Consider the following 57,671-nt stretch of genomic DNA (forward strand, 5'->3'; position numbering starts at 1 on the left):
GCTCATCGAGAGCGCGTCGTTCGCGACCACCGCCTGCCGGATCTTCTGGGTGATCGTGCGATCGGCCTCGTTCTCGCCCTGGTCCCCGGGGGTCAGCGCGGCGGGATCGCGATCGCGATCGTTCTTGCCTGTGTTGTCGGCGGCCGTCGTGGGGTTGTTCGCCCGCTGGGCGATCTCGCCTGGAACTGCGGGATTGCCGTCCGAGCGAGTCGTGCCTTCCGCTCGATCGCAGCCGGCCGCAGCGGCGATCGAGAGAGGCAGCAGCAGGACGAATTTTGCTGTGTTCATGCCCGGCACCCCTCGCAAGGCCCGGGCCATCCCCGGCGGAGAGCGCCTGTCGGTGCGTGTTCGTGGCCAGGGTGGAGCATGAGCCACGTCACGCCGATGGATGAGATGGCTCTCTCCACGCCGTGTCGTGGGTGACTTTTCAATCGCGTCGGTGCGCGGCGCCGCGCGGCTGGCAAGCTCATGGCTGAAGAGAGGCCGGACTGCCCCAAGTGGGGCGAACTGCCCCGTGCCGGCGATGTCAGAAGGGCAGAACTAACGCTATCGGGCGGAGGACGGTGCGTGTGTACGCCTGTGACGGACGCCGTCCAGAGCGCCAGTCGCCAGCGTCCGATCGGGCCCGCGCTCGCGCTCGGGGCGCTCGGGGAAGGGCTCAGTCGTCGCTGGCGCCTTTCGGCCGTTCGGTCGTGCGCGCGACGGGCGGTTCGATCGGCCGTTCGATTCCGAGCCGCCGCAGCTTCCGGTAGAACGTCGCCCTCGACATGCCCGCCTCGCGCGCGGCCTGGAGCGCGTTCCAGCCGGTCCGCTCGAGCGCGGCGAGCAGCGCGGCGCGCTCGTCGCGCGGCGGTCGCGGCGCGCCGCGGCCGCCGCCTTCCTGCGCGCCGGGCAGGTCCACGTCGTCGGGGCCGATCCTGCGGCCGTCGCACAGCACGACCGCCTTGGTGATCACGTTCTCCAGCTCGCGCACGTTGCCGGGCCAGCCGTGCTGGCCGAGCCGCCGCAGCGCCTCGTGGGACAGCTGCGGCGCCGGGCGGCCCAGCTGCTCGGCGGCGCGGCGCACGAAGTGGAGCGCGAGCTCCGGCAGGTCCTCCAGGCGATCGCGCAGCGCGGGCAGCCGGATCTGCACCACCGCGACGCGGTAGTAGAGGTCCTCCCGGAAGCGCCCGCGCGCGGCCTCGGCCAGGAGATCGCGGTTCGTCGCGCAGACGAGGCGGAAGTCCACGCGCACGGCCTCGGCGCTGCCCACCGGGCGCACCTCCCGCTCCTGGAGCACCCGCAGCAGCTTCGCCTGCACCTCGAGCGGCATCTCACCCAGCTCGTCGAGGAAGAGCGTGCCGCCGCGCGCCGCGACCACGAGGCCGGTCCGGTCCCGGTCGGCCCCCGTGAACGCGCCGCGGACGTGGCCGAAGAGCTCCGACTCGAGCAGCGCGGCGGGGAGCGCGGCGCAGTTGATCCCCATGAAGGGGCCGCTCTTCCGCGGGCCGGCGAAGTGGATGGCGCGCGCGACGAGCTCCTTGCCGGTGCCGCTCTCGCCCGTCACGAGCACGCTGACCGGCGCCTCGACCACGCGGTCGAGCATCGCGAACACCGCGCGGAGCGCGGGGCCGCGCCCCACGATGGCGCCGTAATCGTAGCGGTGCTCCAGGGCCTGCTGGCGGACGAGCACCTGCTCCTGAAGCCGGTCGATCTCCGCCGCCTGGCCGCGCAGGAGCTCCTCGACGCGGCGGCGCTCGGCCTCGAGCTCCACGGTGCGGCGGCGCAGGTCGTCGACGAGCCGCGCGTTGCGCAGCGCGAGCGCGACCTGGTCGGCGAAGGCGAGGAGCAGGTCGACGTCCTCCGGCGCGAACCGCGCGCGCCGGAAGCGGTTGTCGAGGTAGAGCGCGCCGAGCACGCCGTCCGGCGAGCGGATCGGCACGGCGATCACGGACCTGAGCCGCATCGCGTGCACCGACGCGTGCTCGTGGAAGCGCGGGTCCTCCTGGGCGTCCACGGTGACCACGGGCTCCTGCGTCGCGATCGCGCGCTCGGCGATGCCGTAGCTGAACTTGAGGTGGCTCCTGCCGACCTTCTCCCGGTCGACGTTGCGCGCGACCGCCACGCGCAGCTCGCCGCCCGGCTGCTCGATCAGCAGGAACCCGCGCTCCGCGGCCGTGAGGTCGATCGCGGCGTCCATGGCCATCGCGAGGATGTCGGCGATCTCGACGGAGGAGTTGAGCCTGCGGAACACCGCGAGGAGCCGCTCGAGCTTGGCCGTGCGCTCGGCCGTCGGCGGCGCCGCGGCCTCGGCCGCCGCGGGCGCGCGGGCCGGCTGCGCCGCGCGGCGCCGAGGGTGGGTCCAGAAGGCGTGCTGCAGCGCCTCCGGCAGCGAGCGTGCCATGGCGGTCCAGGCGGCGGCCGCGCGCTCCCGCTGCGCCGCGGCGGCCTCCGGCTCGCCTGCGAGCTCGTGGGCTTCGGCCAGCGCCAGGCGGACGTCCGCGGCGAGGTCGGGCTGCGCCGCGCGCTCGGCGAGGCCCAGGGCACGCTCGAGGCGCTCCCGGGCGGCGGTGAGGTCCTGACCGAGGTTGCCGTCGCCCTCGCCGTCGAGCAGCGCGAGCCGCCCCTCCAGCAGCGCAGCGCGCGCCCCGAGGTCGGGCGCCTCCCGGGCGGCGTCGTGCTCCCGCGCCCGGCCCAGCGCGGCCCGCGCGTCGCCTACCGCGCCCCGCGCGAGGTGGGCCCGGCACAGCTCCAGCTCCTCCTCCACCACCTCCCGCTGCGCCCCTTGCGCCTCGAAGCCGCGCCGCGACCGCTCGAAGCAGCGCGCCGCCTCCTCGGCGTCGCCGCCCGCGAGCGCGCAGTCCCCGAGGACCGAGGCCGCCGCCGCCGCGAAGAACGGCGCGCCCCGCCGCGCGGCCTCCGCCTCCACCCGCGAGGCCACGCGGGCGGCCCGCTCGAACGCCCCCACGTCCGCCCAGAGCTTCGCCAGATCGAAATCGAGGACGAGGACCAGGTCCGCCTGGCCCAGGGCGGAGGCGAGCCGCGCCCCGCGCTCGTAGGCGGCGAGCGCTTCTCCGAGCTCGCCCGACTGGTGGCACGCCGTACCCACGTTGAGGCTGCAGCGCGCCACCAGGTCGCCGAGCCCGTGCTCCTCCGCCGTCGCCAGCGCCTGCCGGTACCCGACGAGCGCCGCCTCGACCTCCCCGGCCCGGAAGGCGTCGATCGCCTGGTACGACAGCGCCCGCACCAGCGCCCTCGGCGCCCGCCGATCGCGGTGCAGCCCGGCGGCGAGCCCGAGGTGCAGCCCTGCGAGCCGGCGCTCCCCGAGGTAGCTCGCCGCGACGCCGACGTCCTCGTGGAGGCTCGCCAGCACCTCCGGCTCGTCGCACCACGCGAGCGCCGGCTCGGCGCGGGCCCGCGCCTCCGCGTGGGATCCGAGCCGCAAGAGCGCCCGGCTCGCCAGATCGGCGAGCCCCGCGCGCTCGCGCGGCGTGGATGATGATGACGACGCCGATCCCTCCCCGCCGGCCTGCTCGCTCCGCTCGGCCTCGTCGAGCCGCGCGAGCGCCGCCGTGGGGTCGCCCAGCTCCAGCAGGCACGCGCCGAGCCGGACGAGCGCCTGCGCGCGCCGCGCGCCGAGCTCTCCGGCCTCGTCGCTCGCGAGCAGGTGCTCCAGCACCTCGCGCGCCCGCGCCGCGCGGCCGACGCGCTGGAGGGTGGACGCGATCTCGAGCCGCGCCTCCGCCGACGTCGCCACCTCGAGCAGCGCCTCCGCGGTCGCGCCCCACGGCCTCGGATCCGCCTCGCGCTCCGCGCTGCGCTCGAGGAACAGGCGCTCGGCGGCCGCCGCGTCGCCCGACAGCGCGAGGTGCAGCACCCGCTGCTCGGCGTGCGCCGGGAGGGCGGCTGCCGCCCGCGCGTGCGCCGCGCGGACCACCTCGCCGCCGAGGGCGCAGAGGAGGGCGGCGAGCGGCCCGGCGCGCGTCAGCGTCCACCCCCCGGCGGTGCGCGCGGCCACGCCGCGGGCGGCGAGCTCGGCCAGGTGCGCGACCGGCAGCCCGAGCGGCGGCAGCTCCTCGTCGGCGACCGCGCCCCCCTGCACGGCCAGCGTCGCCACCGCGTCCCGCAGCGGCCGCCCGAGGCCTCGCAGCCGCAGCGCGTAGCGCGCGCTCGCCCCGGGCGTCGTCGCGTCGAGCCCGGCCACGTCCCCGCTCTCGGCGAGCCGCCCCGCGATCACCACGAGATCGGCGGGCCACCCCGCGCTCGCGCGCAGCACGACCTCCGTCGCGTCGCCCAGGCCGATGTCGTCCATCCAGCGCTGCACCGCCTCGCGCCCGAGCGGCGGCAGCGCGACCTCGCGCGCGCTCCGCCCCGCCTCGGCGGCCACCGCGGCGAGCGGCGCCCGGCCGCCGCCGTGCGGGACGCGCTCGGCGGCGAGGAGCAGGACCGGATCCTCGGGGCCGAGCAGGCGGGCGAGCGCCTCGAGCATCTCCCGGTCCGCTCCGCTCACCTCGTCGGCGTCGTCGAGCACGAGCACCAGCGGCCCGGCCCCCGCCCCCGCGTGGCCTCCCCGCGCCCGCGTCAGGCGCTCGTGCGCGCGCAGGGCGCCCAGCGCGCCGGCGGGGAGCGCCTCCTCGCCGGTCGCGCGGCGCAGCATCGAGGCCACCGGCGCGCTGGCCCTGGCGAAGCCCTCCACGGCCTCCATCCGGAGCTCGGCGCTCCACGTCGCCTCGCGCAGGAGGCGGCTCTTCCCGCAGCCCGGCTCCCCGGCGATCACGCAGACGCGCGGGCCGCGCTCGCCTCGCTCGAGCGCGGCGAGCGCCTCGTCGACCGCGCGCATCTCCGCGTCGCGCCCGACGAGGTGGGGCGGCTCCGGCGGCGGCGGGGCCACGGCGCGCGGCGCGGCGCCCACCCAGTCGAGCACCTCGCCCGCGTCGGCCGGGCGGTCGCGCGGCTCGGACCGCACGAGGCGCTCGACGAGCGCGCCGATCGCCTCCGGCAGCGGCTCCGCGAGCAGCGGCGCGATCGCCTCGAGCGTGCGGCCGAGCGAGAACAGGTCCGCGCGCCCGTCGGCCGGCTCGCCGCGGATCACCTCGGGCGCGAGGTAGCCCCGGGTGCCGGACACGCCCTCGTCGGGCCTCCCCCCGAGCCGCGCCGCGCAGGACAGGTCGATCAGGACCGCGCGCCCCGAGGCCCCGACGAGGATGTTGGCCGGCTTCACGTCGCCGTGGCGGATGCGCGCGCGGTGGAGGAACCGCAGCGCGTCGAGCACGTCCACGATCGCGGCCCGCGCCTCCTCGAAGCGCCGGCCTGTCACGTACTCGTCGAGCGGCGCGCCCAGCACCGCCTCCGACGTGAAGTAGAAGCGCGGCTCGCCGGTCTCCCGGAGCATGCCGAAGTCGAGGACCCGGACCAGGTGCGGATGGAAGAGCCCCGCCAGCATCCTGAACTCGCCGCGGAACGCCGCCCGCTCCGCCGTGCGCGCGTGGCCGAGCAGCTTGAGGCACAGGTCCCGCCCGAGCGCCTCGTCCCGCGCGAGCCACGCCGTGGCCAGGCCCCCCCGCCCCAGGGGGCGGATCAGGCGGTAGCGGCGGGCGAGCAGGGTCCCTTCGGCTTGGCTCACCCGCGCAGTGTCTCACGGATGTGCCATCTGAGACAGTGAGACACTCGATGAGACACCTGTGCCTCGCATTTCACGATGATTTCCGTCCTTTTTCATTCGGCACCAGGTTTGCTCTAATGGCTGGCATGGCGATGCGGACGACATACGGACACCGAGGACGGCGGGGCGCGCGCGTCGCGACGCTCCTCGGAGCGCTCGTTGGCGGCTGTGTCGTGAGCCCGCAGCCGAGCCCGCCGGTCCACGAGCCGATCCTGGACACAGGGCTCGTCGGCGTCTCGGGCGACCCCCAGGTCTTGCGGCAACAGGTCTTCCTCAAGGGCGAGCCTGGGGCGGTCGAGCCGGCGGAGGGCGTGGTCGTGGTGACGAACCTCGACAGCGCGGACGCGCCCGTCATCGCGGAGATCAACCGCGACGGCAGCTTCCTGGCCGCGGTGGACGCGTCGACGGATCAGGTCCTGCGGATCCAGGTGAAGCAGGGCGAGCGCCGGTCGGAGCCGGTGGACCTGCTGCTCGCGGGGGAGCCCATCAACGCGACGCAGACGATGCTGGCGCACCTGCCTTGCCTCACGATCGAGCCCGCCGCGTGGGTCGTGCTCGAGGCCGGCGAGCGCGACGTCGTCGTCCGCAACACGTGCGCCGAGGAGGTGTCCATCGGCGCGCCGCGCTTGCGCCGCGGCGCGGGGCCGTTCGGGTTCAGCCCGGCGGAGGCGTTCGTGGTGCCGGCGGGTGAGTCCGCCGCCGTCACGGTGCGCGCGGACGGCGAAGGGGTCGAGCGCGAGGACGTGCTCTTCCTCGAGGTCACGGCGCCCGAGCCCGGGCGCCGCGTCCTGACACTGACGCTCCCCGACTGAGCGGTCGGGGAGACGAACATCGAACTCACGCGCCGCGCTCGACGTACTGCGGGCGGCGCGAGGCGCCCTTCCTCTGGAGGGGAGGGGCTCGTGGATGTCTATTGCCTCGCCGGTGACGGCGGGGCTCTTTTGGAGGAACCCATGAACGTCCAGAATCGTATCAAGAGCAGCCGTATCGGATCCTTCCTCTGGCTCGCGCTGTCGATGTTCCCGCTCGCCGCGGGCTGTCAGGTGGAGATCGCCGACGACAGCACCGCCACCGACTCGGCGGAGGTGAGGGGCGGCGGCGGGCAGGGCAAGGCCTGCGGCGGCCTCCTCGGCCTCTCCTGCAAGAAGGGCCTCTTCTGCGACTACGAGCTCGACGCCATGTGCGGCGCGGCCGATCAGACGGGCACCTGCCAGCCCATCCCCAAGGCGTGCACGAAGGAGTACAGGCCGGTCTGCGGCTGTGACGGCAACACGTACGGCAACGAGTGCATGGCGAACGCGGCGGGCACGTCGGTGTCGTCGGTCGGCGAGTGCGCGCCTCCTCCGGGGGACGTCTGCGGCGGCCTCCTCGGCCTCTCCTGCAAGGACGGTGAGTTCTGCGACTTCGCGCCGGACGCCCAGTGCGGCGCGGGCGACATGACGGGCACCTGCCTGCCCACGCCGGGCGGGTGCACCAAGGAGTACGCCCCCGTCTGCGGCTGTGACGGGAACACGTACGGCAACGCCTGCATGGCGAACGCGGCGGGCGTGTCGGTCGCGTCGAAGGGCGAGTGCGCGCCGCCGCCTTCGGAAGGCAAGGCGTGCGGCACCCGCGGCGGCTGGACGTGCGAGAAGGGCGAGTTCTGCAACTTCCCGCCCGAGGTCGAGTGCGGCGCGTGGGACGGGCCGGGGGTCTGCACGCCCATCCCGGAGGCGTGCACGTTCGAGTACAACCCGGTCTGCGGCTGTGACGGCCAGACGTACGGCAACGCCTGCGCTGCCGCCTCGGCGGGCGTGTCGGTCGCGTCGAAGGGCGAGTGCGCGCCTGCTCCCGGGACGTTCTGCGGCGGCATCGCGGGCTTCGCCTGTGGCAAGGGCGAGTTCTGCAACTACAGCCTCGAGGCCATGTGCGGCGCGGGCGACATGACGGGCACGTGCGAGACCATCCCGGAGGCGTGCACGGAGCAGTACGACCCGGTCTGCGGCTGCGACGACACCACGTACGGCAACGAGTGCTTCGCGCACGCGGCGGGCGTGTCGGTCGTGTCGCGCGGCGAGTGCGCTGAGCGCCGGTAAAGCGGTATCGCAGGCGCCGTCCGCGCCGCGCGTCGCGTGACACCCCCCCCTCGCGCGACGCGCGGCGCGGCGGCGCCGCCCTTGACCGGCTCCGGGCCGGTTCCCTAGCATCCTGCCGCGCATGAGCGCCGCTCGATCCCAGACAGCGTCGACGCTCCTCCTCGACGAGCACTTCGAGGCCGGCGACGACCGGTTCGTGGACGAGGTGCTCGCCTCGGAGGCGGGCCGGAAGCTGAAGGCGCTCGCCCCGCGCTGGTACGAGGACCGGCGCCCGTTCGCGCGCCGCGCGCTGCTCCGCTACATCGACGACGGCTGCGACCGGCCGCACCACCGCGGCCTCGTCAAGGTCCTTTACAAGCTCGCCGAGCAGGCGGGAGACGACGAGATCGTCGGCCGCTTCATGGTCGCCTTCGATCGCCTCGTCCGCCGCAAGCTCGTCAAGGTGACCCGCTACGACTGGGTGACCAGGACCTCCAGCGACGAGCCCTGCCTCGTCAGCGACACCGGCGTGCCGGCCAGCCTCCCGCAGGGCGACGTCGCGTCGCCGCGCTTCTCGATGCGGACGCGCCACTACCTGCGGCGCCGCGCGTTCCGCTACTTCCGGCGGCTCGGCCGGCGCGACGCCGCCCGCTACGGCCGCGCGATCCGCGCCGCGCTCGCGCTCTACCGTGACGAGCACCTCGACAGGCCCGAGCGCCTGCTCGACGCCTGGGGGCTGCTCCACGCGCTCTACTGGGGCTCGCCCGCCCTCGAGCGCCTCCCGCGCGGCGTCCGCCTCGCGGAGGGCGCCGCCCTCGCCGAGCTCGAGCCCGCGCCGATCTACCCCGAGGCGTGGCAGGGCGCCTTCGACGAGGTGCTCGGCCTGGTCACGGCCGCGAGGAGCCGCACCGTCCGGGCGTTCGCCGTCGGGCTGCTCGAGCGCGGCTACGCCGCCGAGCTCCGCGGCCTGCCGCTCGCCCGCGTGCGCGCGCTCCTCGAGAGCCCGCACGACGAGGTGCAGACCCTCGCCGCCGGCCTGCTCCGGCAGCTCCCGGGCCTCGGGACCCTGCCGATCGCGGACTGGCTCTCGCTGCTCCAGACCGAGAACGCCGCGGCGCTCGCCTTCGTCTGCGAGGCGGTTGTCGAGCACGTCTCGCCGGCGCGGCTCTCGCTCGCCGAGTGCGTGGCCCTCGCCTGCGCGCGCGCCGCGCCGGTCGCGGAGCTCGGCCTGCGCTGGGCGAGGACGAAGCCCGTCGAGACTGCCGCCGATCTCGACACCCTGGCGCGCCTCGCGACCGCGGTCGCCCCCCGGGTCCGGGAGGAGGCGGTCGCGTGGCTCGTCGAGGTGCTCGGGCGCTCGCCCCACGGCCGGGCCGAGCACGTGCGCGATCTCCTGGATTCCCGCCACGAGGACGTCCGCGCCCGCGCGCTCGAGCTCTTCGAGGCCGACGCCCGCTTCCGCGACGACACCGGCCTGTGGGCCGCGCTGGCCGAGACGCCCCACGCCGATGCCCGCGCGTTCCTGATCCGGCACCTCGCCGCGCGCAAGGCGGCCTTCTCGCCCGAGGCGCTGCGGCACGTCTGGGCGGCGGCGCTGCTCGCCGTCCACGGGGGCGCGCGCGACAAGCGCGCTGTCGTCCGGCAGATCGCGGACCGCGTGGTCGCCCGGCCCGGCGAGGCGGACGCGCTCCTGCCGCTGCTCGGCGTCGCGCTCCGCAGCGTGCGCGCGCCCGAGCGGCGCGCCGCCCTCGGGGCGCTCGCCCGCGCCGCGTTCCGCGCCCCCGCGCTGCGCGACGCCATCGCGCGCAGGCTCCCGGAGCTCCGGCTGTTCGAGGGGGAGGACGCGGCGTGAGCTTCGATCTCCGCTACCTCGGCACGAGCGGCATGAAGGAGCTCGGCGGCGGCGCCGCGCTCAGCTTCGCGCCCAACCTCGCGCGCCCCAGGGTCTTCTTCGACGGCGAGCTCGCGCGGCCGGTGCGCTTCCGCGAGGCGATCAGCGCGCTCCACGACGTTGTCGTGGGGGACCTGCGGCGCCTGCCGAAGGATCGCTCCGCCCACGAGGCGTGGAAGCAGCAGGAGGCCGAGCGCGAGGCCCGGCTCCGCCGGGAGCTCCACGGCGAGGCCATGAAGGCCGAGCTCGCGCGCCTCGGGAGCGCGCCGCGGCCGCCGAACCTCGAGGCCGACTTCCGGAAGATGCACAAGCTCTACTGGGGCGCGCGCGTCCGCTGGGCGAACGAGCTCGCGCGGAGCGATCCGCAGCTCTTCCGCCACCTCGTCCCCTGCGATCCGGTCGTGACCGTCGCGCCCGATGTCGTCTTCTTCGAGTGCTTCTCCAAGGACGAGTCGAGCTACGGCTGCCTGTCGGTCGATCGCGACGCCTTCCGGGGCGCGCAGGACGCCGGCCTCGGCACGACGAACGTCGACTACTCGCTCGCGCTCTACGAGCACTTCCAGACGCTCCGCAGCTACCGGCCGACGCGGCTCCTCGTCGATCCGACCGGCTTCGAGGTCGCGGTGGAGGGCCGCGGCGACTACCGCGAGGAGAAGATCGATCTCCCTCCTTCGTGGCTGCGCGGCTTCGGCCAGCTGCAGGCGGCGATGTGCCTGCCGTGCCGGAGGGTCGACGTCCCCGTGGAGGCTGTCTACTCGCTGCTCGCGCACCTCGATCGGCACCGCGAGCGCACGGGCCCGCGCAGCCTGCGCTTCCAGCTCACGCCGGGCAAGGCGCCGATCCTCGTGCTCGACCCCTGGGGCGTCTCCATCCCGTGCCGCGGCGTCACCTGCGACGACGTCCACGTGGCCGTGGGGCCCGCGGCGGGCGGGGGAGGGCTCGGCCCGTACCGCTCCGGGGCGCCGAGGGGCGCGCCGGCGGCGGAGGCGACCGAGGAGATCAAGGTGTGGGGGAGGCGTCGCCTCTCGGTGCTCGCGCGGCTCTTGCCGCTCGCCGATCGCATCGAGGTGCGGCTGCTCGGCTCCGGGCTGCCGAGCCTGTGGATCGTCTTCATGGGCGAGATGCGCTTCACCCTCGCGCTCTCGGGCTGGACGGCGAACGACTGGACCGCGGGCTCTCACCTCGACGTCATGGCGGACGCCTTCACCCCGGACGCGCAGCTGGCGGACCGCGTCGCGCGCCACCTCGAGATGGTCCGGCGCGCCTCCTACGGCGAGCTCGCCGTGTCGATGGGCGCGCCGGACGGCGCGCTCCGCGGCGCGCTGCACCTCGCCGCGAAGCAGGGGCAGGTGGTTTACGACCACGCCGCGGAGTGTTATCGCTGCCGCCCGGTGATGCCGGTCGCCCTCTCCGACGCGCTGCTCGGCCCCGAGCCCCCGGAGCTCGCGGAGGGCCGGCGCATCGCCCAGGGCGGGGTGGAGATCGCGCGGGAAGAGAGCCTCTCCGGCGGCCGCCGCGTCGTCATGGCCAGGGCCAAGGCGACGCGCTGCGAGCTGCTCCTCGACACCGACGGCGCGATCAAGAAGGCGAAGTGCAGCTGCTCGTACTTCTACAAGAACCGGCTGCGCGCGGGCCCGTGCCGGCACCTGCTCGCGGTCAAGCTCCACCTGTCCGGCCGCGGTGACGCGGCGCCGTCGCTGCAGGCTCCGGAGCCGCCGGGGCAGGCGGAGGCCGGCTCGCGCGGTCCGCGGGCGCCGACGGCCGCCCCGCGAGGCGAGGCCGTGCCGTTCCCCGCGGAGCTCCTCGTCGAGATCGAGCGCGCCGCGGCGGCCCGGCGGGCGGGGCTCGCGGAGGTCGTCGAGGCGTCGTGGGATCTCGCGTTCGAGCGCATCCAGGGCTGCCGCTCCTGGGTCGAGGCCCTCGCGCTCGGCGGTCCGGAGGCGGAGCGGGCGCTCCGCGCGCGCGAGCTCCGCGCGCCGGTCGTGAGGACGCTCCCGGTCCACGCGGACGTGCTGGCCGAGATCCGGCGCGTCGCTGACCAGTTCAAGGCGAGCCCCGCCGCGGTGGTGGGCCTCGCTTGGCTCGTCGCCAGGCAATCGACGAAGTGAGGTTCACCCAGCATCCGAGTGTCCAGCCCTGCAAGGAGATCCGTCCGCTCGAGCCCAACATGCTGCGGCGCTCCGCCGTGGTGGAGGTTGTTCTTCCATGCATCCCCACCCCCGATGTTCTTTGGGCGCCTTTAGCAGCTGTGCGGTTCCACTCAGAGGGACCTGACGGTCCTGGAACCGCACAGCTGCCCGGCGCCTGGGTGATCGGGCGTGGTCACGAGCAAGTAGTCGGGCGGGCGGGCCTCCTTGGAGGGCTGGACCGGGTGATGGGTACTTTGGCCGAAGGTGGGGTCTTTTGAACTGCCAGGACGCCAAAAGACGCCAAGACACGCCAGAAGACGCCAAGAAAAACACAAAAATCTTGGCGTCTCTTGGCGCCTTTTTGGCGTCTTTTGGCGTCCTGACGATTCCATCATTCGGGCAGGGTGTAAGTGCCCCGCCACCCTGGACCGGGTGCTGTCCAGAGGAACGGTCGAATGGGCTTCTGGGATAAGCTGAAGTCGATGCTCGGCCTGGGCGGGGCCGAGCAGGGCGAGCGAGCGCCGGGCGGGACCGAGGCGGCGCAGGCCAGGCCGGCGCAGGCCGGGCCCGCGGCCGCGGCGCAGCCGGCCGCCCGCGCGGGGCAGCCCCGCGCCGGGGCGGCGGGCGCGAAGCCGCGCCCCGCGGACCCCTACGACGCCGGCGGGATCCTCGGCCTCTCCGCGGACGAGCTGCGCAGGCGCGCGCTCAAGATCAACCCGCGCCTGACGGCCTGGATCGGCCGCGTGGACACGATCCCGCCGCAGAGCGACGAGCGCACCGCCCTCATCGATCGGGGCCTCGTCCTGCGCGGCCTGCTCACCGAGGCGCAGCTCGCCGAGATCCACCGCGTCGGCGATCTCTGGCTCAGGCACAAGGACGCCGCGGCGCTCGCCGGCACCAACGCGGCGCGCTCGGCCGACGAGGCGATCGAGCGGCTCAAGCGCGAGAAGCTCGCCCGCAAGGAGGAGAAGCGGCGCCAGAGCGCCGAGCGCAAGCGGCAGCGGGCCGAGGCGGTCGCGCGCCGCCGGGCCGAGGACATCATCTTCCTGGGCACCGACGTCTCGGCGGGCCTCGCGGACCGGCGCTCGCACGTCGAGTCGCTCGCCCAGCGCGGGTTGCCCGTGCTGTCCACCCCGGCCGACCTGGCCGCGGCCCTCGGCGTCGCCGTCCCGCGCCTGCGCTGGCTCTGCTTTCACGGCGAGGCCGTCGAGCGCCCTCACTACGTGTACTTCGACGTCCCGAAGCGCTCGGGCGGGACGAGGCAGCTCGCGGCGCCCCACGCCTCGCTGGCCGCGGCGCAGGCCTGGGTCCTGCGCGAGGTCCTGGAGAAGCTGCCCGTCGAGGAGCCCGCGCACGGCTTCGTGAAGGGCCGCTCCACGGTCACCAACGCGCGCCCGCACACGGGCCGCGACGTGGTCGTGAACCTCGACCTCTCCGATTTCTTTCCGACCATCACGTTTCCGCGGGTGCGCGGCGTCTTCCATCGGCTCGGCTACTCCCCGGCGGTGGCCACGCTCCTCGCCCTGCTCTGCACCGAGCCGCCGCGGCGGCCGGTCGAGTACGACGGGCAGCGCTACTGGGTCGCGGTCGGCGATCGCGCGCTGCCGCAGGGCGCCTGCACGAGCCCGGCGATCTCGAACCAGGTCGCGCGGAAGCTCGATCGCCGCCTCGCCGGCATGTGCGCCCGCGCGGGCTTCACGTATACGCGGTATGCGGACGACCTCACCTTCTCGGCGCCCCCGGGCAAGCGCGGCGACATTGCAATGCTGCTCGCCCGAGTCCGCCACATCGTCGAGGAGGAGGGCTTCGCCATCAATCCGGCGAAGGGCCGTATCCAGCGCGCCGGCGGTCGGCAGGTGGTGACGGGCGTCGTGGTCAACGACAAGCCCTCGGCGCCGCGCGAGGAGGTGCGCCGCCTGCGCGCGATCCTCCACGCGGCGAAGAAGACCGGCCTCGCCGCCCAGAACCGCCAGGGCGTGCCGGACTTCGAGGCGCACCTGCGCGGCAGGATCGCCTATGTGCAGATGATCGACCGCGAGAGGGCGGCGCCGCTGCTGTCGGCCCTCGACGCGCTCTCCGGGTGAGGGCTCAGAAGCTGTCGCAGGTCTGGCCCGGACCCACGGTGATGCCGTAAACCCGGTTCGTGTAATAGGTGAGGTCGTCCTGCGCCCGGACGTCGCAGTAGCACTGGGTGCCTGGCCCGAACGGTCCGGGCGGCAGCACGCAGAAATCGGCGCCCTGCGAGCAGTGCTCACCCTGGTTGTCGGCGAGGCAGCAGAGGTTGCCCGGGGCGCAGAGCCCGTCGAGGCAGACCTCGCCGAAAGGGCAGCTGCCGCACTGCCCACCGCACATCTGGGAGTTGCAGGCCCCGCAGGGCTTGCCCCACCCGGAGATCATGAGCGCCGACCCGTCCACATCGCAGTTGCACAGCCCGCTCGCCGCCCGGATGACGCCATCGGCGGGGCAGGGCCAGCGCTCGTTGCCTGATTTCTGCTTGCACGAGGCGGCGATCGCGAGCGCCGACGGCGCGGACTGGAAGATGCTGGTAGGGCGGTTCGCGAGCCTCACGCGCACCCTCGTTGGGGTTCACGGCTACGACCGTAAACGCTCGGTCGCTCCGCTCCGCGACTGCACCGACGGGCCGAGGCGCTGCTTCGAAGCCGGCCGTGCACGCAGGAGCGCGACGTGGAGCTGGGGCTCGGACTCGATGGCGACCCTCGTGATCGACGGCGGTCCGCAAGACGGCGCGCCGTCGCTGAGACTTGTTTACAGGACCGCCGCGGCCATGATGGGGCAACCGTGACGACGTCGCGCCGCCAAGCGCGGAGCATCTGGCACGGCGGAGCAGGGCGCGGGCAGCGCAGCACGCCACGGTGCAATTTGCGCTTGAGTGAAGGCGAGCTGCGTACCTACCATGACTTGTGAGCCGACCGCCAAGGAGGGGACGTCCAGCAAGCAAGAGCCCTCGCTGATCGAGCGCGAAGCTCGGAAGCTGCTCGATGAGCTCGTGCGTGTCCGCGACAGCCGGAACTTCGCCGCCGCGACCGAGCAGGCGAAGGTCCCTGGTGTCGTCGTTCAGCGGGAAGGTGAGCGGTTTCCTCGCGTGCCGTACGTTCGTGTCGTCGGTGTTGCGCTGGGGTTCGACTTTCATAGAGATCGGTCGAGTTTGGACTCTGACGTGGGGTGTCACGGTGCTGTCTCGGCGGATGGCACGCTCTGCCCCTCGGTGATCCTGCCCAGCGTGGAGCTCACGCGCGACCAGGTGACTCGCTTGCTCGCGTTGCGAAAGCTAGAGAGAGCGGCCTCGCGTACGGCCGAATGTCTTCGCTCGGAGAAGCACGCTTTCGTGTTCTACGGTGCTGGTGACGCACCTGTGGCCGAAGTCCTCGTGGATCTGGATTGCGGATGGTGGTCGCTGTCCGGAGGTCGCACGTCTCCGCAGCAAATCAGCGTGTGGCCGTCAGGACGGGCGGCGCCGGGCTGCCGGGCGCGCTGGCACAGAACTGTCACAAGAGCTCTTGCGCTCGCCCTGCGGCCGTCTAGCATGCACAGTACCATGGTAAAACCTTTGCATCATTTTATTCGCGTTGCCCTTGGAATCACCCTCGCTTGCGGCGCAATGGCGTGCGGGGACAGCTCCGGGGACAACAGCGGCGAGGGCGGCGAGCGCGGCGAGGGCGGCGCGGGCGGCGCGGGCGGAGCAGGCGCGACGACGGGCAGCGGCGGCAACACGACGGCGAGCAGCGGCGGCGGCAACACGACGGCGAGCAGCGGCGGCGGCGGCGACACGACGGCGAGCAGCGGCGGCGGCGGCGACACGACGGCCAGCAGCGGCGGCGGCGGCGACACAACGGCGAGCAGCGGCGGCAACACGACGGCGAGCAGCGGCGGCAGCACCGCCGCCGGCGGCGATCCTGCGGACGCGCGGACCTACGACCACCACCACACGAACCTCGCGGACATCCCGGCGAGCTGCATCGCGGAGCTCAAGTCGGGCGACTTCGTCTTTCATTATGCCCACCGCTCGCACGGCTTTCAGATCATCGTGGGCTCCGAGAGCCTCGAGGAAGGCAACGCCACCTACGGCTTCGAATCGGAGTATTGCGATGTCCCCTCCCAGACCGGCGTCTTCCGGATGTGGGACGGCATGACCGACACCAACCTCGTCGAGGGCGATCAGTACTGGGCGAGCCAGGCCGGGGTGAACGATCTGCGCTCCATCCTGCGCCAGCACCCGGAGATCCGGTACTCGATGTGGGCGTGGTCGTTCGAGATCTCCGAGCAGACCGAGCGGGACGTGCAGCTCTATCTGGACACGCTCGACGCGCTCGAGGGGGAGTTCCCGAACGTCACCTTCATCTACATGACCGGCCCCGCGGACGAGGAGTACAACGGCGTGAACCGCACGGAGCGCAACCAGCAGATCCGCGACTTCTGCCACGAGCACGGGAAGATCCTTTACGACTTCGAGGATCTCGACTCCTACTGGAACGGCGAGCAGCACACGGCGATGGTGGACGGGGTCGAGATCCCGATGGAACACCCGCACTTCTCCGTGGATGGGTCCGGTGACCCGGAGTACCAGTACACGCATACGACGCGGCAGAGCTGCGAGAACAAGGCGCGCGCCTTCTGGGGCATGATGGCCGATCTCCAAGGGTGCAGCGGGCGGTAGCCGGCGCGGCTCCGTTCCGGACCTCCCGCCCGTTGGGCAGTTGCCTTCCCGGATTCCCGGATTCCCGGATTCCCGGAGGCCGTTTGGTCTTTTGATCGGGATGCTCCGCGGGCGGGCGCCATCCCTGCGTGATCCGAGCAGCGAGCCGGCTTCGCGGCGTGACGAGCGGCGCCTCGGGGCCGAATGACAGGCTACGGAGCGAGCTTCACGACGAAACCACGGGTCCCATACTGATCCTCGAGGATGGGCACATCCGGGAGGGCGACGGTGCCGAAGTCGAGCGCGCCGGAGTAAAAGCCGCTGAGGAGCACGTTGCCCGAGGGGTCCACCGCGGAGCCCGTGGCGCGGGACTCGCCGGGGGCGACCCAGTCCGCGTCCGGCGGTGGGGTGCCCTCGTAGGTCCGGCTCGCGAGGTGGGCGCCGTCCGGCGCGTAGCGGGCGACGAAGATTCGCCAGTCGCGGGTGTTGCTCTCGAGCTCGCCGCCGCCGAGGTCGAGCGAGCCCTTCGTCGTGCCGACGAGCACGAGGTTGCCCGCCGCGTCGAAGCTCGGGCGGGTCGAGCCCATGATGCCGTAGAGGGAGCGCTCCCAGCGGGGCTGCCCGCTCGCGTCGAGCGCTTGCAGCAGGAGCCCGAGGCCGTAATGGATGTTGCACCCCAGATCGGCGCTCCCGTTTGCGCCCGGGTCGGCGACGATCAGCGCGCCGTCGTCCGGCGCGGCGGTGAGGAGGATCCTCGGTGTATGGCCCTGCGCCGGGATGGTTCTGGCCCAGAGCACCTCGCCGTTCGGGCCCAGCCGCTGCACGAGGCGCTCGTGGGTCCCGGCCGACTGGCCGTCGCCTCGGGTCACCAGCGCCTGCACCAGCGCCCCGCCGGAGGGCATCGCGGCGACGTCCGGCGTGCTCAGGATCATGTAGGCGCGGCCCTCCGCTGGAGGCGGCGCGAGCGGCGCGGCGATCGTCGTGGACCATGCGACGTCGCCGCTCGCGTCGAGCGCGAGGACGAGCACGTCCATGAGGGTATTGCCCTTCACGCTGAACAAGGCGCCTCCGTAGCTGGTGGAGCCGGAGAACGGGGCGATCAGGATTACTCCGCCGTCGCTGGTCGGTGAGAGGGCGGAGGGTTCGCCTTCCAGGCTCTTGCTCCAGAGCACCTCACCGTCGGGCCCGAGCTTGGTGATGCTGTGCGGGACGCCGGATAGGGCGGGGGTCGTCGTCGTCCAGAGGGAGCCCTGAGCGTCGGCCGCGACGCTCGCCGGCAAGACGGTGGGCGCGCTCGCCCACAGCGGATGCCCCTCCGGATCGAGCTTCGCGAGGAAGCGCCCATGGCTGAAGAACGACACGCCCGACCCCAGATCGACAGGTCCGTAGACGTTTCCGACGAGGGTCACGTTCCCGCTCGCGTCGGCTGCGACGGCGCTGAGCTGGCCGGACGACGTTCCGTCACCGAACGCGGCCGCCCATGCGGCGGTGAAGGCGCCGTTCCCCCGCGACGGCGGGAGCCACGCGCAGGTCGCTGCGCCGCCGGTGGACGAGGACGACGTGGAGGAGGATGCAGGTGGTGAGCCACCGCCGCCGGTGGACGAGGACGACGTGGAGGAGGATGCAGGTGGTGAGCCACCGCCGCCGGTGGACGAGGACGACGTGGAGGAGGGTGGCGAGCCACCGCTGCCCGACGAGGAGGCGATCTCGTACACCTCGTCGGAGCAGGCGGCGCCGAGGACGAGGAGCGACGAGAGGAACAAGGTCTTGAAGGTGTCGCGCATCCTGGAAAGGTGCGGCATCGCGGCCAGCGCGCGCCTTATTCGGGGCTTAAACCTCGGCGACGTGACGACCTCCGCCGCGCGGTTCGCTTGCTCGAAGGAGACGAGTTTCGGGTGGAGAGCGTGGCGGAGCGGCTTGGCGTCACGGCATCTTCGCCGCGCCTTCACCGAGAGCTTCGGTATCGGGCCGAAAGATTTCGCGCGGACGGTCCGCCTCCAGCTGGCAATTGGCTGGACCCGACAAGCCCGATCCGGCTCAGACAGTGTCTGGACGGTTCAGCACGGCGTTGAACACAGTCGCCGGCACCCGCAGGCTCGGGTCTTCCTCATAGAGCGCGCGAAGCTCGGCGAAGCTCGCGTCGGGCGAGCGCGTGATCGTCGCGAGCCGGTCGAACAGCGTGAGCTGCTCGTCCTGCAGCGGCTCGTCGGAGCCGCTTATCGGACCCCAGTCGTCCCAGGGCAGCATCTCCATGTTGTTGAGCGCCGCGAGATCGCGCACGACGTTGCCGTTGATGAACCAGAACCCGCGCATGTCGAAGATGCCGAACTTCGACGGATCGGCCTCCCCGGCGCGACACTGCGCCCAGGCGTCGCCCGCGACAACGAAGCGATGCCGCGGCACATCGAGCACGTCGAAGTCGGGCTTCAGCGCCGCCCGCTGCACGTCGTCGATCTGCGCATCGACGAGGACCCAGCGCGCCTCGGCGGCGTTCCAGTACTCGCAGACCCAGTCGTCGACGAAGTCGCCGGGACGAGGCGCGTGTCGGGCGGCCGGGCGGCGGAGAGCGACCGCTCGTCGTGGGCGAAGAGGCGATCGAGCATCCGGTCGACCGGACGGAGGTGGGACTTGTTGCGGCGCTCGTCCGACAGCGTCACGCCATAGGCCTGCGCCCAGTGCTGGTTCAGCAAGAGGCCCTGCACGACACGGACGAGCGAGGCCGTGTCGCCCGGCAGGTCGTCGAATCTGCGCGCATGCGCGCCGCCGGACGTCATCGCGGCGGGGTGCGTGTAAAAGTCGAGGATCTCTCTTGCGGTCGTCATCGTTCGTTCTCCGCGAGCTGGGCCTTTCGGGGGTGGTGCCGTCGTCTGGCCGGAGAGTTTTGATAGGAAGGCGGTAGACCTGCGTGCCAGCACGGCTACAGCGTGCGGTTCCTGCGCGTCGACGCGATGCTGCGGAGGCTGCGCAGGTCCGGAGACCTCGCAGGCCCGGCTCCCAAGGTGGCACCTTGAACCAGAATAGGTATCAACGGCGGATATCCACCCACGCCGTGCGGCGAGATTCGTCCAGCCGCGAAGCGTCTTCGTGGTACCATCCAGGACACATTCGTGGCGGGGGCATGCCACGAGGTGGGCTGTTGACCGCGCCTGACAGCGCTAGAGCACGTCTGACGTCAAGGGGAGTGATGCTGACGATCTCGGGGTATCAAGCGACCGACACGATCTACGAGAGCGGCAGCTCGCGCGTCTACAGGGGCCAGCGCGCCGCAGACGGGCGCGCCGTGATCCTCAAGCTGCTGCGCTCGGACTATCCCAGCCAGACCGAGCTCACGCGCTACCGCCATGAATACGCGGTGCTCCGCAACCTGGATGCGCCGGGCGTCGTCCGGGCGCTCGACCTGTGCAGGCACGAGAACGGGCTCCTCCTCGTCCTCGAGGATTTCGGCGGCCGCTCGCTCGCGCACCACCTCCACCACCTCCAGCGCCGCCCGTTCGACGCCGCGGACTTCGTCCGGCTTGCGATCCAGATCACGAGCGCTCTTCGCGAAGTCCACGGAAGCGGAATTATACACAAGGATATCAATCCGTCCAATATCGTAGTCAACCGCGAGACGGGCGTCGCCAAGATCATCGACTTCGGCATCTCGACGCGGCTTTCACGGGAAGAGCTCTCGATCAAGAGCCCCGCGGTGCTCGAGGGGACCCTCGCCTACATCTCTCCCGAGCAGACCGGTCGCATGAACCGGTCCCTCGACCATCGCACCGATTTCTACTCGCTCGGCGCCACCTTCTACGAGCTCCTCACGGGCGCGCCGCCCTTCAGCGCGACGGACGCCATGGAGCTCGTTCACTGCCACGTCGCGCGCGATCCCGCCCCGCCGCGCGCGCGATGTCCGGGCGTGCCGGAGGCCCTGTCGGACCTCGTGATGAAGCTCATGGCGAAGGCGGCCGAGGGCCGTTACCAGAGCGCGGCGGGCCTCCTTCACGACCTGGAGGAGTGCGAGCGGCGCCTCGCGGCCACGGGCGAGATCGCCCCGTTCCCGCTGGGCCGCGCCGACGCCTCCGGCGCGCTCCGCATCCCGCAGCAGCTCTACGGGCGCGAGCGCGAGGTGCAGGCGCTGATCGAGGCGTTCGAGCGCGCGGCGCGGGGCGGCGCCGAGCTGATGCTCATCGCCGGGTACTCGGGGATCGGCAAGTCCGCGCTGGCGCACGAGCTGTACAAGCCCATCACCGAGGCGCGCGGGTATTTCGTCGCGGGCAAGTACGACCAGCTCCAGCGAAGCACCCCATACACCGCGATCACCAGCGCGTTCCGCGACCTGGTGCGGCAGATCGTCGCCGAGCCCGAGGCGCAGTTCGCGCTCTGGCGCTCGAAGATCAAGGCCGCGCTCGGGGCGAACGGGCAGGTCCTCGTCGACGTGATCCCGGAGATCGAGCGCATCGTGGGCGACCAGCCGGCCGTCCAGGCGCTGGGGCCCGCCGAGTCCCAGAACCGCTTCGTGCGCGTCCTCCAGAACTTCGTCCGCGTGTTCTGCGACGCCGAGCGCCCGCTGGCCATCTTCCTCGACGACCTGCAGTGGGCCGACGCGGCGTCCCTCCGGGTCATCGAGCTCTTGATGACCGACGCGAAGCTGCGCGGCCTGCTCGTGATCGGCGCCTACCGCGACAGCGAGGTGGGGGCCGCGCACCCGCTCTCGGCCGCGATCGCCGCGCTGCGACGGGAAGGGGCGGTCGGCCGGGTGCGCGAGATCTCCCCGGGGCCGCTCGGCGCCGAGATGGTCTGCCGGATGCTCGCCGACGCGCTGCGCGCGGACGCCGCGGCCGTCATGCCGCTCGCCGCGCTGATCACGCGGAAGACGGGCGGCAACCCGTTCTTCGTCAACGAGTTCCTCCGCACGCTGCACCACACCGGGTGTTTGCGGTACGACGCCGGGCTCGCGGCGTGGACGTGGGACGTCGAGCACATCGAGTCCAGGAACATCACGGACAACGTCGTCGATCTGATGATCGGCAAGCTGCGGGAGCTCCCCGAGGACACGCAGCGAGCGCTGATGTCGGCGTCCTGCCTCGGCAACCGCTTCGATCTGGGCAGGCTCGCGGTCATCCGCGAGGAGACCCGCGCCGATGCCTACCGGCACCTCGTGCCCGCGCTGCAGGAGGGCCTCCTCGTCCCGCTCTCCCCGATGGAGCCCGCGGCGCCCGACGATCTCGCCGCGCCGCTCGTCTTCCCGGACTACAGGTTCCTCCACGATCGCGTCCAGCAGGCCGCGTACGCCATGATCGAGGACGGCGAGCGCAGCGGCCTCCACGCCGACATCGGCCGGCTGCTCCTGCGGAGCCTGGGCGGGCGCGCCCCCGAGGAGAAGGTCTTCGACGTGGTCTACCACCTGAACCGCGGCGCCGACCTGCTGAGCGACGCCGCGGAGCAGCGGCGCCTCGCGGAGCTGAACCTCCTCGCGGGCCGGCGCGCGCTGCTCTCCGCCGCCTTCGACGCGGCGCGCGGTTACTTCGCCCGAGGCCTCTCGCTGCTGCCCGCGAGCGCCTGGCAGGGCGATCCTGCGCTGATGAGCGCGCTCCACGTCGGCGCGGCCGAGGCGGCGTGCATGAACGCCGACTGGGGCGCGATGAAGGAGCTCGTCGACGCCGCCCTGGGCGAGATCCACGACGTCATGAACAGGAGCAAGCTCTACGAGCTCCTGATCCTCTATCACCACACCCAGGCGGAGTTCCGGAAGGCCGTGGACATCGCCGTGGAGGCGCTCGCGCAGCTCGGCGAGACGTTCCCGGCGAGCCCCGGCATGCAGGATTTCCTCGACGCCTATACCAAGACGACGAAGCAGGTCGCCGAGATCGGCCTCGAGCGCCTCGGCCGGCTCGCCCCGATGACGGAGGCGCCGAAGCAAGCCGCGCTCGTGATCCTCCGGCGCGCCATCCATGCGTCGTATTTCGCCGCGCCGGAGATGCTCGGGCTCTTCATCTGCCGCGCGCTCGACCTGACGATGGATCACGGCGAGTCGCCGCTCTCGTCCTATGCGTTCGCGGCGTTCAGCGTGCTCGTCAACGCCGGCGTGGGCGACATCGCCACGGGATCCCGGTTCGGCGAGCTGGCGATCGCGGTGCACAGGCGCCGGGACGAGCCGTTCTACAAGGCGAGCGTCTACAACTTCTATTACGGGCTCTCCCGGCACTTCTACCGTCCGGCCCGCGAGAGCCAGGCGCCGCTCATCGAAGGGTACCTGAGCTACGCCGAGAACGGCGACGCCGAGAGCGCCGCGTACTGCCTTATCAACGCCTTCGTCTGCGGCGCCGTCTCCGGGCAGAACCTCCTCGACCTCGAGGCCATGTTCGACAGGCACATCGAGGAGGTGTTCAGGTTCAAGCAGGAGCAGGTCATCAACCAGCTCAGCGTCTGGCGGCAGGTCATCCGGAACCTCACCGGCAGGTCCGAGCACGCGGCGAAGATCAAGGGAGAGTTCTTCGACGCCGAGCAGGCGCTCCCCGGCCTCTACGCGACGAAGAACTTCAACACCGTCAATTATATCCATACGGCGCAGGCGATGCTCTATTTCGTGTTCGGCGAATACGAGCTCGCCTACAGGCACGCCGCCGAGACGGAGCCGACCCTCGGCGCGAGCACGGGCAAGGTGTTCACGCCGCTGCACACCTTCTATTACTCTCTCGCCATGACAGCGCTCTACCCGGCGGCCTCGCCGGAGGACAAGGCGCGCTACCGCGAGAAGCTGTCGGAGAACCAGGCGAAGCTCAAGGCGCTGTCCGCGACGTGCACCAGCAACTTCCTGCACAGGTACCTGCTCGTGGAGGCCGAGCTCGCGCGGATCGACGGCCGCGCGGCCGAGGCGCTGGACCTGTACGACCGCGCCATCGCGTCCGCCTCGGAGCACGACTACGTGAACGAGGCCGCGGTGGCCTGCGAGCTGGCGGGGCGGTTCTGGCTCGCGCAGGGGAAAGAGAAGCTCGCGCGCGTCTACCTCGCGGACGCGAGTTACCACTACGACCTCTGGGGCGCCGCCCGCAAGGCGCAGGACCTGGAGGAGCGGTATCCGCAGCTCGTCGCGCGCGAGGCGCACGCTCCGCGATCCTCGGAGATCGCGCCCTCACGCACGTTCGTCACGACGACCTCGCTCGGCGCATCTCGCCTCGACCTCAGGACGGTCCTGAAGGCGGCACAGGCGATCTCCGGGGAGATCGTGCTCGACAGGCTCCTCGCCAAGCTCCTGTCGGTCGCCATGGAGAACGCCGGCGCCCAGCGCGGCTGCCTCGTCCTCCGGGACGGCTACGGCCTGCGGATCGAGGCCGAGGTCGACTGGACCGACGGCCGCGACGAGCCGCGCTTCCCGGGGCTGCCCCTCGACAAGGCCGCGGCGCACGAACGCCCGCTCCTCTGGGCCGCGATCGTGCAGTACGTCGCGCGGACGGGCCAGTGCGTCGTCCTCTCCGACGCCTCGACAGACCGGCAGTTCCAGCGCGACGACTACGTCGCGCAGCGCTGCCCGAGGTCCGTCCTGTGCACGCCCATCACCCACCATAACGGCCTTTACGGGGCCATCTACCTCGAGAACAACACGGCGACCGGGACGTTCACCGAGGATCGGCTGGAGCTGCTCTCGATGCTGTCCTCGCAGATGGCGATCTCCATCGAGAACGCGAGGCTCTACACGGGCGTGGAGCAGAAGGTCCGCGAGCGCACGGCGGAGCTCGAGCAGGCCCACGCGACGATCGTCCGCCTGGAGCGCGAGGCGGTCGAGAACCAGATGGCGGGCGGCTTCGCGCACGAGATGCGCAACGCCCTCTCGGGGGCCGCCATGGTGCTCGAGTCCGTGACCCAGGGCGGCGAGACGCTGTGCGCGAAGAACGCGGCCCGGCTCGGCGAGCTGTTCGACTTGCTCAAGGGCGATATCCCGGAGGACAAGATCAAGGCGGTCCTCGCCCACCTGGGCGACATCGAGGAGGCGGAGGAGACGCTCGACAGCGTGCTCCGGATGGTGGGCGACTGCACGGAGCGCGCGCTGAGCGTCACGAACAGGATCCTGGAGTACTCGAAGCTCGGCGTCGCGCTCGCCGGCAACGAGGTCGTGAGCCTCCGCCGCGTCATCGAGTCCGTCGCGGCGCGGCACCGCGACGAGTTCGCGCGCCAGGGCGTGTCGGTCGAGCTCGATCTCCGGGGCGGCTCGGCGGTCGTCGGGTACGAGTCGCACTTCGACTCCATCGTGAGCAACATCGTCCTGAACGCGCGCGACGCGCTGCTCCTCGTCGGCGACGGCCGCGGCCGGCGGATGCGGGTCGAGACGGTCGACGAGGGGGAGCTCCAGGTCCTCACCATCAGCGATAACGCCGACGGGATCTCGTCCGACGACCTCTCGAAGATCTTCCAGCCGTTCTTCTCGACGAAGCCGACGACCGGCGTGGGCCTGGGGCTCAGCTTCGTCTCCCGCCTCGTCGCGATGTACCGCGGGACGATCGACGTCGAGAGCGCCGCGGAGCGCGGAACGACGTTCGTCGTCCGGCTTCCGCGCGCGGCGCTCCACCACCAGCCGCAGCAGCCGCAACAGCCGCAACAGCCGCAGCCGGCCGGCGCGCCCGCCGGCCGGATCGATCTCAACCTCTCCGGGAATTGAAAGGAGGCGCCAAGATGACATCGGCGAAATTCACCAGGCGCTTCCGCGAAGCTTCGGACGAGGCGCCGGAGGCGCCCGACAAGGATCGGGCGATCGTGGTCGTGATCGACGACGACCCCCGGATGCGGTCCGCGCTCGAGTTCACGCTGCGGCGTGATTACGACGTGCGCCTGTACGCGAGCGCGCAGGAGGGCATCGCCGCCATGACGGAGATGGTCAGCCTGGTCATCCTGGATATCCGCATGCCGGGCATCGACGGGCTCACTGCCTACCTGAAGATCAAGGCGCTGTTCCCGAAGGTGCCGATCATCTTCTACACAGCGTTCCAGGACATCCTGGAGAAGCAAGACCTGCTCTCGACCCACAAGGCGTTCGGCTATTTCGACAAGAACGGCGACGTGTCGGGGCTCATCGCGGCCGTCGAGAAGGCCGTCCAGCATTACAGTCTGGTCTCCAGCATGGCGAGCGCGCAGAAGCTCGTGCGCGGGATCATGCCCCCGGACGCGAGCTGATCAGCAGCCGGCGTGCCGCCGCGCGCGCGGCAGCTCGACCGTGAACCTCGCGCCCTCGCCCAGGCGGCTCTCCACGCGGACCGCCCCGCCCATCGCCTCCGCCGCCTCGCGCACGATCCAGAGGCCGAGCCCGAACCCGCTGTATTGGCGGGACGTCGTCGCCCGCTGGAAGCAGCGGAAGATCCGCTCGTGATCGGCCGCCGCGATGCCGATCCCGCGGTCGCGGACGGTGAGGCGCGCCATGTCGCCGGACGCCTCGAGCGCCACGTCGACGGGCTTGCCGACGCCGTACTTGGACGCGTTGGAGAGCAGGTTGGTGATGATCTGCTCGAGCCGCACCGGGTCCCACTGGCCGTGGAGGGCGCTCGGCGCGTCGACGGTGACCGGGCACGCCGCGCGCCGGAGCAGCGCCGCGTGTCCGTTCAGGATGTCCCGGAGGAGCGCGCTGAGGTCGACCTCCTCCGGCGCCACCGTCATCGGCGCTGCCGTGATCTGCGAGATGTCGAGGAGCTCCTCGACGAGCCGGTTCAGCCTGTCGAGCAGCGCCTCCACGGCCTCCAGCTTCGGGATCACCTCCTCGGCGGCCGGCGGCGGCCCGCCGGCCCTCCGGTACATGCGCAGGAGCGCCTGCACCCGGAGCATCACCGGGGTAATGGGCGTCTTGAGCTCGTGCGACGCGATGGTCAAGAACTCCTGGCGCGTCTCCTCGACGTGCTTCCGGTCCGTGATGTCCTCCGCGATGACGACGAAGTAGGCAGGCGCCCCGGAGGCGTGACGGACCAGCGAGACCGTGACCTTCACCCAGACCAGCTCGCCGCCCTTCCGGACATAACGCTTCTCCCGCGAGACCGTCTGGACCTCCCCCGACAGGATGCGGCGCACGTTCTCGACATCGGTGGGAAGATCCGGCGGATAGGTGATCTGCTGGAACGTGAGATCGGTCATCTCTGCGTGGGAGTAACCCACGAGATCGCAGAATTTCTCGTTCATCCGGAGCCACCGGCCCTCGACCGACACCTGGCCGATGCCGACCGCGGCCTGGTTGAACGTGGCGCGAAAGCGCTCCTCGCTCCTCCTCAGCTCCTCCTCGGACCGCTTGCGCTCCGTGATGTCGTGGAACGACGTGACCACCGCGTACGGGATGGACTCGCTCGGGCGCAGCAACGGCTGCGAGTTGATGGAGATCCACGCCATGCCGCCCTCCGGCCGGTGCACCCCCATGATCACGTTCTTCTGCGGCGCCCCCGTGCGGAGCGTCACGATGGCCGGGTGCAGGTCGCCGTTGAACGGAGCGCCGTCCTCGTGGACGGCCCTCCAGCGGGGATCGCGGCTCTCCCGGCCCGCCATCTCCGCGGACGTGAGGCCGAGGATGCGCTCGGCGCTCGCGTTGCACGCCTGGATCGCGCCGCTCGCGTCCTGGAGGACGATCCCCTCGTCGAGGGCGGCGATCACCGAACGATAGCGCTCCTCGCTCCTCCGGAGCGCCGCTTCCGTCGCCCTCCGCTCCGTGACGTCGGCCCAGATCATGAGCAGGGTGGCGACGCGGCCGCCGCACAGGATGGGGCTGACCCTGACCTCATAGCGCGCCGCGTGGCCGTGCTCGCCGGGGATCGTGCACTCGCAGCTGTCGGACGCCCCCGACCGCACGACGCGCTCGACGCAGGAGCGGGCCGCATCGCGCGTCTCCGGCGCGATGTGCTCGTAGACGCTCGTCCGCAGCAGGCTCGCCGAGCTCGCCCTCGGCAGGGCGCGGCCGGAGAGCAGGATCGTGCCGTCCGGGGAGATCACCAGGATGCAGTCGGATGCGCTGCCCAGGATCGCCTGCAGCAACGCCTCGGCGCCGCCGAGCTCGGCCAGCTGTCGCTTGAGCGCGTCGGCGGCGCCTTCTTCGGCGGATTTCCCCAGCGCAGCCACGTTCTATGCATTGTTACCAGAGGCCGCGGCCGCAACCGCGCGGACGAGCTCGCGTCGGCTGGCGGGACCCGCGCGGGGCCCGCGTCGCCGCCGGTCTCCGGCATCGTTTCTCGGCGCGACGAGCGCGCCGGCGGGTGGCGAAACGCCGAGCGCGCCATTACGCAAACCTCCGGGCGAGGACGATGCGGAGCACACGGGTGGACGGGGCTGGCCGCCAGCGCGCCGAGGAGGCCACCGCGGCCGGGCAGGCCGAGGTGGCGCTGCGGGAGAGCGAGGCCCGCGACCGCGCGGCCAGCGCAGAAGCCGCCCGGCTGGAGGCCGAGGCGGCCGTCCGGCGGAGCGAGGAGCAGTATCGCCTCGTCAACCGCGCCACGAACGACGTGATCTGGGACTGGGATCTGGAGACGAACCGGGTCTACTGGAACGGAGCGGTCGTCCAGCATTTCGGCTGCACGCCGGAGGAGCTCGGCGACGGCCCCGAGGGCTGGTACGACCGCATCCACCCCGAGGACAAGGCGCGGGTGACCGAGGGGATCCGCGCGGCGATCGAGGGCAACGGGGAGATCTGGACCGACGAGTACCGCTTTCGCAAGGGTGACGGCTCGTACGCGCCCTTCCTCGACCGCGGCTACATCGGCCGGAGCGCGAGCGGCGTGCCCACCCGCATGATCGGCTCGATGCTGGATCTGACCGAGCGCCATCAGGCCGAGGCCGCCCTGCGCGAGAGCGAGCTCTTTCACCGTCAGACCCTCGAATCGATCCCGGGCATGGTGTGGGCGACGCGGCCCGACGGCTACTGCGAGTTCCTCAGCGAGCAATGGGTCGAGTTCACCGGCGTGCCCGCCGAGCGGCAGTTCGGCGACCGGTGGCTCGAGGTCCTGCACCCGGATGATCGGGAGCGGGTCTTCGCCGCCTGGCGCGCCGCGGTCGGGGGGCTCGCCCCGTATGACCTGGAGTACCGCGTCCGGTGGCGCGACGGCGGATACCAGTGGTTCAAGGTGCGCGGGCGGCCCATCCGCGACGCCTCGGGACGGATCGTCCGCTGGTTCGGGATCGGGATCAACATCCATGACCTCAAGCTGGCAGAGCAGGCGCTGCGGGACGCGGACCGGCGGAAGGACGAGTTCCTGGCCATGCTGGCCCACGAGCTGCGCAACCCCCTCGCGCCCGTCCGCACGGCGGTCGCGATGCTCCGGAGGGTCGGAGCGGCGGATCCCGTGCAGCGGCGAGCCCGGGACGTGATCGATCGCCAAGTCACGCACATGGTCCGGCTGATCGACGACCTGCTCGACATCTCTCGCATCGCCCGCGGCCGGATCCAGCTCCGCAAGGCGCGCTGCGATCTCGTCGGCATCGTCCGCCAGACCGCCGAGGATTACCGGGCGAACCTCGAGGCCGACGGCGTGGCGCTCCGCGTGAGCGCGCCGGACGAGCCGCTCTGGGTCGAGGGCGACGACACCCGGCTGGCGCAGATGCTGGGCAATCTGCTGCAGAACGCCGGCAAGTTCACCGACGCGGGCGCGAGCGAGGGCGGGCGCGTGTCGGTGCGCGTCGAGGCGGGCCCTCGGGCGCCCGGGCGGGAAGGGGGCGTGTCTGGACAGGCCCTCATCACGGTCGAGGACAACGGCGTCGGGATGGATCCGGGGCTGCTATCGCGCATCTTCGATCCGTTCAGCCAGGCGGATCAGGGGCTGGCCCGGAGCAAGGGGGGGCTCGGGCTCGGCCTTGCGCTGGTGAAGGGGCTCGTCGAGCTCCACGGCGGGACGGTGGCGGCGCACAGCGAGGGGATCGGCCGAGGCTCGGTGTTCACGCTGCGGCTGCCGCTCGCGGCGCCGGTCGCCCGGGACCTGTCGGCCGCCTCCGACGGGGAGGAGGCCAGTCGCCAGGGGGTCCGCGTCCTCGTGATCGAGGACAACCACGACGCGGCCGAGAGCCTCGAGATGCTCTTGACCCTGAGCGGCTACGACGTGGAGACGGCGTTCGACGGCCCGACCGGCCTGACGGCGGCCCGGACGCGCCCTCCGGATGTGGTCCTGTGCGACCTCGGGTTGCCGGGCGGGATGGATGGGTACGACGTGGCCCGCGCCATCCGCGCCGAGCCGTCGCTCGCGTCGACGCGCCTCGTCGCCCTGAGCGGCTACGGTCAGGACGAGGACCGGAGGAGATCGCGAGAGGCGGGCTTCGACAAGCACCTCGTCAAGCCAGCCGAGGACACCGCGCTGATGGAGGCCCTGTCGGCGGGGCGCCGCGAGCTGCGCAGCTCGGCGAGCCCGCTCTCGCGCTGATCTGCGGCCGCGCGCGCTGCGCGCCGGCGCCCCGAGCAGCGCCGGAGCTGTGTGCGCCATTTCGCCCGCGTGTGCGCTGCGCCCGGGACACGGGGCGCGCGTGGCGCCTGCAAAGGCGCGAGCGGTGCCCCTGTGGCGTGATGGAGCCGATGCTGTCGATCTATCCTCCGGTCCGTGGCGCGGAAGAGCCCGAGCGTTGCGATGTCGACCGTGGCCCTGTGGCTCGCGCTCCTCTCGCCGTCGGGCTGCGCCACGGGGGCAGGGCGCGCGCCGCTGTCCGAGCCGACGCCATCGCAGGCGCGGGCGGCGACGCTTGTCGCTCCGAGGCGCCTGCCGTACCGGACGGAGCCGGGCTGGCGGTCCGCCGATCAGGGCGCGGACTCGATGGGGATGGCGCTGGCCGACATCAACGGCGACGGGTTCAAGGACATCGTCATCGCGAACGGCAATGACCTCGCGACGAAGCCCGTCGTCGTTTACTACAACGACGGGACCGGCCGGTTCCCGGAGCAGCCCAGCTGGTCGTCGCGGGATCTCGAGTACAACACAGGGCTCGCGGTGGGGGACATCGATCGCGATGGCCGGATCGACGTCGCGGTGAGCGTCGGCCCCATGCCTCCTCGGGATGTGAAGCAGGGGCACGTCAAGGTCTATCGCAACCGCGGCGGGGCGCTCGAGCCGTCGCCGAGCTACCGCAGCGGGGACAGCTACTCGAGCGTCGGCTGCGCGCTGGGCGACATGGACGGCGACGGGGATCTGGATCTCGCGGCCTCCGTCGCGTTCGAGGAGGGCGTCGCGCCGGGCCCTGCGCGGATCTACGAGAACGTCGATGGCGTGCTGTCCTCGCTGCCGGTCTGGAAGAGCGCCAGGGTCGACCACAGCTTCGGCATGGAGTTCGCCGACATCGATCAGGACGGCCTCCTGGATCTCGCCGTCGCGATGCCGGGCGTCCCGATCTTCCGCGCCGTGCTGCGCGATCGCGGCGTCGTCTCGCTCCCGCGGGAGCCGGGCTGGACGGCGAGCGAGTCGATCCGATACCCGATGTTCCTGGACGCGGGGCGACTCGGGGCCTCCACCGGGCTCGTCGTCTCGTACAGCGACTATGGCGCGAGCATCGGCCAGTCGGGCGGCGGGCGCGCGCCGAGCGCGTCCGCCGCGCCGGCGGCGGGCGCGGGGGATACAGGCGGAGAGGCGGCGGGCGGAGAGGCGGCCGGCGCGGGCGCGGCGAGCGCCAGCTCGACCCGCTTCGAGGCCTTTGCGCCGCGGCTCGCGCCGGGTCCGACCTGGCGGTCGGCGAGCACCGGCTGGGGGGCAGGCGTCGCGCTGGCCGACGTGAGCGGCGATGGCGTGCTGGATCTGATCGCGGGCCGCTGGGGTCCTGCGCCGCCGCCGAAATCGCTGGGCGCGCCGACGCAGATCTACCTCGGCCAGGGCGGAGGGTTCAGCCGGGAGCCCGTCTGGGTGTCTGCGACGAGCACCGTGCAAGAGGCCATCGCGCTCGCCGACCTGGGCCGCGAGGCGTTGCGGACAGCGACGGAGACGTTTCGCATCCAGCGCGAACGAGCCGTCGTCACGCTCTCTCGCCAGGTCATCGAGCAGATCGACGAGATCCGCCGCAATGGCGCGCTCGTCGCGCCGCGCGACGCCGCCTCGCTCCCTGGGGGGAGCTGGATCTCCTTCGCCCGGCGGCTCGTGCCTGGCGACGAGGTGCAGGTGCGTTACACGTACTCGACCGAGCTGGACATCGTCGTATCGAACTGCGATACGTCGAGCTATATCTACTATCACACGCCGCTCCGGTGAACGCCGTGCGGCGCCGCGCGCGAGCTCGTCGTCGCGTGCATCACCCCACCGTGGAGCGGCCCCATGTTGATGTTCTTCATCGCCGATCTCGCCCGCGATCCCAACCTGCAGGCGGCCTTCGCCGAGGATCCGGAGCGCGCCATGGAGGCCGCCGGCCTCTCCGATCCTCAGAGAGCGTTGCTGCTGTCGCGCGATCCGAAGCGCATCGCCGAGGCGATCGCGCTGGAGGTCGAGCGCCTGCCGGTGCGGTCGCCGGACCCGGTGGTCAACTGGATTGGCCCGGTGCTCCATGTCACCGCCGCCTACCCGCCCGCGGGCGTGGTGGGGCAGCGGGTCAAGCTGGTCGTGTACGGCACGTTCTTCGAGAGCGCCATGCAATGCTCGCTCATCCAGGGGCAGGCGGTGATTCGAGGGGTGGTCTCGAACGTGGTCACCGGGGAGAACTCGCGGATGGATGTGCAGTTCAACCTGGGCAACGCGCCCCCCGGCTGGTTTGGCGTGCAGGTGAAGACACAGAAGGCCGAGAGCACGCTGCCGAGGGCGTTCGAGGTGGAGCGCGCTCGCGTGCGATGAGCGGAGCGCCCGGCGCGCGGGGCGGCGTCGCCGCTCGGAGGGACGAGCCTTGATCGTCCCGCTCCCTGCGCTGATGGCGCCGGACGCGGCGCTGCTCCCGCCGGCGCTGGTCTCTCCGGCGGCGTGCTCGCGCCTCGCGGCGGTCGCGGGCGGCCTGCCCGCGGCGGCGTCCAGCGTCGCGGTCGAGTGTCGTCTCGGGGCGTCCGAGCGCGTCGATCTGCTGGTGTGTTTGATCGCGGCGGAGGGCGGCCACCGCGAGCTCGTGCGGCGGCGCGCCGAGCTCGAGCTGCTCTCGACGCCGGCGTGGGCGAGGGTCGTCGAGTTCTGCGCCGAGTGGGCGGACGCCGGCTCGCCGTTGCACCGGGGTGTCCCGCTGCTCTGGATCGAGCTCGACCTCCCCGACGCCGGCGCGCTGCCTGGACCCGTGCCGGCGCCGTACCCGTTCCCCTGCGTCGAGCCCGGGCTCGTGGGCGGCCTCGTGCCGGCGAGCCCCGGCGCGGCGGCTGGCGCCGCGCTCCCGGAGGGGGCGGGCGGCGCCGCGCTCCCGGGGCGGGCGAGCGTGATCCGGCGGGCGCTCGCGCTCCTGCTCGGCGAGCCCGTGCCGCCGGCGGTCGATGGCGCGTTGCTCCGGTGCCTCGCGCGGCTGCCGCCGGACGGGCGGGCGATGCACGTCGCGCCGCTCGCCGCGCGGGGGAGCGAGGCGGTCCGTCTGGTGGTGGCGATGGCGAAGGCCGATGTCCCTGCGTACCTGGCCCGGATCGGCTGGCCCGGGGCGCTCGCGGAGATCGAGGAGCTGCTCGAGAGCGTGGTCCCCTTCACGAGCCATGTCAGCTTCCACCTCGACGTCGGCGCGGAGGTGCAGCCCATGCTGGGCCTGGAGATCTCGTATCCGGTCGTGGATGTCCGCTGGGCGACGGTGCTCGATCGGCTGGTGGCGCTGGGCGCGTGTTCGCCGGAGAAGCGCGATGCGGTCCTCGGCTGGCCGGCGGAGGCGCGGAGCTGGCCGGGCCGCGGGTGGCCGGCGCGCCTCCGTCAGGGGGTCATGCTCAAGCTGGTCTCCCGGCCCGGCGTGCCGCTGGAAGCGAAGGCCTATCTCGGGATCACGCCCTACGTGGCGCTGTTTGGATGATCGGGTGAGACGGGCAGCAGCGCTCCTGCGATGGCGTGGCGTGCGGGCGGTGGCGCGATTCCCCGTCTCATGGAGGAAAGACCGCGCCGCGGTTCAGGAGCAGCGCTGGATCCTGCTGCGCCTTGAGGTCGCGGAGCGCCTCGTAGGTCTCGTCGCCGAAGCAGGCGCGGTAGGCATCGACGTCCCAGGTCGCCTCGGACTGGATGTACCGGCGGCAGCCGAGCTCGACGGCGTGTCGCGTGAGCTCCTCGGCGTAGGCGCGCAGCGGGCCCGCCGCGTCGCCGGGGGGCGGGCGCAGGGCGCCCCAGGAGCCGATAGCGAAGAACGGCTCGTCGCGCGGGTACACCAGCGGAGGCACGGGGCGCCGCTGGCGGATCGGGTACGCGTAGCGCCGGCGGTAGTCGAGGAGACCTGCGTGCGCCGCCTCGAGGGCCGCGATCCGCGCCTGCGCCACGGCGAGCCGCTTTCCCGGGGTGAACAGCGTGAACCACACGAGCTCTTCGGCGCGCTCGTGCTCGTCCGGCACGGGCCCTTTCAGCGCTTGCGACGCGGCGATGTGCTCCCGGGTGGCGCCGGCGCCGGTCGGGTAGGGCGGGGGATTCGCCCTGTCGAGCGGGACGAGATCGAGCGTCGCATCGGCGATGACGCCGAGCTGGCCCATGGCGCCGAACAGCCATGGAAAGAGCGCGTCGTCCCTGTCGACGCGGCGGAGCCGGCCTGTGCCGTCGACGAGCGTGACGGCCGCGACGTTCTCCCAGAAGCCCCCGTGCAGGCTGGAGCCCGGCCCGAAGCCGCCCGCGGCGACGAAGCCGGCGACGGAGGGCCCTGCGTGGCCGTCGTTCACGACGGGCACGGTGAAGCCGTGGCGCTCCACGACGTCGCGCACGTCCCAGAGGACGGCGCCCCCGCCCGCGGTCACCGTACCTTCCGCCTCGAAGCGGACGTCGCCGAGCCGCTCCGTGCGGAGGAGGAGCTCGCCCGCGCCGGGCAGCGAGGCGCCGTTGAGGCCGTGCCCCTGGCCGCGGATCCGCACCGGGACGCCGTGCCGGTGGGCCTTCCCGAGGGCGTCCGCGAGCTCGGCAGAGGAGGCGGGGGAGATCTCGCAGAAGGCCTCTGCGCTCCGCCGCAGACCGCCGTAATGAGATATGGGGCCTGAGATCACGCGCGGGGCGAACGCGGAGAAGAGCTCGCGGAGCTGCTGCGGGCGCTGCACGGCGCGACGCTATCACGTGGGTGGAATCCGGCGCAAAGGCGCGAGAGCGCCTCCGGGATCCGGCCGTGGGTGAGCCCTGCGCGTCGGGGCGACAAGCCCAAGGGGCAGCCCCACCGTGGTAAGCAAAGCGACGCCGAGGCGAACGATGAACGATAGAGAGCTCGAGGCCGCGTTGCGGCGTGATCCGTCCGATGCGCAGGCCTGGCTCGCGTACGCCGGGACGTTGACGGCGGCGGGTGATCCGCTGGCTGAGCTGATCGAATGGGAGCGGCGGGTGAGAGCCGACGAGGCGGGAGCGTGGCAAGCGCGGCGGAGGGCGCGGGACGAGCTGCGCGGGGCGTGGGGGCTGGGCGACAAGGATGGGGTCGACGGCGAGTTCGAGTGGGGGTTGTTCAAGGTGCGTCGGGTGAGGAAGCATCATGCGGCGTGCCTGTGGCGTCTGACTCGAGTACGGCTGCTGGACGCGAGCTCGCTGGAGCTCGAGCAATTGCCGCGCGCCGAGCTCGAGGAGTGCCTGGCTGCGCTCGAGTCGTTGAAGCCGCGACGGCTGCTGTTGTCCGATGCCTTGCTCGACGCAGGGGATGCGTTGACGCTGGCGCGAGCCCCCGCGGCGACGATGCTGCGGCAGCTGGTGCTGGAAGCGAGCGGCGCGAGCTTCGAGGGGGACGCCGTGATGGCGGAGCTTGCTCGCGTGCTGCCGAAGGAGGAGCTCGAGCAACTGGGGCTGTGGAATCTACGGATCGGGGACGCCGGGCTGGAGGCTTTGCACGGCGCGGGCGCCTGGCCGCGATTGCGCCACCTGTCGTTGGGCTTCAACGAGCGGGTGTTGAGTGGATCGCTGCGCACGCTGTTCGAGGGCGCATGCTGGCCCCGGCTGGAGCGGTTGGCGCTCGGCTGCGGTGAGGTGGACGCCAGCATGATGCCGCGTCTGTCGGGTCTGCCGCTGGCGGCACGGCTGCGCTCGCTGAGCTTGTGGGGAACTCCGGCGGGCCCGGCGTTCTGGCGTGACCTGGCGGAGAGCGCGAGCTGGGCCTCGCTGCAGCGGCTGAACGTGGAGGAGGGGGACTTCGATGACGCGGCCGCGTACGCGTTGAGTCACGCTCGAGATCGGTCGCTCGAGCTGCTCATGTCATTCTTCACGCCGCTCGGCGCGGACGCGGCGCTGTCGCTTCTGCGCGGCGAGGGGCTGCCGAACCTGCGGCTGCTGGCGAACATCACCTCCGCGACACCCGAGCAGATGGCGGCGCTGCGCGGCTTTGGTCAGCGGTTCACGCTGGGCAGCGTCCACGACTGCGGAACGCCTCAGTGGATCGTGCGCGATCACTTCGAGATGGAGCAGTGGTAGGTCCTCCGGGGCAGCGGCCGCGGGCGCGGTGACGTCCTGCGCCTTCACGGGCGGGCTCAGCGCTCGACTGTGGGTCGTGGAGGCCGGTGACGAGGCGCCCTGCGCTCCCGCCGGCGGGCGGCGCCGCGAGACCCTCGATGGTTCGCGGCGGTCACCTCGAGAGTGCTCAGCTCGCGCGCGCGAGGCCGACCGGGGCCGGGGCGCCGCTCTGGGCGAGCCGCTCGGCGAGCGCCTTGTCGTAGAGGGCCTGTTCGCTGGCCTTGTGGGCGGCCGTGAAGCGCACGAGGATCGCGCACACCGACGAGACGAGCGCGGCGAAGCCCAGCACCGCAAAGCAATCCTGGGTGTCGCCGACCGCCTTGAGCAGGAAACCCGCCGCGACCGCGCCGACGTTGCCGCCCGCGCCCACGATACCGGCGACGCCGCCGAGCGCCTTGCGATCGATGAAGGGCACGAGCGCGTAGGTGGCGCCGCAAGCCATGTGCGTGAAGAGCCCGAAGACGATCATCGCGAGCACCGCCATCCCCGCCGTCTGCATCCGGGAGAACCAGAGCAGGCCGAGCCCCTCGCCGACCATCAGCGCGAACAGGAGCGTCGTGCGGGCGTCCAGGCCCTTCCGGTGCGCCAGCCGATCGGAGAGCATGCCGCCCACGGCGCGGGCGAACAGCGCGAGGAGCCCGAAGCTGCCCGCGGCCATGCCCGCGGTCTGGAGATCCAGCTTGAAGCGGTCCACGAAGTAGCTGGCGGCCACGTTGTGCACGAAGAGCTCGATCCCGAAGCAGGCCCCGTACGTGACGAACAACATCCAGGACCGGTAGTTGCCCATCGCCGCCTTGAAGATCGCCCATCCGCCCTTTTTCCCGCCCTCGATCTCGACGCCCGCCGCGCGAAGGTCCTTGTAGTTCCCTTGCGGGCAGTCCTGGGTGTACTTCCAGTAGAGGACCGCGACGACGAGCATGAGCGCGCCCGGCACCACCATCGCGAGGCGCCAGCCGAGCGATGAGCTGACGCCCAGGCTCAGCACCGCCGCGAGCACCCAGGGCATGGTCGACTGCGTGACCCCCCCTCCGGCGTTGCCCCAGCCCGCGCTGGTGGCGTTCGCGGTGCCGACCACGTTGGGAGCGAACATGACGGACGTGTGGTACTGCGTGATGACGAAGCTCGCGCCGATCATGCCGATCAGCAGCCTGAAGAACAGGAAGACCTCATAGCTCTGCGCGAGCGCGATCCCGAGCACGGGGATGGCGCCGAGCGCCAGCAAGCACGTGTAGGTCGCCCGCGGGCCGTACTTGTCGCAGAGCGGCCCGATCACCAGACGACCCGCCACCGTGATGCCCACCGCGGCGATGTTGATGTTGGCGATCTGCTCCTTGGTCAGCCCGAATTCGCCCTTGATGACCGGCATCAGCGGTGCCACCGCGAACCACGCGAAGAAGCAGGCGAAGAACGCCAGCCAGGTCAGGTGGAATGCGCGCATCGCTGGAGTCGACAGCGAAAATAGCTCGATCTTGGTCGCCTTGGTAGCCTGGGTCATGGGTCCTCGTAAGTTGCAAGTTCTGAAGGACCTCGCGATGCGGCGATCGAGGCCTCAGGACGGATTCATAAAACAAGGACCGTAAATGAATCGTAAATCGTATGTTTCCGGTCGATGTCGAGCCAAAAATAGATTGTAGATCGTATGTTTCCGGTCGATGTCATGCCCCAGGTGGGTTGTCGACCGTATGTTTCCGGTCGATGTCCGCGCCGCGCCCATCACGGCGCGCTAGGCGCGCTCAGGGCGCCTGCTGGTCAGCGATCGTGAGCGGCGGACAGGCGTGCGCGAGGCGCGCCGGGCTCTCGCCTGCGTCGGACGCGTCCGTCTTGCCGGCGCCGTTCACGAGGTGTGCCGGCGGGAGGATGCCGGTGATGGCGACCGTCACCCAGCCCGCAACAACCTCGACCCGTCGGGCCGCAACCAAGGCGTCGGGGCCATGCATCGTACGGCCGCGGCCGGCAGAGGCGGGGATGAAGGATACGACCTGACCCAGGGTATGCCAGGCGCCCGCCGGGGACCACGGCAGGATGAGGGCGTTGCCACGCGGAAGGCACGAGCGTGCCGTGGACCGCGCAGGCTCGTGCCCGCCGCCGCGGCGCTGCTCGGCATCCCCGCGCCCCTCGGCATCCCCGCCCTCGCCGGCTTCACGCGATCTGCCCTCGTCTTGACGGCCTTCGCGTCAAACCGTCGAGACACAGAGGCGAAAGCCGATCGTGGTATGTCGCGCGATCTCGTGGCTCCAGTTGCGGTACGCGGACTGGAGCCTGCTCTCGATGCTGCGCCAGCACCCGCCTCGCAGCGGGCGCACCCGCGTCGCGCCGCCCACGCACGGATCGCGGCCGAGGCGCGTTCGTTCGAGGTGCGCGTCCGCGCGAAACGCGTCCAGGCACCAGCTCCAGACATTGCCAGCCATGTCGTGACAACCAAAAGGGCTCGCGCCGGCCGGGTGCGCGCCTGTCGGGCTCGGCCCGCCGCGATTCCAGTCCTCGGCGAAGCAGGCGCGTCGTTCGTCCGGGGGGTCGTCTCCCCAGGGATAGCGCCGCCCATCGAACCCGCGCGCGGCGAGCTCCCATTGCGCCTCCGTGGGCAAGGTCCCCCCGGCCCAGGCGCAATACCGCAGGGCTTCCGCGTAACTCACGTTCACCACGGGCCGATCGGGCGCGTCGAGCTCTGGCCGGCCCGCGGAGGGCGGCGCCGCGGCGCCCGTCGCCTCGGCGAAGACGCTGTATTCGGCGCGGGTGACCGGGTGCGCGCCGATCCAGAAGGGCGACAGCTCGACGGGATGCGGCGGGTTCGGCGCCTCGGATTCGAAGATCGGCGCTTGGCCCATCGTGAAGGTGCCGCCAGGGATCCACACGAGGCCGGAGGGCGTCGAGCGTGGGGCTGTTTTCATGGCGTCCGGGAGCTCGCCGCCGAGCGTTGTGCCTCGAATGGCTCGATGGAAGGCCACATCGACGCGCGCCGGCAGCCGATACAATCCTCCGCGACCGGAATCCCGGCGTCGAGCAGCCTGCGCGCCGCCGAGAGCTCGAGCAGCCCGGATTGGAACCACACCAGAGGCGGACGCAACACGAGCGCATCCTCGACGTGGAGCAGGAATTCCTCGGGCTTGCAGAAGACGTTCAGCACGTCGATGGGCGCGGGAAGCTCGATCAGGCGGCGGTGGACGGGCACGCCGAGGATCCGGGTCGCCTCGGGATAACGGGTCGGGACGGGGAGGATGTGGTAGCCGACCTTCTGGAGGTAAAGCGGGATCTGGTGCGCATCGAGGTCCCGCCGGCTCTCCGGCTTGATCCCCAGCACCGCGATCGAGCGCGCATTCCTGAGCGTCCGTTCCATGTCCGCGGTGCCGAGTAGAGGGACGTCGAGCATGTTCTGCGCCGTGGAGAAGATGTAGCACTACGGCGGGAAGTCGGACGGGGAAGCGAACCGCCATGACGCCAAGGGCGCCAGGAAACCAGGGAAATGGGAGGGGAAATGCCGGAACCGCACCTCCTCTCTCCCCTTGGCGACCTTGGCGACCTTGGCGGTTTTTCTGCCGATCCGGCGCTACTTGCCCGGCGCGAACGGCCCCATCGACGCTCGCCGCGTCCAGGTCGCGCCCTCTCTCACCATGCGCCTCACGTGGATCTGATAGCCGACCTCGCCGCCCGCGCCGTCGCGCGCTATCTCGATCTCGTTGTAGCCGTTGTGCTCCTGCACCTCCCGGCTCGAGAGCGACGGCGCCGCGGCGATTCGGATCGTCCAGTCCTCGTGCCGCTCTGGCCATTGCTCCTTGCCGAACCAGCCCGTGTGGCTGTGGCCGTGGAGCACCAGGCAAAACTCCTTGTGCGCCAGCGCGTCCTTCACCTCACCGGCGTTGATCAGGCCGCCGAAGCGGGCGAGCTCGGTGGACGGCAGCGGGGACACCGGGTGATGCAGGACCGCGATCCGGATCGGCGCGTGCCACTGCGCCCTGCGCAGGCGCTGGAGATCCGCGTTGTGGACCAGGCCGGGATCGATGCGCGCCACGTGGTCGCGCAGCGCCGCGGCGCGCTCGGCGTCCGGCTCCTCCATGGCGCCTTGCCGCAGGCGGCCGATGAGCGAGAGGAGCTCGTCCCGGACCGGATCCTCCTCCTCCTGGCCGCCGAACTCCGCCGATCCGAGCAGCGCGAACTCCACCCCGAGATCCGCATACCGCGCCACCGCGAGCGCCCGCGTCGCCGGCGGCTCCTCGAGCGGCGGCCTCGCGCAGCGCGGGTGATCGCCGAACGCCCGCGCGAAAGGCGCGTGGCGCGCCTGCGTGCCGGCCTGCGCGGGCCCCGTCGCCTGCCGCCAGTCGACGTCGTGATTGCCGCCCACGAGCAGCACGTTGGGCTCGTCGGGCGGGAGGCGAGGGTGATTGGCGAGGTGCCTGGAGACCTGATCGAGCCAGAGGCGCGCCTGGGCGTACTGGGCGTCGTCGGCCCACTCGGCGACGTCGCCGGACACGACGAGGAGGTGCGGCGCGCGGCCCGCCGCGGCGAGCTCGGCGACGTGCTCGACGTAGTGATCGCAGACGCGCGGGGGGCCCAGCCCGCCCTTCATGGTGTCGCCGTGCGGGTTCCTCTCCTTCACGTCGACGCGCTCGGCGGATTTCGGGCCGAAATGGATGTCGGAGACATGGTGGATCCGCAGCGGGCACAGGTTCGCTTCGAGGATCGGATCGGCGAGCACGGGGCGCCCGTCCCGTTGCTGGACGAGGCCGCAGCGCTCGAGCAGAACGACATTCTCGTCGCGAGGCGCGGCGCCGCGCGCGATCTCGCGGAGCACGCCCCGCTGCGCGTCGGTCAGCCCGTCCTCGAACACGGCGCGGTGATAGGCGAACTCCATGCGCTCGCTGCTCACGCGCGCCGTTCGCAGGAGCGTCCATGGGGTGTTCGCCAGAGCGGGAGATTGCTCGGCGAGCTCGAAGACAAGCTCGAGCAGGAAGGGATTCCGGCGCCAGGCGGCGGGCAGGTCGGGGAGGAGCGCCCTCGACACCGCGGTGCGGGCGAGCTTGAGCGCCTCGCTGTGCGTGAGGGGATCGAGGAAGCGCATGTCCCGCGAGCAGACGAGCCCGGCGTCGCCGGAGGCCGCGCGTTCGAGCGCGATCCACTCGGCGGGGCTCATCGCCAGGAAGATCCTTGTGTTGGCCGTGTAGAGGTCGACGCACCAGCGCAGGAAGGCGCTCGCGTCGCGCGGGCTGCCGCCCTGGCCGGCGAGCTGCGGCTCATCCAGGAGGAGCGTTGTCTCCGGCGGCACGCTGGGGAGCGCCCTGCCGAACTTGCGGAGATCGAGGTAACGCACGCTCGTCTTGTCGGCGAGGCCGAGGTGGTGCTCGAGCGCCTTGAGCGTCCACGTCTTCCCGGCCCTGCGCGCGCCGACGAGCGGCCATATCACGCCGTTCACCGGCAGCGACATCAAGAGATCCAGGAGGTGGCTGTGATCGCGGACGTCGCGCTCCGGTGCGTAGGCTCTCCTCACGTCGAACGCGCGCATCACGGCTCTCTCCTTGGCTCCCTGGCCACCCGGCGAATCCAGTCGAAGAACGGCGGATCCGAAAGCCATGCGCCGAGCGCATCGCAGAGGCCGGCGTCGCAGAGGACGGCGACGTCCTCGGAAGGCAGCCTGCGCACCTCGGGCAGCGCCGCGTCGGGGGCGCCGCGGAGGGCGCCGAGCACGGCGCGCGCGCGCTGGGGCAGCTCGGCCCAGCGCGGGCGGAAGAAGGCCGCGTCGCGGTCGAGGAGGAGGCGCTGCTCGTAGAGCTCGCGGACGCCGGCGCGCTCGACCAGGGCGCGGCGCTGGCCAGCGCGGACGGCCTGGACAAGGGCGTAGCCCATGACCTGGAGATAGAACGGCCATGGGCCGCAGAGCTCGACGATCCAGCGGGCGGTGCGCTCGGCCTCGACGGCGACGTCGGGAGGAGCGGTTTCGACGAGGAAGCGGATCGCGTCCGCCTCGGGGAGCGGACCGAGGTTGATGGGGGTGACGTCGTTGCCGAACGAGGAGCCCGGGGCGGCGGCGAAGGCGTGCTCGACGATGGTGACCCAGTCCCAGTGCGAGCCGACGAGCACAACGCTGGTCCTCTCCTGGCCGACGGCGCGGAGCCAGGCGAAGACCGTGGCGTCGGCCTGGTAAAGATTGGCGACCTCGTCGAGGAGCAGGACGGCGTTGCCGGTGCTGGAGAGGCGGTCGCGGAGGGTGAACGCGGGGGTGGCGTCGGACTGGAGAGAGGGGTCGAGGAAGACGGCGAGATCGTCGGCGGTGCGAAGGGGAGAGGCGCGGCCCTCGAGAGAGCGGTGGTGGACGGCGCGGGCAGGGGAGAGGCGCGCGGCGAGGTGGTGGAGGATGGATGTCTTGCCCGAGCGGCGCGGGCCGCGGAGGACCGCGGGGCTGCGGCTGTCGATGAGGGCGAGGAGCTCCGCGAGGATGGGCGCGCGGCCGGGGAGGGCGGAAGCGTCGGTGAGGGCGGGGCCGGGGCGGAAGGGGTTGGGGAGGGCGTTGGCGGGGAGGGAGAGCGATTCGAGAGCGAGCTCGCCGATGGCAGGCGCGTGCGCGTGCGCCGGAGCGGGGGCGGTGGCTGCGGGGGCACCGGCGGCGAGCGCAGGTGCGGCGAGCGTTGGCGCAGGGGCGGCCGTCGCAGGGCCAGCGGCGGTGGGGGTGCGCGCTGGAGGGGCAGCCTTGATGACGTGCGCTTCGCCATCCCAGGGCACGCCGCCCGCGTAGCCGTGCCTGGCGAGCTCCTCGCCGAGGTTGTCGCCGCTGAGATCTCCGGAGAGCGCAGCCTTCACCTTGTCGGGGCGGTGGAGGATGTCGCGGAAGCCGGCGAGGGGAAGGTAAAGCGTGGTCGTCGCGTCGGGGTGCCGGAGGGCGAGGTGGGCGCGGTCGGGGTGGAGGTCACCGAACAAGCAGAAGCCACCGGCGGTGCGGGTGAGCGTGGCGAGGCCCGCGGACTCGAATGAGGCGAGCAGCTTGCCGTCGAAGGCGTTCCAGATCCGTACTGAATCGTCCCCGGCGCTCGCCAGGCGCTTTCCGTCAGGGCGCCAAGCAATCGCTCGGATACGGGACGAATGACCCACGAGACGAGCGAGCTCGCTTCCGGTGGCTAGGTCCCAGAGGCGCACCGTCCCGTCGTCTCCCGCGCTCGCCAGGTGCTTTCCGTCAGGGTGCCAGGCAATGGCCACGACCGCAGCTGAGTGTCCCTCGAGGCGAGCGAGCTCGTTTCCTGTGTCCGGGTCCCAGAGGCGCACCATCCTGTCGTCTCCCACGCTCGCCAGGCGCTTCCCGTCGGGATGCCAGGCCACTGCCCTGACCGAATTCGAGTGTCCCACGAGGCGAGCGAGCTCGTTTTCGGTGTCCGGGTCCCAGAGGCGCACCGTCCTGTCGTCTCCGGCGCTCGCCACGCGCTTTCCGCCGGGGTGCCAGGCCACGGCCCTGACCCGAGCCGAATGACCCACGAGGCGAGCGAGCTCGTTTCCGGTGTTCGGGTCCCAGAGGCGCACCGTGTTGTCGAATCCTGTGCTCGCCAGGCGCTTTCCGCCGGGATGCCACGCAACAGCCGTGATCGAATTCGAGTGTCCCGCGAAGCGAGCGAGCTCGTCTCTGGCGTCCGTGTCCCAGAGGTGCACCGTCCCGTCGTTTCCGGCGCTCGCCAGGCGTTTTCCGTCGGGGTGCCAGGCTACGGCCGTGACCGAATTCGAGCGTCCCACGAGGCGAGCGAGCTCGTTTCCTGTGTCCGGGTCCCAGAGATGCACCGTCCTGTCGTCTCCGGCGCTCGCCAGGCGTTTTCCGTCGGGGTGCCAGGCTACGGCCCTGACCCGAGCCGAATGACCCACGAGGCGAGCGAGCTCGTTTCCTGTGTCCGGGTCCCAGACGCGCACCGTGCTGTCGAATCCTGTGCTCACCAGGCGCTTTCCGTCGGGGTGCCAGGCCACTGCCCTGACCCGGGCCGAATGACCCACGAGGCGAGCGAGCTCGTTTCCTGTGTCCAGGTTCCAGAGGCGCACCGTCCCGTCGTTTCCGGCGCTCGCCAGGCGCTTTCCGTCGGGGTGCCAGGCCACTGCCCTGACCGAACCCGAATGACCCACGAGGCGAGCGAGCTCGTTTCCTGTGTCCGGGTCCCAGAGGCGCACCGTCCTGTCGTCTCCGGCGCTCGCCAGGCGTTTTCCGTCGGGGTGCCAGGCTACGGCCCTGACCCGAGCCGAATGACCCACGAGGCGAGCGAGCTCGTTTCCTGTGTCCGGGTCCCAGACGCGCACCGTGCTGTCGAATCCTGTGCTCACCAGGCGCTTTCCGTCGGGGTGCCAGGCCATGGCCCTGACCGGAGCCGAATGACCCACGAGGCGAGCGAGTTCGTTTCCTGTGTCCAGGTTCCAGAGGCGCACCGTCCCGTCGTTTCCGGCGCTCGCCAGGCGCTTTCCGTCGGGATGCCAGGCCACGGTCCTGATCCGAGCCGAATGACCCACCAGGCGAGCGAGCTTGTTGCCGGCGCCCAGGTCCCAGAGGCGCACCGTCCTGTCGTCTCCGGCGCTCGCCAGGCGCTTTCCGTCGGGGTGCCAGGCCACGGCCCTGACCGAACCCGAATGACCCACGAGGCAAGCGAGCTCGTTTCCGGTGTCCGGGTCCCAGAGACGCACCGTTCCGTCGTTTCCGGCGCTCGCGAGGCGCTTGCCGTCAGGCGCCCAGGCGATCGCATGGATGTCTGCGGTGTGTCCCGAGACAAGCTCCGCCCGCACCTGCGGCGGCACCGGAGCAAGGCTCTGTCCGCGCCCGAGGAGCTCGTTCTCTCCCGCAACCAGCCATGCGCTCACGTCCGCGCCCTCGGCTCGCGCGCCCCTCCAGATGCATCCTGTCCAGGTCGACTGCCTGAAGACCGCGCCGGTGAGCTCCGCCGCCTCGACCACGGCACCGTTCGCCTCGGCCTGGGTGAAGTTTGCGCGATACGCGATCACGCGCCGCAGAATCGTTCCGTCGAGCTTCGCGCCCGACAGCGTGGCTCCGCTCAGCACGGTGCTCGTCAGATCCGCTCTGGAGAGATCGGCGCCCGCGAGGTCCGCGCCCTCTAGCTTCGCGCCGGTGAGGCGCGCCCCGCGAAGATCCTCACCGGCGAGCTGCGCCCCGCGGAGATCTGCGCCGCCCGGGATCCAGTCCGCCGCATCGCCTGCCCATCGAGAAAGGCCGAGCAGCAGCCGGAGAGCGTTCTCGGCGGCCTCACCGGGTCGCTTGACCGGCCGCCGATGCTCCGCCAGGAACGACTGAGCCGCGCGGACCCCGTTCGCTCGCCTCGGCTCCCCGTCAGCCCTCAGGATCTCTCCGACGAATGCCGCGACCTCCTGGGTGATAGGCCTTGTCCGGAGCGCCTCCTCCGGCCGCTCAGGCAGCGTCGCGACCAGCGCGCGGGCGAGGAAGTACTCGAGGAACGACTTGTGCGCGAAGCGATACCCGTCCTCGCCCTCGTGGACGAAGAACGCTCCTCCCTGGATCTCCAGGAACGCCGCCCCCGGCGGCATGCCCTCGGGCAGGAGCGGGAAGAGGCGAGCGCGGACCGAGCTCTGGAGCTCCTGCCACGTGCAGGTCGCCTTTCCAGACCGCCAGAGCTGCTCGGCCAGCGCCTCTGCGAACTCCTTCTTCTGCTCGTCGGTAAAGCACTCCGGGTCGTCCTTCCGCGTGTTGTCGAGCCATCGCTTCAGGTACGCCTCGTAGAGGTCCGCCCGGCCGACGTGCGCGCCGGGAGAGAGGTCGTCCAGCGTGGCCAGCACCATCCCGAGCAGCAGCGGCCGGTGCACCAGGTCCTTGAGATCGTAGATCCCGGCGATGCGCGAGAGCGCCCCCGCTGCGCCGCCCTCGCCGCGGATCTGCCGCACGAGATCGCGCACGTGATCGTCGGTGAACGGCTGGACCACGACGCGCCGGATCCCCGCCGGCGCGCCGAGCGCCTGCGAGAGCGCGCTCTCGGTCGTCGTCGTGAGGTGCGCCTGGCTCGGGAAGTAGTTGTCCCGCGAGGAGACGATCACCTTGCCTCCTCCGGCCGCGATCTCGAGCAGCCCGGAGAGCCGGCCCGCGAGCTCCGCGGCCTCGAGGCGGGTCGCCATCTCGTCGAAGCCGTCGAAGCAGGGGACGAGCAGGCGATGCCGGGTGAGGAGGCGCACGGCGGCGCGGTTCTCGGGGGCATCCTCGAGCCCGGCTGCCTGGAGCAGGAGCTGCTCTGCGCTCGCCGATGGGGACGCGCCGGCGAGGTTCACGAGGAGCGGCAGCGGCGTCGCCCCGGATTCCCAGCGCCTGTCGGCCCACACGGCGAGCGCGGTGGATTTCCCCAGCCCGAACTCGCCGAGGACGAGGGCCGTCGGCTCGCCCGACGACAGCCATGCGTCGAGGGCGCCGAGCATGGGTGTGGGCTCCCCGCCGTCGACACGGGCGTCGGGCTCCACGAACCTGCCGTCGACCTCGCGCAGCCGCTGGTCGCGAAGCGCAGCGATCACGGCGCGCGCGCCGCCGAAGCGGGGCAAGAGGGCCGCGATCCGGTCCCGTCGCACGTCCGGCGGGACCGCGTCGCAGGCGGCGCCCGCAAGCCCGGTCTCGGCGAGCGCGGCGAGCAGTCCCTCCGAGCGACCACCGAGGGATCCCTCGCCACCGTCGGTCCACAGGACCCACCCGCCGTCTCGGGAAGATGCGATCAGGATCGCGGGCGGAACACTCTGGCTCTCGGACGAGACACCAACGGTCGCGATACGCTGTCTCCCCTCCGCTATAGCGAGCAGGCGAAGGTCCTCTGCCGCATTGATCTGATACTCGGAGAACCGCCTGACGTGCCCGTGCTCGTCCAGCTCCTCGACGGGCCGCCGCGCTTCAGCGTCATCCGCTGCCGCGCGCCGGAGGCGATCCTTGACGATCTCTATCAGGTCGGCGGGCCGCCTCTGAAACGCGAGGATCCACCCCCCGACCCGCTTCGTCCCGAGCGCCGCCGGGTCGAGCCCTCCCGGCAGCACCACCCGCACCTCCGGCGCCGGCTTCTCGTCCTGCCTGCCCTCGTCGATCTCGCGCGGGCCGCGCACCGCCTGCGCCACGGCCCCGAGCGCCGCCGCGCCGTCGCTCGTCCACTCGCCGGCCCCCCGCGTCGCGTCCGCCGCCTTCCGGAGCCGCGCCTCCACCTCGGCGAACCCGGCCTCCCGCGCCTCTCGCTGTGCCATCCACCCGAACACCACGTCGGCGGCCGCGCCGGCCATCGCCGCCCGCAGCGCATCGAGCGGCAGCACCTCCGCCGGGACCACCACCTCCCGCGTGAACTGCCGTAGCTGCTCGACGCTCGTCACCCTGTCGAGCTCGCCGTACAGCCGCCTGAGCCGCCTCCCCCGCGCCGCGGCCCCGGAGAGCGCGCCCGCGTTCAGCAGCACGTCGCGCGCCTGCTCGAGCTGGACGACGACCGCCTCCAGCGCGTCGTCGTCGTCGCGCGCGAGCAGCTCCCGCGCCTCGTCGAGCCACCGCGCATACGCCTCCCCGGCCGGATGCCCGCGGTACACGAACGTCGCCTCGGCGACCGGCACCACCGGCCTCGGTGCCTCGTATCGCGTCGACCTCCCGGCCCGCTCGTACCCGAGGTCGACGTCGGCGACGATCACCCCTTCGTCGCCCGGATCGAGGTACCCGGCGCGATCCGGAAACCGCTTCAGATCATGCGCTTGCCCCTCGTCGACGTAGACCGACGTGCCGCCGCCCTCCGCGCCGTCGCAATAGAGCACCGGCCGCCCGTACCGGCGCGCCTCCTCCCAGGCCTTGCCGGCGAACTCCGGCAGCGTGTGGTGCGGGGTCAGGCTCGGGACGGCGAGGAACCGACAGGCTCCGAGGCGCTCCGCCACGAGCTTCCGGTGCGGCTCTCCCTCTCGAAACAGAAAGTCGAGACAGACCAGCACACCCATGGGCCCTGGCATGCCGTCGGGCATCTCGAGGGGCGCCCAGGTCGCGCCAGGCCGCATCGAGCTCCGCTCCGGGATCGCCGGGCTCAGCTTCGCCTGCAGGCCGAGCAGCCTGCCGCCGTGGAGCACCGGACACACCGACTGTCCGACCGTGGGGAGCGCGGCCGCACCGAGCCGCTCGTACACCCCGGATCGCCGCGCTGCCCGGTCGAACGTGTGCGTCCCGGCCACGACGACCATATCGCCCGCGGCCTCGGCGACGCCCTCGAGGATCTCCCACGGGACACTGTACTCGGGGAGCACCGCGATCCTGGCGCCGTACTGCCGGCACGCGGCGAGCACCGCCCTTATCCGCGCGAGGAGCTGCGCGTCGTACGCCTCCCGGACGCGCCGGCGGAGCGCGTCCAGCTTCGGCTTGATCGCCTCCGGCACCTCGCCCCGCGAGGGAAGCAACGAGTCCGACGCTCCCTTCGGATCGAAGAGCGGATCCTCGAGCGGCGATCGTCGATCCACGACGATCGCCGGATGATAGGCGAGCTGCACGACGGCAACCCGCGTGTATGTCGACCCCTCTGCCGCCTTCTGCACTCGTTCGCTCCCCGCTGCCCGGCGCGTCTGCTTTTATCATTGCTCCGACGGAGCCATCCAGTCACCGGCGCTCGGTGACTGGGAGCCGGCCACGGCGAAAGATCGGCCGCCGGAGCCGCGGCGCCCCCAGCGCGAGCGCGGCCCCGCACGCGAGCGCGAGCCCCTGCAGGTAAAACCGCGGCAGCGCCACCACCGCCTCCAGGTGGTGCTTGCCGGGCCCGACGCGCACCGCGAAGAAGCCCGGGGCGACGCGCCTCGGGGCCAGCTCGACGCCGCCGTCCCGCACGCGCCAGCCGCTGTACGCCGTGGCGCGGAAGACCACGTCGACCGGCGCCTCGGCGTCGACGATCGCCTCGTACGCGCCCGGCTCGCGCGGCGCCTCGCGCACGCTGGCGCGGGCCGCGTCGCAGCCGTCGTCGGCCACGGCCACGCGCTCCAGCGGGCCGCGGGCCGCCTCCAGCGCCACGAGCTCGCCGGGCGTGTCGAGCACGGTGCGCGGCTGCTCCAGGTGCTCGAAGAGCGCCGCGAGCAGATCCGCCTCTCGCCCGCGCCACACCTCGCGCACGCACCCGAGCCCCACGTAGTCCGTGCCGCCCACCCGCCGAGACAGCTCGACCTCGCCGCGCCTGTCCATGAGCGCCCACGCCTCGGGCGGCCCCGGCCGCTGCGTGGTCAGGTGGATGAGCGTGCGGATGCCGAGCGCCTCCGCGCGCGCGGCGCTCCCGGGGCGCTCGGGCGCCACCTTGAGGAAGGCCGCCGCGTGAACGCCCACATGCGCGCCCGCGCCGGTCGAGACGGCCATCGGGACCGCGCGACGGAGATCGGCGGCGTGCATCATGGAGCAGGTCGCGAACTCGTCCTCGACGGCGTAGCTCGCGCGGCCGTGCGGCGCCTCGGCGAGCCAGCGGGCGATGAGCTCGGGATCGAAGCCCTCGGCGGGCGGCGGGCAGCGGCGCGACGCGACGAGCGCAGCCTGCTTCTCTGCAAGGACGTGGAGATCGGCCGCGCGGGCGGGGATCTCGAGGGCCGCGACGAGCGCGAGCGCGGCCGGCAGGACGGCGGCGAGCGCGGCCGGCAGGAGCCCGGCGAGCGCGGAGCGCGAGCGGCCCGCGCCCCGCGCTGCCAGCGCGGCGCCGATGCGCGCGAGCGCCGCCGCCGCGAGGTCGAGCGCGCTGAGGATGGCTGCGGCCGCGACGAGCGGCAGGAGGGCGAGGGCGCGCATCGGCTGGAACAGCGAGAGCATCGCGCGGCCGAGCGGGCCTGCGCCGGCGATCCAGCCGCCGCTCATCGACAGGAGCAGCGCGACCGCCGACGCCGCGAGGACGGCCCGCGACGCGGGGGCCCGGAGGCGCGTCGCGTGCAGGAAGCAGGCGGCGATCCACGCGGAGCCGATCACCGGGGCGTGCGCGTGGTCGAGCAGGTCGCCATCGAGCATCCACGGCAGCACGCGCTCGGGCCCGAAGCCGATGTGCCGCCAGCCGAGGCCGGCGGGCCAGCCGAAGGGCGCGGCCATCGACGCGATGCCGGGGCCGTAGAGCGCGGCCGCGACAAGGCCGCCGCCGGCGAGCGAGCGGAGCACGCGGGCGCACAGCCGCCGATCCCACGCGGCGATCGCGGCCGCGCCGAGGACGGCGGCGCTCACCGTGAAGACCTGCGGGTGCGTCGCCGCGCAGGCGGCGGCGAGCGCCGGTCCGAGCTCGAAGCGGGCGGGGCGGATCACCGCGGCGGCCCACGCGATGACGAGGGGGATGACCAGGATCTGCGAGAGCAGCCCGAGGAGGAAGAACGACGTCCACCCGCCGGCGAACTGCACGTACGGAGCGACCCACGCGAGCGCCACCGCGCCGGCGGCGGCCGACGCGGGCCGCGCGCCGACCGCGCGGGCCGCGGCGAGGACGACCAGCGGGGCCCCGACGAAGGCGGCGAAGCCGAGCCCCTTCACCGCGACCACCGGCGCGACGCCGAGGCGGATCAGCGCCGCCACGAGCAGCCAGCCGACCGGCGGGTAGTGCAGCGCGACCGGGAAGCCGCCGTTGTTCGTGGCGATCCACCCGTGCGGCAGGCCGCTCGTCGCGATGTCGTACGCGATGGCGAGGTGCGAGATCGTGTCCTTCGACAGCGCGGCGCCGGGCCCGGCGAGCGCGGGCGCGTCGCGCAGCGCGGGCAGGAGCGCCACCGCCACCGCCGCGGCGGCGGCGAGCCAGGCGAGGCGCGGCGCGGGCCCGGGCGCGACGGGTACGGCCGGCGCGGGCGCGGTGGGCCCGGCGGCCGCGCCGGCGCGGAGCTCGGCCAGCCGGAGGACGAGGACGCCGAGCGCGAGCAGGAGGTGGAGCATCAGCGGAGCTCGCCGTCGCCCGGGTCAGCCCGGGGCGCGTTGCCAGGTGCCGAGGAGCGACCAGCCGGTGAGCGTGCGCCGCACCGACACGAGCCGCATCCGCTCCCCGACGTCGAGCGCCGCCAGGCTGCGCTCGTCGAACTTGCTCGGGTGGATGTGCTTTCGCGAGAAGCCGTCGCGGCGCGCGATCCACTCGAGCAACGTGGCCTCGAGGAGCGGCAGCGTCGACAGGCGGCCGTAGTTCGGGGTCGTGAGCAGCAGCGCGCCGCCCGGCGCGACGCGCGCCGAGAGCCCGCGCGCCCAGCGCGACGGATCGAGGGTGTGCTCGACGACCTCCTTCGCGAGCACGACGTCGAACGGCCCGTCGAACCCGCCGCCCGTCGGGAGCTCGTAGGGCCCCGGACAGACGGCGAAGCGCTCCGCGCGCGCCGGGTAGAGGCGCCGGCACGCCTCGATGGCGCGCGCGTCGAGATCGCAGCCGTAGAGCTCGGTCGCGGGGGGCGCGCCGGGGATCTCCCCTTCGAGGCCGCAGCCGACGAGGAGCACGCGCGGGCGCGGGCCGCGCGCGGCGATGGCGCGGGCGAGGGGGCGGGTGAGCGCGCCGTGGTAGAGCGACCACGGGAACCGCTCGCGGCGGCGGTGGTTCGAGAAGTAGTCGCCGGGCGGCGCCGCCGTTTCAGCCATCGGGCCTCGCCTGCGCCACGAGCAGGTACTCGGCGGCCGCGTCGCCGCCCGGGGCGAGGCGCCCGAGCGCGTTGACCACGGCGCGCGCCACGTCGACGGTGAGCGGGCGGAGCGCTGGCATGGCGATCCAGCGGCCGGTGAGCTTGCGCATCACGTAGCCGAGCAAGCTCGGGTACAGCATGAAATCGAACGCCCACGAGGTCGGCCGGCCCGCGATGGGGCGCGTCTCCACGAGGTCGAAGCCCGCGCGCGCGAGGTGATCGCGCCAGCCCGCCTCGTCGTAGAGGTGGACGTGCGAGAACACCCGGTCGAGCGCGTCGCCGTACGCCCGCGAGAGGCCGACCAGGCCCACGGAGCGGAGCGCCTCGGGCAGGGCGAGCTGGTACGTCCAGTCGGGCGTGGGCACGATGAGCACGAACCGCGCCCCGGGCCTGAGCGCGCGCCGGATGTTCACGAGGGCGCCGTGGAGATCGGGCACGTGCTCGAGGCTGCAGTTGGCGATGGCGCTGCCGAAGAACCCCTCGGGCAGGTGGACGTTGACGATGTTGCCGCAGATGAGCGTGCGGTACGACGCGGTCCGCTGCGCGCGCTGCACCTCGGTCGGGTTGATGTCGATGCCCCACGCCTGCTTGTCCGGGTAGGCGAGGCGCGCGAACAGGCCGTCGCCGCAGCCGACGTCGAGCAGCGGCTCCGGCAGGTCGAGCTCGCGCACGGCGCGCAGCCGCACGCACTCGCGGATGGCGAGCGCCGCGGGCGCGAAGGCGTAGTAGGCAGAGAAGTCGTCCGCGTCGAGCGGCCACTCTCGGTCCACGGGAGCGCGCATCACGCGTCGAGGCGCAACGAGCGCCGGTGCGCGCGGACCGCTTCGGTCGGGTGTGGCTCATCGGGGGACTCGACGATGGCTTTGAGCGCTCCGGGATCGAGGTGCGGCAGGGACATGCGCCGCATCCTACCATCGGACACCGCCGGCACCGGCACGCCGGTCGCCATCAAGACGCCGACGAGCTGCCTGGTTGGGTGGCGTACGGCCGCCTTGCAGCGAAGAACGCGCGTCGATAGCCTGGCACGCATGTGGTTGCGTGTGATGGCGGCGATGTCGATGGCCGGCTGTGCGTCGAGCGGGCAGACATACGCGTACGTCATCGAGTCGACCGACGCCGGCCTCGTCGTGGAGGCCAAAGGGATCTTCTTCGCCACGGAGAAGGACACGATCGCCAAGGCGCACGAGAGAGCCCGCGAGGCCTGTCCGGAGGGCTATACCGTGCTGTCCTCCAACGAGGGAACGGGCATGAGGACGGAGCGCGGCATCGTATTCCGGCTCCGCTTCCGGTGCGGTCGGGAACCGGTCGCGCGATCCGTTGACCCTCCCTGGTTCTGCGGCCGACAGTCTCAGGAGTGCTTCTCTTCGAGCGACGGGTGCCAGCTGAGACTCCGCGAGCGGTGCGAATCCCTACCACTCGACTGCCACGACTCGTGCGCATCGCAGGACGTCGCGGTGTGCTACGACGTGAGCGACCTCAGTAGCGGCGTTCGGGTAGCCACGCGGTGCAGCAGCGACCAGGGCATCTGCGAGCGCCGAAGGTTCGACGAGTTCAATCACGGAGCGGTGCTTGCCCGGGTGAGCGAGTGCATGGAGCGCCGCTGACCCGTCGACCCAGCCGGCGCCCAGCCGGCGCGAATGCCATCGCAGCCGGTCCCGCGACGCGGTGCTCTTGCGACCTGCTCGGCGGTGGGCGCCGGCCTGGCCGGAGGGCCGCCCGCGCGACCCACGGCGGCCTCGGGCCGTGCCTCGAAGCGCCCCTACGACGCGTTGCGCCGGGTGTTACCGAACGTAACGCGAGCGCATCGAAGCGTTACCGAACGTAACGCCACGTGGCCGGACGGCGCGCCCCGGGCGTCCTCCCGGCGATGAACCGAGTAGTAGTTCGACCCCTCGTGTGACACACTCGATGGCGCGTGTGAGGGACATGGCATCAGCCCGCGCTCTCCCGCGCGCCTCCGGACATCGACGGTGGGCAGCGCAGCCATCCAGATGAGCTCTTCGATCGATCGGGGCTCGATCCGGGCGACGCTGCGCGCACGAGCGAACCGGCGCGCTATCGGCTGAGATCAAAAAATTCGAAAGTTCGAATGCGCTGAAGGAGCTGCTGGTCGGCAGGGGCGGTGCGCCGAGGGGCAATTCGAACGATCGCGAACACAGCAATCTTTCGAGCGTCGAGGACCATGCGAAGAATACTTTGTGCTCTTCTGTTTTTGGCTGTCGCCGGCTGCGGCGATGACACGGACACCACGACATCCAGCAGCACGTCGAGCTCGTCGTCCAGCTCGAGCAGCGCGGCGAGCTCCGGCGGGGGTGATGCCTCCGGCGGCGGCGGCGCTGGCGGCGGCGACACCGGCGGGGGCGACACCGGCGGGGGCGGCGCTGGCGCCACCGGCGGCGGCGGGGCCACGGGCGGTGGCGGCGATGGCGGCGGTGGTGGCGCCGGCGGCGCGGCGGAGGCGCACTGGGTCGGGACGTGGACGACCGGCCCGCAGCTGACCGAGCCCAACAACAACCCGCCCGCGCCGGGCCTGGCCAACAACACGCTGCGCCAGGTGATCTATACGTCGATCGGCGGCAAGGGCGTGCGGCTGCTGCTCTCGAACGAGTATGGCGACGGGCCGGTGACCATGGAGTCGGTCCACATCGCGGAGTCGACGACCGCCGACGGCATCAACGTGGCCACCGACCATGCCCTGAAGTTCGCGGGGGCCGATGCGGTGACCATCGCGGTGGGCAAGACGGTCTTCTCCGATCCGATCGAGTACACCATCAAGCCCAACACCAAGATGGCGGTGACCATCAAGTTCGGCGCCGTGCCGGCCGGGATCACCGGGCACCCCGGCTCGCGGACCAACTCGTATATCCAGACCGGCAACGGGGTCTCGGCGGCGAACCTGACCTCCCCTGTGTCCACCCCTCACTGGTACTACATCACGGGCCTCGACGTCGATGCGGCTCCCGAGGCGGCGGCGGTCGTCATCCTGGGGGATTCGATCACCGATGGCCGCGGCTCGGACACGGACGGGAACACCCGCTGGCCGGACTTCCTGTCTCGCCGGCTGCGGTCCAATCAGGGGACCCAGCAGGTCGCCGTGCTGAACCTCGGCATCGGCGGGGGCAACGTGCTCACCGGCGGGCTCGGGCCGACCGCCAAGGCCCGCTTCCAGCGTGACGTCCTGGACCAGCGCGGCGCGAAATGGCTGATCACGTTCATCGGCGTGAACGACATCGGCACCGACAGCCAGCCGCCCGTCGCCGAGAACCTGATCGCGGCCTATGGCGAGTTCATCACCAAGGCGAAGGAGAAAGGGATGCTCGTTTATGGAGCGCCCATCACGCCGCTCGGCACCGGGTACTTCTCCGCAGCCCGCGAGACGACCCGCCAGACGGTCAACACCTGGATCCGCATGAGCGGCAAGTTCGACAAGGTCATCGATTTCGAGCCGGCGGTCGTCGACCCCAGCGATCCTACCAAGCTGAAGGCTGACCTCGACTACCAGGATGACGGGCTGCACTTCAACCCGACCGGCCTGGAGGCGCTGGCGAACGCCATCGACCTCTTGCTGTTCGTCCCCCAACCCAAGTAGAGCGGACGTCGCTCGCGGGGGGCCCGATCGGGCGCGCGGGGCTCCGAGCTGCCGCGCGCCCGGCGAAGACCACCCGCTCCCCCGGCGGAGAATGCGCCTCGGTCCTTGCATGGCGCTGCGATCAGTAATTTGGACAACTGAGTCGCCAGCCTTGACGCGTTGCGCTATGCGTCCTCACGTATTCAGCCGCACCGGTCCTGAGTAGCCTTGTCCCATGCGCGGGCTCGAGGTGGCGCCGTGAGCCGGATCCTGCTGGTCGAGGACGAGGTCGTCATCCGGACGGAGCTCCGGCGGCTGCTCGTCCGTCACGGGCACGACGTCATCGAGGCGGGGTCGGTCGAGGATGCCTCGGCGGATCACGATCTGCGCGCGTTCGATCTGGTGCTGGCCGACGTGCGTCTGCCGGGCGCGCCGGGCACCGCGCTCGTCGGGCAGTGCGGCGGCGCGCCGGTCGTGCTCATGACGAGCTACGCCACGGTGAAGGCGGCCGTGGACGCCGTGAAGCGCGGCGCTGCGGATTACCTGTCGAAGCCGTTCGATCATGCCGAGCTCGTCGCCCTCCTCGACCATCACCTCCCCGGCACGACGTCGCGGAGCGCGCTCCCCGACGTCGCGCCGTCCGCGCCGTCCGCGCCGCCCGTGCCGCCTACGTCCGAGGACGACGAGCTCGATGGCATGGTCGGCGGCTCTGCGGCCATGCGCGAGGTGTTCGCGCGGGTGCGCAAGGTCGCCCCGAGCGAGGCGACGCTGCTCGTCCTCGGCGAGAGCGGCACGGGCAAGGAGACGCTCGCCCGCGCCGTGCACCGGTTGAGCCCGCGCCGGCAGCTGGCGTTCGTCCCGGTCCACTGCGCGGCCATCCCCGAGGGGCAGATCGAGGGGGAGCTCTTCGGATACGAGCGCGGCGCCGTCCCCGGCGCGATCTCCGCGCGCGCGGGGCTCTGCGAGGCCGCGGAGGGCGGGACGCTGCTGCTCGACGAGATCGCCGAGCTACCGCCGAAGGTCCAGGCGCGGCTCCTCCGCTTCCTCCAGACGGGCGAGGTGCGGCGCGTGGGCGCGACCCGCGCCCGGCGCGTCGACGTGCGCCTCATCGCGGCGACGCGCCGAGATCTCGTGGCGATGGTGCGCGACGGATCGTTCATGAGCGACCTCTACTTCCGGCTGCGGGTCCTCGAGATCCGCCTCCCGCCGCTGCGCGAGCGGCCGGGCGATGCGGTGCGCCTCGCGGAGTCGCTGCTCCGGAGGCGCGCGTGGGCGATGGGCCGCGCGCCGCTCACGCTGACGCCGGAGGCGCGCGCCGCCATCGCGGCGGCCCCGTGGCCGGGCAACATCCGGGAGCTGGAGAACGCCGTTCACCGCGCGATGGTGCTCGCCGATGCGAGCGAGATCGGGCTGGAGCTGCTCGGGCTCGACGCGCCCCCTCAACCGCCTTCGCCCGCGCCTCTCGCGGACGCGCACGAGGGAGAGCCCCCGTCCGACTCTCTCGAGGGTTACTTCCGCCGCTTCGTCCTCGAGCACCAGCACGAGCTGACGGAGACCGAGATCGCCCGCCGCCTCGGGATCAGCCGCAAGGCGCTGTGGGAGCGGCGGCAGCGGCTCGGGATCCCCCGGCCGCGCTCCTGAGCCTCCGTCGACGGCGGCGTGCCCTCGTCAATTTTTGTTTGACTCGTCGAATGTGAACGTTCACAATTGACTCAGGCACGCTCGGGCAGGGCGGTGACCTGACAACGCCTCCCCTGGGTTTGCTCTTCGCGGAAATTTGAACAGGGAGGCGGGGAGACGGGGAGATCGGTGGAATTTTACTCCCCGTCTCCCTGCCTCCCTGTGAATTTTCCCGAGAGATTCGGGCGAATGCTTCTGGACGGCGACCGCGCGACCACGCCGGGTCGTCGCGATCGAGGAGCAGCGTCGCCTCGACGCGTTCGTTTTTTTTTCTTTTTCTGACAGCCGCGCGCCGCGCGCTCTCGCTGACACCTCTTATCAGGCCATCACCATGCACCTTCCTTCCCGAACTACCAACACCCGCTCTCTCAACCGACGCGCAGGCGGTACGGCGTCTGCTGTCTGTCTCCTCGCTCTCGTCGCAAGTTGTAGCGGGGAGTCGCAGGTGGGCGACGGTGATGGCGGCGGCGGCGCCACGGGCGCGACGACCGGCCCTGGAACGGGCGTTTCGAGCAGCAGCGCCTCGGGCGGGAGCGACGGGCAAACGACGAGCGGCGGTTCGACGAGCGCCAGCGGAAGCTCCGCCGCGTCCGGGGGCGCTGACCCCGGCACCGGCGGTGGTGACGGCGGCGACGGCGGCGACGGCGGCGGCGCCCCCGCCGTCTGCCCCGAGACCTACTCCAATCCTCTCATCTGGCAAGACCTCCCCGATCTGGAGGTCATTCGCGTGGGCGACACCTACTACTACACGGCGTCCACGTTCCACCATTCGCCTGGAGCGCCCCTGCTCCGCTCCTACGATCTCGTCCACTGGGAATACGTCTCCCACTCCGTTCCGCTGCTCGACGTCGACCCGTCGTACGACCTGGGCCGGGATAGATCCTATGTGAACGGCATCTGGGCCTCCACGCTCCAGTACCGGGAGAGCAACAAGACCTTCTACTGGATGGGCTGCATGCACAACAAGGGCGGCGGCTGGGTCTTCACGGCCAAGTCCCCCGAAGGTCCGTGGGAGAAGCACAAGGGCGGCTGCTACTACGACATGGGGCTGTTG

The 57,671-nt window shown here is 72.0% G+C and carries 34 protein-coding genes (2 of these 34 only partly in view); 17 read left to right on the forward strand and 17 right to left on the reverse strand.

Translation table 11 applies throughout. The features are described from left to right. Positions 1–288 carry the 5' portion of a BON domain-containing protein gene (locus WME97_RS14520; protein ID WP_437552491.1) on the reverse strand. Its footprint begins 153 nt before the window's first position, so the window shows 288 of its 441 coding nt (coding positions 1–288); the start codon lies at positions 286–288; its stop codon lies off the left edge, out of view. A gap of 370 nt (positions 289–658) precedes the next feature. Then, positions 659–5,602 carry a sigma 54-interacting transcriptional regulator gene (locus tag WME97_RS14525; RefSeq protein ID WP_437552492.1) on the reverse strand — a complete coding sequence of 1,648 codons (4,944 nt, stop codon included), beginning with the start codon at positions 5,600–5,602 and terminating at the stop codon, positions 659–661. Between the two features lie 212 nt (positions 5,603–5,814). Between WME97_RS14525 and WME97_RS14530 the strand changes: the two genes are divergently transcribed. The 5 genes from WME97_RS14530 to WME97_RS14550 all read left to right on the forward strand — a co-directional run bounded on the left by WME97_RS14530 (position 5,815) and on the right by WME97_RS14550 (position 13,799). Beyond that, the gene (locus tag WME97_RS14530) at positions 5,815–6,453 is read left to right on the forward strand and encodes a hypothetical protein (RefSeq protein WP_437552493.1); all 639 of its coding nucleotides are present in this window, start codon (positions 5,815–5,817) and stop codon (positions 6,451–6,453) included. A 141-nt stretch (positions 6,454–6,594) separates the two neighbouring features. Beyond that, positions 6,595–7,716, forward strand: coding sequence for a Kazal-type serine protease inhibitor domain-containing protein (locus WME97_RS14535; protein ID WP_437552494.1), 1,122 nt, complete (start codon positions 6,595–6,597; stop codon positions 7,714–7,716). A 121-nt stretch (positions 7,717–7,837) separates the two neighbouring features. Beyond that, the gene (locus tag WME97_RS14540) at positions 7,838–9,547 is read left to right on the forward strand and encodes a hypothetical protein (RefSeq protein ID WP_437552495.1); all 1,710 of its coding nucleotides are present in this window, start codon (positions 7,838–7,840) and stop codon (positions 9,545–9,547) included. Next, positions 9,544–11,694: an SWIM zinc finger family protein gene (locus WME97_RS14545; RefSeq protein WP_437552496.1), complete on the forward strand. Its 2,151-nt coding sequence runs from the start codon at positions 9,544–9,546 to the stop codon at positions 11,692–11,694. Before WME97_RS14540 ends, WME97_RS14545 begins: the two co-directional genes overlap by 4 nt. Positions 11,695–12,170: 476 nt before the next feature. After that, positions 12,171–13,799, forward strand: a complete 1,629-nt coding sequence (locus WME97_RS14550; protein ID WP_437552497.1) for a reverse transcriptase family protein — start codon at positions 12,171–12,173, stop codon at positions 13,797–13,799. 4 nt (positions 13,800–13,803) lie between these two features. On the opposite strand, the gene WME97_RS14555 is transcribed toward WME97_RS14550, so the two are convergent. Then, the gene (locus WME97_RS14555) at positions 13,804–14,283 is read right to left on the reverse strand and encodes a hypothetical protein (RefSeq protein ID WP_437552499.1); all 480 of its coding nucleotides are present in this window, start codon (positions 14,281–14,283) and stop codon (positions 13,804–13,806) included. A 1,051-nt stretch (positions 14,284–15,334) separates the two neighbouring features. On the opposite strand from WME97_RS14555, the gene WME97_RS14560 reads away from it, so the two are divergent. After that, positions 15,335–16,390, forward strand: coding sequence for a hypothetical protein (locus WME97_RS14560; RefSeq protein ID WP_437552500.1), 1,056 nt, complete (start codon positions 15,335–15,337; stop codon positions 16,388–16,390). Between the two features lie 191 nt (positions 16,391–16,581). On the opposite strand, the gene WME97_RS14565 is transcribed toward WME97_RS14560, so the two are convergent. From WME97_RS14565 to WME97_RS14575, 3 genes are all read right to left on the reverse strand, one after another. Beyond that, positions 16,582–18,153: a hypothetical protein gene (locus WME97_RS14565; protein ID WP_437552501.1), complete on the reverse strand. Its 1,572-nt coding sequence runs from the start codon at positions 18,151–18,153 to the stop codon at positions 16,582–16,584. Positions 18,154–18,406: 253 nt separating this feature from the next. Then, positions 18,407–18,814, reverse strand: a complete 408-nt coding sequence (locus WME97_RS14570) for a hypothetical protein (RefSeq protein WP_437552502.1) — start codon at positions 18,812–18,814, stop codon at positions 18,407–18,409. Further along, the gene (locus WME97_RS14575) at positions 18,796–19,191 is read right to left on the reverse strand and encodes a hypothetical protein (protein ID WP_437552503.1); all 396 of its coding nucleotides are present in this window, start codon (positions 19,189–19,191) and stop codon (positions 18,796–18,798) included. The genes WME97_RS14570 and WME97_RS14575 overlap by 19 nt, the downstream gene beginning before the upstream one ends. Before the next feature lie 362 nt (positions 19,192–19,553). Between WME97_RS14575 and WME97_RS14580 the strand changes: the two genes are divergently transcribed. Then, complete coding sequence (locus WME97_RS14580) at positions 19,554–25,004, forward strand: trifunctional serine/threonine-protein kinase/ATP-binding protein/sensor histidine kinase (protein ID WP_437552504.1); 5,451 nt, start codon at positions 19,554–19,556, stop codon at positions 25,002–25,004. 14 nt (positions 25,005–25,018) lie between these two features. Continuing rightward, positions 25,019–25,516, forward strand: a complete 498-nt coding sequence (locus WME97_RS14585; protein WP_437552505.1) for a response regulator — start codon at positions 25,019–25,021, stop codon at positions 25,514–25,516. Here the strand turns inward: WME97_RS14585 and WME97_RS14590 are convergent, their stop codons facing one another. Next, the gene (locus tag WME97_RS14590) at positions 25,517–27,430 is read right to left on the reverse strand and encodes a PAS domain S-box protein (RefSeq protein WP_437552506.1); all 1,914 of its coding nucleotides are present in this window, start codon (positions 27,428–27,430) and stop codon (positions 25,517–25,519) included. A 182-nt stretch (positions 27,431–27,612) separates the two neighbouring features. Between WME97_RS14590 and WME97_RS14595 the strand changes: the two genes are divergently transcribed. The 4 genes from WME97_RS14595 (at position 27,613) to WME97_RS14610 (ending at position 33,220) form a co-directional block, all read left to right on the forward strand. Beyond that, positions 27,613–29,715: a hybrid sensor histidine kinase/response regulator gene (locus tag WME97_RS14595; protein ID WP_437552507.1), complete on the forward strand. Its 2,103-nt coding sequence runs from the start codon at positions 27,613–27,615 to the stop codon at positions 29,713–29,715. A 201-nt stretch (positions 29,716–29,916) separates the two neighbouring features. Then, on the forward strand, positions 29,917–31,518 hold the full coding sequence (locus tag WME97_RS14600; RefSeq protein WP_437552508.1) for an FG-GAP repeat domain-containing protein: 1,602 nt from the start codon (positions 29,917–29,919) through the stop codon (positions 31,516–31,518). 63 nt (positions 31,519–31,581) lie between these two features. Beyond that, the gene (locus WME97_RS14605) at positions 31,582–32,091 is read left to right on the forward strand and encodes a hypothetical protein (RefSeq protein WP_437552509.1); all 510 of its coding nucleotides are present in this window, start codon (positions 31,582–31,584) and stop codon (positions 32,089–32,091) included. 49 nt (positions 32,092–32,140) lie between these two features. Continuing rightward, positions 32,141–33,220 (forward strand): hypothetical protein, encoded by a 1,080-nt coding sequence (locus WME97_RS14610; protein ID WP_437552510.1) that lies wholly within the window; start codon positions 32,141–32,143, stop codon positions 33,218–33,220. A 67-nt stretch (positions 33,221–33,287) separates the two neighbouring features. Here the strand turns inward: WME97_RS14610 and WME97_RS14615 are convergent, their stop codons facing one another. Beyond that, positions 33,288–34,433: an FAD-binding oxidoreductase gene (locus WME97_RS14615; RefSeq protein WP_437552511.1), complete on the reverse strand. Its 1,146-nt coding sequence runs from the start codon at positions 34,431–34,433 to the stop codon at positions 33,288–33,290. Between the two features lie 145 nt (positions 34,434–34,578). Between WME97_RS14615 and WME97_RS14620 the strand changes: the two genes are divergently transcribed. Beyond that, complete coding sequence (locus WME97_RS14620; RefSeq protein WP_437552512.1) at positions 34,579–35,778, forward strand: hypothetical protein; 1,200 nt, start codon at positions 34,579–34,581, stop codon at positions 35,776–35,778. Positions 35,779–35,944: 166 nt separating this feature from the next. Here WME97_RS14620 and WME97_RS14625 read toward each other — a convergent pair whose 3' ends face one another. The 9 genes from WME97_RS14625 to WME97_RS14665 form a co-directional block, all read right to left on the reverse strand. Then, entirely contained in the window at positions 35,945–37,312 is a 1,368-nt protein-coding gene (locus WME97_RS14625) for an MFS transporter (protein WP_437552513.1), read from the reverse strand. Between the two features lie 238 nt (positions 37,313–37,550). Further along, positions 37,551–37,697: a hypothetical protein gene (locus tag WME97_RS14630; protein WP_437552514.1), complete on the reverse strand. Its 147-nt coding sequence runs from the start codon at positions 37,695–37,697 to the stop codon at positions 37,551–37,553. A 294-nt stretch (positions 37,698–37,991) separates the two neighbouring features. Next, a complete protein-coding gene (locus WME97_RS14635; protein WP_437552515.1) occupies positions 37,992–38,705 on the reverse strand; it encodes a formylglycine-generating enzyme family protein in 714 nt (237 codons plus the stop codon). Continuing rightward, on the reverse strand, positions 38,702–39,184 hold the full coding sequence (locus tag WME97_RS14640) for a CoA-binding protein (RefSeq protein WP_437552516.1): 483 nt from the start codon (positions 39,182–39,184) through the stop codon (positions 38,702–38,704). Before WME97_RS14640 ends, WME97_RS14635 begins: the two co-directional genes overlap by 4 nt. A 177-nt stretch (positions 39,185–39,361) precedes the next feature. After that, complete coding sequence (locus tag WME97_RS14645; RefSeq protein ID WP_437555390.1) at positions 39,362–41,311, reverse strand: metallophosphoesterase; 1,950 nt, start codon at positions 41,309–41,311, stop codon at positions 39,362–39,364. Beyond that, positions 41,311–48,264 carry a pentapeptide repeat-containing protein gene (locus WME97_RS14650; protein WP_437552517.1) on the reverse strand — a complete coding sequence of 2,318 codons (6,954 nt, stop codon included), beginning with the start codon at positions 48,262–48,264 and terminating at the stop codon, positions 41,311–41,313. The genes WME97_RS14645 and WME97_RS14650 overlap by 1 nt, the downstream gene beginning before the upstream one ends. Before the next feature lie 106 nt (positions 48,265–48,370). Further along, positions 48,371–50,644, reverse strand: a complete 2,274-nt coding sequence (locus tag WME97_RS14655; RefSeq protein WP_437552518.1) for a hypothetical protein — start codon at positions 50,642–50,644, stop codon at positions 48,371–48,373. A 24-nt stretch (positions 50,645–50,668) separates the two neighbouring features. Further along, positions 50,669–51,328 carry a class I SAM-dependent methyltransferase gene (locus WME97_RS14660; RefSeq protein ID WP_437552519.1) on the reverse strand — a complete coding sequence of 220 codons (660 nt, stop codon included), beginning with the start codon at positions 51,326–51,328 and terminating at the stop codon, positions 50,669–50,671. Next, positions 51,321–52,151 carry a class I SAM-dependent methyltransferase gene (locus tag WME97_RS14665; protein WP_437552520.1) on the reverse strand — a complete coding sequence of 277 codons (831 nt, stop codon included), beginning with the start codon at positions 52,149–52,151 and terminating at the stop codon, positions 51,321–51,323. Before WME97_RS14665 ends, WME97_RS14660 begins: the two co-directional genes overlap by 8 nt. 261 nt (positions 52,152–52,412) lie before the next feature. Here WME97_RS14665 and WME97_RS14670 point away from each other — a divergent pair, with 261 nt between their 5' ends. The 4 genes from WME97_RS14670 to WME97_RS14685 all read left to right on the forward strand — a co-directional run. After that, positions 52,413–52,973 (forward strand): hypothetical protein, encoded by a 561-nt coding sequence (locus tag WME97_RS14670; RefSeq protein WP_437552521.1) that lies wholly within the window; start codon positions 52,413–52,415, stop codon positions 52,971–52,973. Positions 52,974–53,551: 578 nt separating this feature from the next. Further along, a complete protein-coding gene (locus WME97_RS14675) occupies positions 53,552–54,958 on the forward strand; it encodes an SGNH/GDSL hydrolase family protein (RefSeq protein ID WP_437552522.1) in 1,407 nt (468 codons plus the stop codon). A 237-nt stretch (positions 54,959–55,195) separates the two neighbouring features. Next, positions 55,196–56,578: a sigma-54-dependent transcriptional regulator gene (locus WME97_RS14680; RefSeq protein WP_437552523.1), complete on the forward strand. Its 1,383-nt coding sequence runs from the start codon at positions 55,196–55,198 to the stop codon at positions 56,576–56,578. Positions 56,579–57,062: 484 nt separating this feature from the next. Then, on the forward strand, positions 57,063–57,671 hold the 5' portion of the coding sequence (locus WME97_RS14685; RefSeq protein WP_437552524.1) for a glycoside hydrolase family 43 protein. It continues 1,122 nt past the right edge of the window; 609 of the gene's 1,731 nt are visible here — the first part of the coding sequence; it begins with the start codon at positions 57,063–57,065; the stop codon falls past the right edge of the window.

This window comes from Sorangium sp. So ce367 (assembly GCF_051520455.1).
GTDB classification, from domain to species: domain Bacteria; phylum Myxococcota_A; class Polyangia; order Polyangiales; family Polyangiaceae; genus Sorangium; species Sorangium cellulosum_B.

What these genes read in the sequence shown, in the direction of transcription:
- WME97_RS14675 (WP_437552522.1), top strand. Translation starts at nt 53,552, where the DNA reads ATGCGAAGAATACTTTGTGCTCTTCTGTTTTTGGCTGTCGCCGGCTGC.
- WME97_RS14670 (WP_437552521.1), top strand. Translation starts at nt 52,413, where the DNA reads ATGGCGGCGATGTCGATGGCCGGCTGTGCGTCGAGCGGGCAGACATAC.
- WME97_RS14665 (WP_437552520.1), bottom strand. Translation starts at nt 52,151, where the DNA reads ATGCGCGCTCCCGTGGACCGAGAGTGGCCGCTCGACGCGGACGACTTC.
- WME97_RS14620 (WP_437552512.1), top strand. Translation starts at nt 34,579, where the DNA reads ATGAACGATAGAGAGCTCGAGGCCGCGTTGCGGCGTGATCCGTCCGAT.
- WME97_RS14655 (WP_437552518.1), bottom strand. Translation starts at nt 50,644, where the DNA reads ATGCTCCACCTCCTGCTCGCGCTCGGCGTCCTCGTCCTCCGGCTGGCC.
- WME97_RS14540 (WP_437552495.1), top strand. Translation starts at nt 7,838, where the DNA reads ATGAGCGCCGCTCGATCCCAGACAGCGTCGACGCTCCTCCTCGACGAG.
- WME97_RS14625 (WP_437552513.1), bottom strand. Translation starts at nt 37,312, where the DNA reads ATGACCCAGGCTACCAAGGCGACCAAGATCGAGCTATTTTCGCTGTCG.
- WME97_RS14585 (WP_437552505.1), top strand. Translation starts at nt 25,019, where the DNA reads ATGACATCGGCGAAATTCACCAGGCGCTTCCGCGAAGCTTCGGACGAG.
- WME97_RS14565 (WP_437552501.1), bottom strand. Translation starts at nt 18,153, where the DNA reads ATGCGCGACACCTTCAAGACCTTGTTCCTCTCGTCGCTCCTCGTCCTC.
- WME97_RS14560 (WP_437552500.1), top strand. Translation starts at nt 15,335, where the DNA reads ATGGCGTGCGGGGACAGCTCCGGGGACAACAGCGGCGAGGGCGGCGAG.
- WME97_RS14550 (WP_437552497.1), top strand. Translation starts at nt 12,171, where the DNA reads ATGGGCTTCTGGGATAAGCTGAAGTCGATGCTCGGCCTGGGCGGGGCC.
- WME97_RS14600 (WP_437552508.1), top strand. Translation starts at nt 29,917, where the DNA reads ATGTCGACCGTGGCCCTGTGGCTCGCGCTCCTCTCGCCGTCGGGCTGC.
- WME97_RS14660 (WP_437552519.1), bottom strand. Translation starts at nt 51,328, where the DNA reads ATGGCTGAAACGGCGGCGCCGCCCGGCGACTACTTCTCGAACCACCGC.
- WME97_RS14595 (WP_437552507.1), top strand. Translation starts at nt 27,613, where the DNA reads ATGCGGAGCACACGGGTGGACGGGGCTGGCCGCCAGCGCGCCGAGGAG.
- WME97_RS14605 (WP_437552509.1), top strand. Translation starts at nt 31,582, where the DNA reads ATGTTGATGTTCTTCATCGCCGATCTCGCCCGCGATCCCAACCTGCAG.
- WME97_RS14580 (WP_437552504.1), top strand. Translation starts at nt 19,554, where the DNA reads ATGCTGACGATCTCGGGGTATCAAGCGACCGACACGATCTACGAGAGC.
- WME97_RS14575 (WP_437552503.1), bottom strand. Translation starts at nt 19,191, where the DNA reads ATGACGACCGCAAGAGAGATCCTCGACTTTTACACGCACCCCGCCGCG.
- WME97_RS14645 (WP_437555390.1), bottom strand. Translation starts at nt 41,311, where the DNA reads ATGCGCGCGTTCGACGTGAGGAGAGCCTACGCACCGGAGCGCGACGTC.
- WME97_RS14640 (WP_437552516.1), bottom strand. Translation starts at nt 39,184, where the DNA reads ATGCTCGACGTCCCTCTACTCGGCACCGCGGACATGGAACGGACGCTC.
- WME97_RS14535 (WP_437552494.1), top strand. Translation starts at nt 6,595, where the DNA reads ATGAACGTCCAGAATCGTATCAAGAGCAGCCGTATCGGATCCTTCCTC.
- WME97_RS14635 (WP_437552515.1), bottom strand. Translation starts at nt 38,705, where the DNA reads ATGAAAACAGCCCCACGCTCGACGCCCTCCGGCCTCGTGTGGATCCCT.